This is a genomic window from Mycobacterium mantenii, from assembly GCF_001667865.1.
In the GTDB taxonomy this organism is placed as follows: domain Bacteria; phylum Actinomycetota; class Actinomycetes; order Mycobacteriales; family Mycobacteriaceae; genus Mycobacterium; species Mycobacterium mantenii_A.
This window is the reverse complement of record NZ_LZJP01000042.1, coordinates 115,060-160,901: the sequence shown is the minus strand read 5'-3', so window position 1 is coordinate 160,901 and position 45,842 is coordinate 115,060. Positions and strand designations below refer to the sequence as shown.

General features: G+C 66.2%; 50 protein-coding genes, 5 tRNA genes and 2 pseudogenes (1 of these 57 running past the window's edge). 26 read left to right on the top strand and 31 right to left on the bottom strand.

Going from position 1 to position 45,842, the window contains the following annotated elements:
• Window positions 1–151 precede the first annotated feature (151 nt).
• From A5688_RS07280 to A5688_RS07270, 3 genes are all read right to left on the bottom strand, one after another.
• Complete coding sequence (locus A5688_RS07280; RefSeq protein ID WP_067909927.1) at window positions 152–994, bottom strand: thiamine pyrophosphate-dependent enzyme; 843 nt, start codon at window positions 992–994, stop codon at window positions 152–154.
• Between the two features lie 198 nt (window positions 995–1,192).
• A complete protein-coding gene (gene meaB / locus A5688_RS07275) occupies window positions 1,193–2,080 on the bottom strand; it encodes a methylmalonyl Co-A mutase-associated GTPase MeaB (RefSeq protein ID WP_067829216.1) in 888 nt (295 codons plus the stop codon).
• 7 nt (window positions 2,081–2,087) lie between these two features.
• Complete coding sequence (locus A5688_RS07270) at window positions 2,088–3,227, bottom strand: thiolase family protein (RefSeq protein WP_067829219.1); 1,140 nt, start codon at window positions 3,225–3,227, stop codon at window positions 2,088–2,090.
• A gap of 184 nt (window positions 3,228–3,411) precedes the next feature.
• Here A5688_RS07270 and A5688_RS07265 point away from each other — a divergent pair, with 184 nt between their 5' ends.
• Entirely contained in the window at window positions 3,412–4,266 is an 855-nt protein-coding gene (locus tag A5688_RS07265) for a proline iminopeptidase-family hydrolase (protein ID WP_067909930.1), read from the top strand.
• 27 nt (window positions 4,267–4,293) lie between these two features.
• Here A5688_RS07265 and A5688_RS07260 read toward each other — a convergent pair whose 3' ends face one another.
• From A5688_RS07260 to A5688_RS07245, 4 genes are all read right to left on the bottom strand, one after another.
• Window positions 4,294–5,064, bottom strand: a complete 771-nt coding sequence (locus tag A5688_RS07260; protein WP_067909932.1) for an enoyl-CoA hydratase/isomerase family protein — start codon at window positions 5,062–5,064, stop codon at window positions 4,294–4,296.
• Window positions 5,065–5,127: 63 nt separating this feature from the next.
• Window positions 5,128–6,210, bottom strand: a complete 1,083-nt coding sequence (locus tag A5688_RS07255) for an acyl-CoA dehydrogenase family protein (RefSeq protein ID WP_067909935.1) — start codon at window positions 6,208–6,210, stop codon at window positions 5,128–5,130.
• The gene (locus tag A5688_RS07250; RefSeq protein WP_067909938.1) at window positions 6,197–7,102 is read right to left on the bottom strand and encodes an acyl-CoA dehydrogenase family protein; all 906 of its coding nucleotides are present in this window, start codon (window positions 7,100–7,102) and stop codon (window positions 6,197–6,199) included. The genes A5688_RS07255 and A5688_RS07250 overlap by 14 nt, the downstream gene beginning before the upstream one ends.
• A complete protein-coding gene (locus A5688_RS07245; protein ID WP_067909940.1) occupies window positions 7,080–8,495 on the bottom strand; it encodes a class I adenylate-forming enzyme family protein in 1,416 nt (471 codons plus the stop codon). The genes A5688_RS07250 and A5688_RS07245 overlap by 23 nt, the downstream gene beginning before the upstream one ends.
• 126 nt (window positions 8,496–8,621) lie before the next feature.
• Between A5688_RS07245 and A5688_RS07240 the strand changes: the two genes are divergently transcribed.
• Genes A5688_RS07240 through A5688_RS07230 form a run of 3 tightly spaced genes read left to right on the top strand, consistent with a single transcriptional unit; the run spans window position 8,622 to window position 10,602 of the window.
• Window positions 8,622–8,960 (top strand): 2Fe-2S iron-sulfur cluster-binding protein, encoded by a 339-nt coding sequence (locus tag A5688_RS07240; RefSeq protein WP_067829236.1) that lies wholly within the window; start codon window positions 8,622–8,624, stop codon window positions 8,958–8,960.
• A gap of 21 nt (window positions 8,961–8,981) precedes the next feature.
• Window positions 8,982–9,296, top strand: coding sequence for a DUF4286 family protein (locus tag A5688_RS07235; RefSeq protein ID WP_067909943.1), 315 nt, complete (start codon window positions 8,982–8,984; stop codon window positions 9,294–9,296).
• A gap of 40 nt (window positions 9,297–9,336) precedes the next feature.
• Window positions 9,337–10,602, top strand: coding sequence for an amidohydrolase family protein (locus tag A5688_RS07230; RefSeq protein ID WP_067910001.1), 1,266 nt, complete (start codon window positions 9,337–9,339; stop codon window positions 10,600–10,602).
• 107 nt (window positions 10,603–10,709) lie between these two features.
• On the opposite strand, the gene A5688_RS07225 is transcribed toward A5688_RS07230, so the two are convergent.
• Genes A5688_RS07225 through A5688_RS07210 form a run of 4 tightly spaced genes read right to left on the bottom strand, consistent with a single transcriptional unit; the run spans window position 10,710 to window position 14,691 of the window.
• Window positions 10,710–11,750, bottom strand: coding sequence for a CaiB/BaiF CoA transferase family protein (locus A5688_RS07225; RefSeq protein ID WP_067909946.1), 1,041 nt, complete (start codon window positions 11,748–11,750; stop codon window positions 10,710–10,712).
• Complete coding sequence (locus A5688_RS07220; RefSeq protein WP_067909949.1) at window positions 11,747–12,703, bottom strand: LLM class F420-dependent oxidoreductase; 957 nt, start codon at window positions 12,701–12,703, stop codon at window positions 11,747–11,749. Before A5688_RS07220 ends, A5688_RS07225 begins: the two co-directional genes overlap by 4 nt.
• Window positions 12,688–13,113 carry a cobalamin-dependent protein gene (locus A5688_RS07215; protein ID WP_067829247.1) on the bottom strand — a complete coding sequence of 142 codons (426 nt, stop codon included), beginning with the start codon at window positions 13,111–13,113 and terminating at the stop codon, window positions 12,688–12,690. The genes A5688_RS07220 and A5688_RS07215 overlap by 16 nt, the downstream gene beginning before the upstream one ends.
• Window positions 13,114–14,691 carry a methylmalonyl-CoA mutase family protein gene (locus A5688_RS07210; RefSeq protein ID WP_067909952.1) on the bottom strand — a complete coding sequence of 526 codons (1,578 nt, stop codon included), beginning with the start codon at window positions 14,689–14,691 and terminating at the stop codon, window positions 13,114–13,116.
• A gap of 70 nt (window positions 14,692–14,761) precedes the next feature.
• On the opposite strand from A5688_RS07210, the gene A5688_RS07205 reads away from it, so the two are divergent.
• A complete protein-coding gene (locus A5688_RS07205; protein ID WP_067909955.1) occupies window positions 14,762–15,598 on the top strand; it encodes an SDR family oxidoreductase in 837 nt (278 codons plus the stop codon).
• Between the two features lie 4 nt (window positions 15,599–15,602).
• Here the strand turns inward: A5688_RS07205 and A5688_RS07200 are convergent, their stop codons facing one another.
• The 4 genes from A5688_RS07200 to A5688_RS07185 all read right to left on the bottom strand — a co-directional run bounded on the left by A5688_RS07200 (window position 15,603) and on the right by A5688_RS07185 (window position 18,358).
• The gene (locus tag A5688_RS07200) at window positions 15,603–16,409 is read right to left on the bottom strand and encodes a methyltransferase domain-containing protein (protein ID WP_067909957.1); all 807 of its coding nucleotides are present in this window, start codon (window positions 16,407–16,409) and stop codon (window positions 15,603–15,605) included.
• A gap of 59 nt (window positions 16,410–16,468) precedes the next feature.
• Window positions 16,469–17,167 (bottom strand): M15 family metallopeptidase, encoded by a 699-nt coding sequence (locus tag A5688_RS07195; RefSeq protein WP_067829260.1) that lies wholly within the window; start codon window positions 17,165–17,167, stop codon window positions 16,469–16,471.
• 174 nt (window positions 17,168–17,341) lie between these two features.
• On the bottom strand, window positions 17,342–17,545 hold the full coding sequence (locus A5688_RS07190) for a cold-shock protein (protein WP_067829263.1): 204 nt from the start codon (window positions 17,543–17,545) through the stop codon (window positions 17,342–17,344).
• Window positions 17,546–18,124: 579 nt separating this feature from the next.
• Complete coding sequence (locus A5688_RS07185; RefSeq protein ID WP_067829267.1) at window positions 18,125–18,358, bottom strand: hypothetical protein; 234 nt, start codon at window positions 18,356–18,358, stop codon at window positions 18,125–18,127.
• A 395-nt stretch (window positions 18,359–18,753) separates the two neighbouring features.
• Here A5688_RS07185 and A5688_RS07180 point away from each other — a divergent pair, with 395 nt between their 5' ends.
• The 3 genes from A5688_RS07180 (at window position 18,754) to A5688_RS07175 (ending at window position 20,079) form a co-directional block, all read left to right on the top strand.
• On the top strand, window positions 18,754–19,191 hold the full coding sequence (locus A5688_RS07180; RefSeq protein WP_120312247.1) for a DUF5994 family protein: 438 nt from the start codon (window positions 18,754–18,756) through the stop codon (window positions 19,189–19,191).
• A 278-nt stretch (window positions 19,192–19,469) separates the two neighbouring features.
• A complete protein-coding gene (locus A5688_RS27675) occupies window positions 19,470–19,634 on the top strand; it encodes a hypothetical protein (RefSeq protein ID WP_165606884.1) in 165 nt (54 codons plus the stop codon).
• Window positions 19,635–19,647: 13 nt separating this feature from the next.
• Window positions 19,648–20,079 carry a tautomerase family protein gene (locus tag A5688_RS07175; protein ID WP_067829273.1) on the top strand — a complete coding sequence of 144 codons (432 nt, stop codon included), beginning with the start codon at window positions 19,648–19,650 and terminating at the stop codon, window positions 20,077–20,079.
• A gap of 6 nt (window positions 20,080–20,085) precedes the next feature.
• Here the strand turns inward: A5688_RS07175 and A5688_RS07170 are convergent, their stop codons facing one another.
• Entirely contained in the window at window positions 20,086–21,366 is a 1,281-nt protein-coding gene (locus tag A5688_RS07170; RefSeq protein ID WP_067909960.1) for a cytochrome P450, read from the bottom strand.
• A 258-nt stretch (window positions 21,367–21,624) separates the two neighbouring features.
• On the opposite strand from A5688_RS07170, the gene A5688_RS07165 reads away from it, so the two are divergent.
• The 3 genes from A5688_RS07165 (at window position 21,625) to A5688_RS07155 (ending at window position 24,850) form a co-directional block, all read left to right on the top strand.
• A complete protein-coding gene (locus tag A5688_RS07165; protein WP_067829607.1) occupies window positions 21,625–22,179 on the top strand; it encodes a TetR/AcrR family transcriptional regulator in 555 nt (184 codons plus the stop codon).
• A gap of 183 nt (window positions 22,180–22,362) precedes the next feature.
• Window positions 22,363–23,202 carry a mycofactocin-coupled SDR family oxidoreductase gene (locus A5688_RS07160; protein ID WP_067909962.1) on the top strand — a complete coding sequence of 280 codons (840 nt, stop codon included), beginning with the start codon at window positions 22,363–22,365 and terminating at the stop codon, window positions 23,200–23,202.
• A gap of 271 nt (window positions 23,203–23,473) precedes the next feature.
• The gene (locus A5688_RS07155) at window positions 23,474–24,850 is read left to right on the top strand and encodes a TIGR00366 family protein (protein WP_067829611.1); all 1,377 of its coding nucleotides are present in this window, start codon (window positions 23,474–23,476) and stop codon (window positions 24,848–24,850) included.
• 35 nt (window positions 24,851–24,885) lie between these two features.
• Here A5688_RS07155 and A5688_RS07150 read toward each other — a convergent pair.
• The 3 genes from A5688_RS07150 to A5688_RS07140 all read right to left on the bottom strand — a co-directional run bounded on the left by A5688_RS07150 (window position 24,886) and on the right by A5688_RS07140 (window position 26,592).
• Window positions 24,886–24,968, bottom strand: a tRNA-Ser gene (locus A5688_RS07150).
• 119 nt (window positions 24,969–25,087) lie between these two features.
• On the bottom strand, window positions 25,088–25,972 hold the full coding sequence (locus tag A5688_RS07145) for a nucleotidyl transferase AbiEii/AbiGii toxin family protein (protein ID WP_067909965.1): 885 nt from the start codon (window positions 25,970–25,972) through the stop codon (window positions 25,088–25,090).
• The gene (locus tag A5688_RS07140; RefSeq protein WP_067829614.1) at window positions 25,969–26,592 is read right to left on the bottom strand and encodes a type IV toxin-antitoxin system AbiEi family antitoxin domain-containing protein; all 624 of its coding nucleotides are present in this window, start codon (window positions 26,590–26,592) and stop codon (window positions 25,969–25,971) included. The genes A5688_RS07145 and A5688_RS07140 overlap by 4 nt, the downstream gene beginning before the upstream one ends.
• Before the next feature lie 320 nt (window positions 26,593–26,912).
• Here A5688_RS07140 and A5688_RS28060 point away from each other — a divergent pair.
• Window positions 26,913–27,324: pseudogene (locus tag A5688_RS28060) on the top strand (hypothetical protein); the annotation flags it as partial.
• 31 nt (window positions 27,325–27,355) lie between these two features.
• Complete coding sequence (locus A5688_RS07135) at window positions 27,356–27,697, top strand: DUF2834 domain-containing protein (protein WP_067829286.1); 342 nt, start codon at window positions 27,356–27,358, stop codon at window positions 27,695–27,697.
• A gap of 3 nt (window positions 27,698–27,700) precedes the next feature.
• On the opposite strand, the pseudogene A5688_RS26750 reads toward A5688_RS07135, so the two are convergent.
• The 4 genes and pseudogenes from A5688_RS26750 to A5688_RS07120 all read right to left on the bottom strand — a co-directional run.
• A pseudogene (locus tag A5688_RS26750) lies at window positions 27,701–27,998 on the bottom strand (integrase core domain-containing protein); the annotation flags it as partial.
• Window positions 27,999–28,114: 116 nt separating this feature from the next.
• Window positions 28,115–28,188, bottom strand: a tRNA-Phe gene (locus A5688_RS07130).
• Window positions 28,189–28,215: 27 nt separating this feature from the next.
• Window positions 28,216–28,292, bottom strand: a tRNA-Asp gene (locus A5688_RS07125).
• Window positions 28,293–28,321: 29 nt separating this feature from the next.
• A tRNA-Glu gene (locus A5688_RS07120) sits at window positions 28,322–28,394 on the bottom strand.
• A 124-nt stretch (window positions 28,395–28,518) separates the two neighbouring features.
• Between A5688_RS07120 and A5688_RS07115 the strand changes: the two genes are divergently transcribed.
• Window positions 28,519–28,594, top strand: a tRNA-Lys gene (locus tag A5688_RS07115).
• 40 nt (window positions 28,595–28,634) lie between these two features.
• On the opposite strand, the gene A5688_RS07110 is transcribed toward A5688_RS07115, so the two are convergent.
• A complete protein-coding gene (locus A5688_RS07110; protein WP_067829289.1) occupies window positions 28,635–29,534 on the bottom strand; it encodes a class I SAM-dependent methyltransferase in 900 nt (299 codons plus the stop codon).
• A gap of 118 nt (window positions 29,535–29,652) precedes the next feature.
• On the opposite strand from A5688_RS07110, the gene A5688_RS07105 reads away from it, so the two are divergent.
• Both A5688_RS07105 and A5688_RS26745 read left to right on the top strand, forming a co-directional pair.
• On the top strand, window positions 29,653–30,150 hold the full coding sequence (locus tag A5688_RS07105) for a nucleoside deaminase (RefSeq protein WP_067909968.1): 498 nt from the start codon (window positions 29,653–29,655) through the stop codon (window positions 30,148–30,150).
• A 124-nt stretch (window positions 30,151–30,274) separates the two neighbouring features.
• The gene (locus A5688_RS26745; protein WP_082951068.1) at window positions 30,275–30,478 is read left to right on the top strand and encodes a zinc transporter Slc39a7; all 204 of its coding nucleotides are present in this window, start codon (window positions 30,275–30,277) and stop codon (window positions 30,476–30,478) included.
• A 21-nt stretch (window positions 30,479–30,499) separates the two neighbouring features.
• Here A5688_RS26745 and A5688_RS07095 read toward each other — a convergent pair whose 3' ends face one another.
• Window positions 30,500–31,573, bottom strand: coding sequence for an oxygenase MpaB family protein (locus tag A5688_RS07095; RefSeq protein WP_067829297.1), 1,074 nt, complete (start codon window positions 31,571–31,573; stop codon window positions 30,500–30,502).
• Window positions 31,574–31,640: 67 nt separating this feature from the next.
• Between A5688_RS07095 and A5688_RS07090 the strand changes: the two genes are divergently transcribed.
• The 5 genes from A5688_RS07090 (at window position 31,641) to phoU (ending at window position 37,627) form a co-directional block, all read left to right on the top strand.
• Window positions 31,641–32,255: a TetR/AcrR family transcriptional regulator gene (locus A5688_RS07090; RefSeq protein WP_120312492.1), complete on the top strand. Its 615-nt coding sequence runs from the start codon at window positions 31,641–31,643 to the stop codon at window positions 32,253–32,255.
• Window positions 32,256–32,426: 171 nt separating this feature from the next.
• On the top strand, window positions 32,427–33,449 hold the full coding sequence (locus tag A5688_RS07085; RefSeq protein WP_067829304.1) for an acyl-ACP desaturase: 1,023 nt from the start codon (window positions 32,427–32,429) through the stop codon (window positions 33,447–33,449).
• Between the two features lie 7 nt (window positions 33,450–33,456).
• Window positions 33,457–34,590 (top strand): tRNA dihydrouridine synthase DusB, encoded by a 1,134-nt coding sequence (gene dusB, locus A5688_RS07080; RefSeq protein WP_067909975.1) that lies wholly within the window; start codon window positions 33,457–33,459, stop codon window positions 34,588–34,590.
• 210 nt (window positions 34,591–34,800) lie between these two features.
• Window positions 34,801–36,900, top strand: coding sequence for an LCP family protein (locus A5688_RS07075; protein ID WP_067829310.1), 2,100 nt, complete (start codon window positions 34,801–34,803; stop codon window positions 36,898–36,900).
• Window positions 36,901–36,958: 58 nt separating this feature from the next.
• Window positions 36,959–37,627, top strand: coding sequence for a phosphate signaling complex protein PhoU (gene phoU / locus A5688_RS07070; protein ID WP_067829313.1), 669 nt, complete (start codon window positions 36,959–36,961; stop codon window positions 37,625–37,627).
• Between the two features lie 27 nt (window positions 37,628–37,654).
• Here phoU and pstB read toward each other — a convergent pair whose 3' ends face one another.
• The 6 genes from pstB to A5688_RS07040 all read right to left on the bottom strand — a co-directional run bounded on the left by pstB (window position 37,655) and on the right by A5688_RS07040 (window position 43,465).
• Complete coding sequence (gene pstB, locus A5688_RS07065) at window positions 37,655–38,431, bottom strand: phosphate ABC transporter ATP-binding protein PstB (RefSeq protein WP_067829316.1); 777 nt, start codon at window positions 38,429–38,431, stop codon at window positions 37,655–37,657.
• A gap of 13 nt (window positions 38,432–38,444) precedes the next feature.
• Complete coding sequence (gene pstA / locus A5688_RS07060) at window positions 38,445–39,359, bottom strand: phosphate ABC transporter permease PstA (RefSeq protein ID WP_067829320.1); 915 nt, start codon at window positions 39,357–39,359, stop codon at window positions 38,445–38,447.
• On the bottom strand, window positions 39,356–40,390 hold the full coding sequence (gene pstC, locus A5688_RS07055; protein WP_067909979.1) for a phosphate ABC transporter permease subunit PstC: 1,035 nt from the start codon (window positions 40,388–40,390) through the stop codon (window positions 39,356–39,358). The genes pstA and pstC overlap by 4 nt, the downstream gene beginning before the upstream one ends.
• A 51-nt stretch (window positions 40,391–40,441) precedes the next feature.
• Window positions 40,442–41,566 (bottom strand): phosphate ABC transporter substrate-binding protein PstS, encoded by a 1,125-nt coding sequence (gene pstS / locus A5688_RS07050; protein ID WP_067829326.1) that lies wholly within the window; start codon window positions 41,564–41,566, stop codon window positions 40,442–40,444.
• A gap of 166 nt (window positions 41,567–41,732) precedes the next feature.
• Window positions 41,733–42,689, bottom strand: coding sequence for a mycothiol synthase (mshD, locus tag A5688_RS07045; protein ID WP_067909981.1), 957 nt, complete (start codon window positions 42,687–42,689; stop codon window positions 41,733–41,735).
• Window positions 42,686–43,465: a winged helix-turn-helix transcriptional regulator gene (locus A5688_RS07040; protein WP_067829331.1), complete on the bottom strand. Its 780-nt coding sequence runs from the start codon at window positions 43,463–43,465 to the stop codon at window positions 42,686–42,688. The genes mshD and A5688_RS07040 overlap by 4 nt, the downstream gene beginning before the upstream one ends.
• Window positions 43,466–43,642: 177 nt before the next feature.
• Between A5688_RS07040 and lmeA the strand changes: the two genes are divergently transcribed.
• The 5 genes from lmeA to A5688_RS07020 form a co-directional block, all read left to right on the top strand.
• Window positions 43,643–44,455, top strand: coding sequence for a mannan chain length control protein LmeA (gene lmeA, locus A5688_RS07035; protein ID WP_067829334.1), 813 nt, complete (start codon window positions 43,643–43,645; stop codon window positions 44,453–44,455).
• Window positions 44,452–44,871 (top strand): thioredoxin family protein, encoded by a 420-nt coding sequence (locus tag A5688_RS07030; RefSeq protein WP_067909984.1) that lies wholly within the window; start codon window positions 44,452–44,454, stop codon window positions 44,869–44,871. Before lmeA ends, A5688_RS07030 begins: the two co-directional genes overlap by 4 nt.
• Before the next feature lie 5 nt (window positions 44,872–44,876).
• On the top strand, window positions 44,877–44,990 hold the full coding sequence (locus A5688_RS28525; RefSeq protein WP_431768038.1) for an Ms5788A family Cys-rich leader peptide: 114 nt from the start codon (window positions 44,877–44,879) through the stop codon (window positions 44,988–44,990).
• 104 nt (window positions 44,991–45,094) lie between these two features.
• Window positions 45,095–45,565 (top strand): DUF4395 domain-containing protein, encoded by a 471-nt coding sequence (locus A5688_RS07025; protein ID WP_067909986.1) that lies wholly within the window; start codon window positions 45,095–45,097, stop codon window positions 45,563–45,565.
• Between the two features lie 32 nt (window positions 45,566–45,597).
• A protein-coding gene (locus A5688_RS07020) for a sulfurtransferase (RefSeq protein ID WP_067909988.1) crosses the window boundary here: on the top strand, window positions 45,598–45,842 show its start. The gene runs 589 nt beyond the window's last position; 245 of the gene's 834 nt are visible here — the first part of the coding sequence; it begins with the start codon at window positions 45,598–45,600; its stop codon lies beyond the right edge, outside the window.

The window sequence follows — 45,842 nt, the reverse complement described above, 5'->3', positions numbered from 1 at the left end:
CAGCTGATCGCGGCCGGTTGCAACGCCAAAGACCTCTGCGAGGTGGAGCGCGGGGCGCGCCAGTTGGTCGCCGAGGCGATGGCCTCCGCACGGGCATTGGTGCGGGCGCAGCGGATTACGCGCGCGCCGGAGCCGAAGCCCTGGTCGGCCGCTAGCTGAGCAGACCTTGGCGCATTGCCTCGGCGACCAACTGGCGCGCCCCGCGCTCCACCTCGCAGAGGTCTTTGGCGTTGCAACCGGCCGCGATCAGCTGCCGACTTACGAATACCAACGGGTCGACGGCAACGGGATGATTCGTGTGGTACGTGATCGCCTCAACCAGCGCGGGCCCACCGCCGGCGCTCGCCTGGTGCACCGCTTCGGTGACCGCGTCGGCCACCGCCACAACGTCCCTGCCGTCGACCGGCAGCATGGGCATCGCGTCGTAGTCGTAGGCGCGCCGGCGCGCGCCGGCTCCACCGCGGATGTTCTCCACCACGAACACGACCGGTAGCCGCCATTGCGCGGCGATCTTGGCGGCAGTGGTGAACTCGACGGAGTTCGCGTCGCGGCCACTGATGACACACAAACTGACCCCGCGCTCGCCGGCCAGCCGCTGGGCATTGGCGTCACCCAGCGCGGACAGGGTCGATCGGCTCAGCGCGGTTTCGTTGGCCAGTGACCGTTTCCAGTCGGCAGTCACGCCGTCAGGCCGGCGCTTCGGTGCGATCATTTCGGCGATGGCCGGGCCCAGCGGAAGGGCCAGGCCGACCTGTTGGGCGTGCCGGAACTGCGGGGTGGCCGCGTTGACGAGGTCGCCCGGCCGAAGCGCCGCGACCGTGCCGATGGCCACCGCCTCTTGCCCGAAGTCCACCCGCGCGGCGTCGTCGATCTGGCCGCCGATACGCAGCTCCTCCAAACCCATGTCGAGCAGCCGCAAAACCCACATTTGGCGGTACAGCTCCAGCCGGTCGTCACGGGCCGGTGCTGTCGAAACCTCGGGGGCGTGAGTCATGCCGGACCTCCTAGCTCTCAAGCGATCTGCTTCGCGCCGACCAGAGCACCAAGATGGATGAGCATCCGATCGTTGGCTGAGCCGATCGCCGCGTTGGACACAGACTCAAAGTAAGGCGACCTCGCGGGTCGTACCTCCGCCGATCGGCCCGTAAACGTGATGAATGCCCGTTCCCCCGATTGGGGGACACGCGGGCCGTCAGTCGGCTTGAGGTGCCGGTGGTGCGATCAGCCGATCGGCGGCGGTATACGGGTCCTGGTCGCCGTCGACGACCGCCTCGGCGAGCCGGTCGAGATCGGGCTGGGCCCGCAGCCGGGTCTGCGCCAGCGAGAGGATCTGCGCTCGGGCGCGCGCCAGGCGGCGGGCGCGACTATCGGTGCGGCGGTGGTCCTCGATGGCGGCCATCAGGTCTTCGATGCCCTCGCCGCGTGCGGCGATCAGCGAAACGATGGGGGCACTGGTTTCGGCCCGAAGATCCCGCACCGTCTGCTCGGCGCCGTCGCGGTCAGCCTTGTTGACCGCCACGATGTCGGCGACTTCCAGCACGCCCGCCTTGGCGGCCTGAACCGCGTCGCCCGCCCCGGGATTGAGAATGACGACGGTCGGGTCGGCGACCGCGGCGATCTCGATCTCGGACTGCCCCACCCCCACCGTCTCGAGCAGCACCACGTCGTAACCGATCGCCCCGAGCAGCCGGATGGCGGCCGGAACCGCGGCGGCCAGACCGCCGAGATGGCCGCGGGTGGCCACCGAACGAATGAGAACGTCAGAGTCGTTGATATGCGCGGCCATTCGAATTCGGTCGCCCAGCAGCGCTCCCCCACTGAACGGGGACGACGGATCCACCGCCAGCACTGCCACCCGGCTGCCGCGCTCGCGGTAGGCCCCGACCAGCGCGGCGACCGTCGTCGACTTCCCCGCGCCGGGTGGTCCGGTGATGCCGATGACCGGCCCCATGCCCTGCGGCGCGGGACCGATGCTCGCCAAGACCTCGTCGCGCTGCTCGCCCTCGACCAGGCTGAGAAGCCGACCGGCCGCGCGGGGAGATCCGTTGCGCGCGCGAGCAATCAGATCGGCGATGATCATGTACGCATTATGGAGCCGCGACCTCGATCACCGTCGCCGAACCCATTCCGCCGCCCGCGCACATCGCCGCGACACCGATGCCGCCGCCGCGGCGGCGCAACTCGTGCACCAGGGTGACGAGCATCCGGGCTCCGGTCGCCGCGACGGGATGGCCCAGCGAGCAGCCGCTGCCGCTGACGTTGACCTTGTCGGGGTCAAGCTCGAGCAGTTTGACGGTGGCCACGCACATGGCGGCGAACGCCTCGTTGATCTCGAAAAGCTCCACGTCCGAGGTCGAAAGGCCAGCGCGTGCGAGCGCTTTCGGGATGGCGTCGACGGGCGCCAAGCCGGTGATCGCCGGGTCGACGCCGACGGACGCCCAGGACCGGATGGTGGCCAGCGCGGGCAGCCCGAGCCGGTCGCTGGCGATGACCAACGCCGCAGCACCGTCGTTGGCGCCGCACGCATTGCCGGCGGTGATCGAGAAGCCCTCGATCTCGGGGTGCAGCGGCTTGAGCGCGGCCAGCTTTTCCATGGTGGTGTCGCGGCGCGGGTGCTCGTCGACCGAGAACAGGCCGTGCGGCGTCTCGATCGGAACGATCTCCTCCTTGAAGCGGCCTTCGTCGATGGCAGCGATGGCATTGCGATGCGACCGCAGCGCCCACGCGTCCATCTCCTCGCGACTCACGCCGGCTTTGACCGCGGCGTTCCAGCCCACGGTGATCGACATGTCCATGTTCGGCGCGTCGGGCCGGTCCGGGTGGGTCGGCGGGAACCAGTCGACCCAGTCGCCGTCCACCTGGATGCGGGAGCGCGGCGAGGTCGACGCCGCATTCACACCGCCGGCGATGATGAGCTCGTCCATCCCGGCGCGCACGCTGGCCGCCGCGCTCTGCACCGCCGCCTGCCCGGCCGCGCAGTGCCGGTTGTTGGCCAGACCGGGTACGTGGGACAGCCCGGCCGTGATGGCCGCGTGGCGGGCGATCACGCCGCCGCCGTAGAGGCCCTCGCCCAGGACCACGTCGTCGACCTGCGCGGGGTCCAGATCCTTCGCCGCTTCACTGACCACATGGTGCGCCAGGTCGAACGCACTGGTGTCGCGCAGCGTCCCCTTGCGGGCGGTGCCGATAGGGGTGCGCAGGGCGGACACGATGACGGCTTCGGACACGGGTCTTCTCCAGTTCATCAAGCAGGTGCGGGACTCGGAGAGCCGTCCACACATTCACGAGAACACTATTCTCTCAGTAGGAGAGTACGAGTTGCAAGGAGGGGCTTCGCGTTCAGTCCGTCTCGGGTGGCCGCGGCTGCCTACACTGCTGCTGATGACGGACGCGACGACTGCGCGGGATGGGATGATCGCAGTCCCGGGCGGGGAAGTTTGGTTCAAGCGCACCGGCGGCGGCGCGGGTCATCCGTTGCTGGTCATTCACGGCGGGCCGGGCTTACCGCACAACTACCTGCGGTCACTGGGCCGGTTGGCGGCGGAGCGCGAGGTCATCTTCTGGGATCAGCTCGGCTGCGGGAACTCCAAATGCCCACCCAACCACGAGCTTTGGACGATGGATCGCTCGGTGGCCGAGGCGGACGCCGTGGTGCGGGCGCTCGGCCTGGACCGCTTCCATCTCTTCGGCAACTCCTGGGGCGGGATGCTGGCCCAGCAGTACATGCTCGACGCGGCGCCGGCCGGCGCGGCGAGCCTGACCATTTCCAACAGCATCGCGTCCATCCCGGAGTTTGCGAAAATGGTGGCGCGGTTGAAATCCGAGCTGCACCCGGCCACCCAGGCCGCCATTGACGAGCATGAGGCCGCGGGCACAACGCACTCACCCGAGTATCAGGCCGCCATCCGGACCTGGAATGAAACCTACCTGTGCCGGGCACGCCCATGGCCGCGAGAGCTCGAGGATGCGTTCCGGAACATGAGCGCCGAAGTCTTCGAGACCATGTTCGGCCCCAGCGATTTTCACATCGTCGGGACGGTCCGGAACTGGGACGTGGTCGACCGGCTGGGCGAAATCGCCGTGCCGACACTGGTGCTCGCGGGCAGGTATGACGAATGCGTGCCCGACCACATGTGGGAAATGCACCAGCGCATACCGGGTTCACGGTTCGAACTGTTCGAGTCCAGCGCGCACATGCCGTTCATCGAGGAGCCGGACAAGTTCGATGCGGTGATGCGGGACTTTCTGCGTCGGCACGACGCCTGAGGCCGTCCCCCGTCAATCTCCTCCGCTTCAGTTCTTCTTGGCCGCGTTGAATTTCGCGACGTTGGTCCGGAAGTCCTCGGTGAGGAACGACTGGCTCTCGGCCGAGAGCGCGTAGTCCAAACTGGCGAGCACGGCCCGCTCCAGATGAATGTTGAGCACCCGCTTGGTGCTCTCGACCGCCTGCTGCGGAAGCTCCAAGATCTTCTTGGCGCTGGCGATCGCCTCCGCAACCGGGTCGTCGGCGATGTGATTGGCCAGCCCGAGTTCGACGGCGCGCTGTGCGGTGATGCGGGTGCCGGTGAGCGCGAATTCCTTGGCGAGCAGGAGGCTGATGTGCAGCGGCCAGGTCAACGGGCCGCCATCGGCGGCCACCAGCCCGACCTGCACATGCGGGTCGGCGAGATAGGCGTTTTCGGCGATGTAGACGATGTCGCTGAGCGCCACCAGGCTGCAGCCCAGCCCGACGGCGGGGCCATTGACCGCCGCCACCACCGGAATTCGGCAGCGGGCCATGCCCAGCACGATCTCGCGCCCGTCCCGGATCGTTTTGGCGCGCAGCTCGGCATCGTTCGCCAGCTCTTCCAGATATGTGAAATCGCCGCCGGCCGAGAACGCCCGGCCGGCCCCGGTGATCACCGCGGCACGCGCCGTGGGGTCATCGGTCAGTCGCTGCCACAGCCGCGCGAGTCCGACGTGCAGGTTGTCGTTGACCGAATTGAGCGAATCCGGCCGGTTGAGCGTGATGATGCGCAGGGCGCCGTCGGCCTGGACGTCGATTTCGGTAGGCATGTCGTACACGTCAGACTCCTTCGATGGTCGTGACCCGCTTCACCCGGGCTTCGCCCGCGTTCGCGATCACTCCTACAATCCCAAGATTCGTGAAGCGATGATGTTCTTTTGTATCTGCGATGTGCCGCCCATGACGCTCTGCGCCCGGCTGTACAGGTAGGCGCTGAACAGCTCGGGATCGCGCGTCCCCGCGACGGCGAGGGCGGCATGGCCGACGGATTGCTCCACCCAGGTCATCAGCAGCTTGTCCAGCGAGCCGTCCGAGCCGTGCGATACGCCGTCGAGCTGTTCGGACAGCCGCCGGCGCACGTGGTGGGTCAGCATGTCCGACTGGACCGCGGCCCACGCCAGTTCTTCGGGTACTTCGCCGTCATTGCGCGACAACAGTTCTCGGACGAGCTTGCCGTAGCGTGCCGCATAGCCCAACGTGGAGGGCTCGCGTTCGTGCCCGACGACGGTCATCGCCACGGCCCAGCCGTCGCCGGGAGCGCCGACCATCCGATCCGCCGGCACGATGGCATCGTCGAAGAAGACCTGACCGAATTCGTTGGTGACGCCGTTGATCATCTGCAGCGGGCGCTGTTGCACGCCAGGCTGTTTCATATCGAGAACGAACGCGGACAGGCCGCGGTGGCGCTTGGCGTCGGGATCGGTGCGTGCCAGCAGCAGACACCGGTCGGCGACGTCGGAGTAGCTGGTCCAGATCTTGTGTCCGTTCACCACGTAGTTGTCGCCCTCGAGGCGAGCGGTGGTGGTCAGCGACGCCAGGTCCGAGCCGGCACCCGGTTCGCTGAAGCCCTGGCACCAGCGCTCGGTGCCGTTGATGATGCCGGGCAGGAAGCGCTTGCGGAGCTCGTCGCTGGCGTGGGCGCCGATGCCGTACACCAGATAACCGACGCTGGGGCGCGGCGGCGCACCGGCCCGCACCAGCTCCTCGTCGACGATGACGTCATAGACCGGCGCCAGGTCCTGGCCGCCCCAGTCGCGTGGCCAGGACAGGCCGAAGAAGCCGTTCTCGTACAGGGCGCGATGCCAGTCGGCCATGCGCACCCAATACTCGTCGCCCGAGCCCGAAAACTCCTCGGCGTGGGCAACAAGCCACGTGCGCAGCCGGTCCCGGAAGGCGGCTTCGTCGGGTGAGTCACGAAAGTCCAAGATCGATCTCCTTCAACGCGACCGGCCACAGCTCGGTCGATGTGAGCGCACGGCGCAGGTAGACGTGCGCCACGCATTCCCAGGTGTTGCCGATTCCGCCGTGCACCTGGATGGCCGTCTCGCAGACGGTGCGGGTGGCGCGCGCGCAGTACACCTTTGCGATTTGCGCGGCCCGAATGGCCTCGACCGGGGGCAGCGCGTCGACGGCCCAGGCGGCATGCCGCGCCACGCTCACCGAACCCTCAATCAGCGCAAGGCTTTCGGCCAGCAGGTGCGCGATGGCCTGGTACGAGCCGATCTGCTTGCCGTACTGTTCGCGAATCTTGGCGTAGTCGCACGCGACGGCGTGCGCGCCCCGGGCCACGCCGACCAGGTCCGACGTCGTGGCGACCAGCGCGAGGGCCCGCCACTGCTCGGCAACCTCAAAGGGCACCTCCCCCAACGTCTCCGGCGATCCCGCGATCGTCGCGTCGGCCCGGGTCAGATCGACACTCTGCGGTGCAGCCTGCACATCGACCGCGCGGACCGTGCCACCCGAGAGCGACAGGGCACGCCGGGCACCGCGGGCGTCGATCACCCGATCGTCGACGGCCACGGTCGCCGCCGCCACGTCGGCGCCGACGTGGCGGCCCAGGTCGTCGGCAAGCACCGGGCCGAGGAACGGTGTGTCGACCAGCCGGCGGCCGAATTCCTCGGCCACGATGGCCACTTCCACACCCGAGGCCCCGTCGGAACGCAAGGACCGCCAGCCGGTGTTCTCGATCTGCTTGTCCAGACGCGTGATCCGTGTCTGATCGTCGAGATCCTGAACCGCGGCCGGCCCCAGATCGTCGGCCAGCTTGGCGGCGGCATCGCGCAATTGCTGTTGTTCAACTGTCAGACGTACATCCATAGCGCTCCTTCAGGACTCGGCGCAGCACCTTGCCGGAGGGCAGGCGAGGAATGTCCGGGACGAACACCACCCGGCTCAAATGCTTATATGAGGCGAGTCTTTCGTCGACCCGGGCGGTCAATTCGGTGGCGATCGCCTCGGTGTCGACGGATTCGGACGCGGCGACCGCGGCGACGACCGCTTCGCCGTTGAGTCCGTCGGGCAGCCCGAACACCGCGCAGTCTTTGACGGCCGGGTGCCCATGCAACACCGTCTCGATCTCGGCGGGGGCGACCTGGAAGCCGCGCACTTTGATCATCTCCTTGAGGCGGTCGGTGATTCGCAGCCAACCCCCGGCGTCGAGCCAGCCGACATCTCCGGTGCGGTACCACCCCTCGAGAATCGCCTCGTCGGTCGCTTCGGCCGGGAGGTAGCCGGCCATCAGCGACGCCGAGCGGGCCTGAATCTCACCGACCTCGCCCGGGCCGACGGGCTCGCCGGTCTCCAGGGAGACGACGCGTAGGTCGACCCCGGGCACCGCCCGGCCAACGGTGTCGAGCCGCGGGTCATCGATCGGATTGCACGCTACGACAGGCAATTCCGTGGTCCCATAGGCCGGAAGCCAGCCGACTCCGGTGCGCCGGGTCACCGTCTCTGCGACGTGGGTGTTGACCGGCGTCGCCCCCCACATGATGTAGCGCAGCGACGACAGGTCATAGGACTCGAGGTCGGGGTGCGAGGCGATGGCCAACGCGATGGGAGCGACCGCCATTTCGACTGTGATGCGGTCACTTTCGATGTGCTGCAGCACCCGGTCGATGTCGAACCGGGGATGCAGCCGCACGCGGGTGCCCGTTTTGAGGGCGGTCAGCAGGTTCAGCAGGCCGAGAATGTGTGACGGCGGCGTCGCGACCTGGATCCGGTCGCGATGCGTCAGTTGCAGCGCTTGGCGCCAGTGCCGCACCGCCTCGTCCAGCGAGGCGTGGGTGTGGCGGACGGCCTTCGGCAGGCCGGTGGTGCCGGAACTGAACACCAGGACCGCGTCGGACGCGGGGAGCGGCGAGCGCGCCGTCGGCTCTGCGGGCGGGCCCGGCTCGTCCAGGTGCAGCATCGGCATCAGGCCGGCCAGTACCGGATGGTCCCCGACCGCGTGCGCGGGGCCGGTCAGCGCAAGCGCATGGTCGACCTCGTCCCGCTTCCACGCGGGACTGATGAGCACCGCCGTGGCGGCCAATCGCCAGATCGCGAGAACCACGGCGAGGAACTCCGGGCGATTGGAGGCCATGACGGCGACGCGCCGGCCCGCGGTGACACCGCCTTTTGCCAGAGTCGCGGCCCATCGGTCGGCTAACGCGTCGAGTTCGGGCACGCTGAATCGCCGTTCCTCGAACACGAGCGCTGCCGGCTCGGTCACGTCCCGTCCTTCCCTGACAGACCGGGCTGACCCGACATCCATACAGTCTCGAGAAGATGCTATCGCTTCGTGAGAATAGTATTCTCTATACTGAAGAATGCAAATACGGGAGAGGGGGCGGTCTCAGTGACGGTCACCCGGATCATCGAGGAGACCCCAGGGGTGACAGATCCGGCAACAAACGGCCCCGGCGCCGGCACGGTGACGATTCATCTGGACCGCAAGAAAGTCTCGGTGCCCATAGTCCCAGGCGAGACTCTGCTGGAGACGGCGCGGCGGGCCGGGCTGGAACCGCCGTTCAGTTGCGAGGCCGGCAACTGCGGTACGTGCATGGCCAAGCTCGAGGAGGGCCACGCCACCATGCGGGTCAACGACGCTCTCGAACCCGACGAGGTCGCCGAGGGCTACATTCTGACGTGCCAGGGCGTTCCGGACACGGACTCGGTCACGGTGCGCTACGAGTAGCAGCCAGGAGAGGTTTCCAAGATGGCCAAGGGCATCATCCTCGTGGAGAGCCGACCCAGCTCGCCCGAGCGCGAGCAGGAGTACAACACCTGGTACGACGAGGTGCACCTGGGTGAGCTCGTGGCCCTGGACGGAATCGTGTCGGCACGCCGACTGCGGCCGGTCAACGGCGACGGACCCTACGTCGCCATCTACGAGATCGAGGGCGACGACCTACAGGCGATTCTGGACAACATGATCGCCAACGGGCCACAGCTGCACATGTCCGATGCCCTGCAACTGGACCCGGCGCCGATTCCACGGCTGCTCGAGACCACCACGGAATGCGGCGGCTGAGCGAGTTCGCTCGGGTCGCTGCGGCGGAGAGGACTGCATGATGAAGGTCGATGACCTGATCTTGGTCAGCATTGACGACCACGTCGTCGAGCCGCCGGACATGTTCCTCCGGCATGTGCCCGCCAAGTACAAGGACGAGGCCCCGATCGTCGTCACGGACGACAAGGGCGTCGACCAGTGGATGTACCAGGGCAGGCCGCAGGGCGTGAGCGGGCTCAACGCCGTGGTGTCCTGGCCGGCCGAGGAATGGGGGCGTGACCCAGCAGGTTTCGCCGAGATGAGGCCCGGCGTCTATGACGTCCACGAACGCGTCCGGGACATGAACCGCAACGGCATCCTGGCGTCAATGTGCTTCCCGACGTTCACCGGCTTTTCGGCCCGGCACCTCAACATGACGCGCGAGGACGTCACGCTGGTGATGGTGTCGGCCTACAACGACTGGCACATCGACGAGTGGGCCGGCTCCTACCCGGATCGGTTCATCCCGATCGCGATCCTGCCGACCTGGACCCCCGAGGGCATGTGCGCCGAGATCCGCCGCATCGCCGCGAAGGGCTGCCGGGCGGTCACCATGCCGGAATTGCCGCACCTGGAAGGACTTCCGAGCTACCACGACGAGGACTACTGGGGCCCGGTGTTCCGCACGTTGTCCGAACAGAACGTGGTGATGTGCCTGCACATCGGCACCGGCTTCGGGGCGATCAGCATGGCGCCCAACGCGCCGATCGACAACCTGATCATTCTGGCGACCCAGGTTTCGGCGATGTGCGCCCAGGATCTGCTGTGGGGCCCCGCGATGCGCAACTATCCGGATCTGAAATTCGCCTTCTCCGAAGGCGGTATCGGCTGGATCCCGTTCTACCTGGACCGCAGCGACCGCCATTACACCAACCAGAAGTGGCTGCGCCGCGACTTCGGCGACAAACTGCCCAGCGACGTCTTTCGTGAACACTCGCTGGCCTGCTACGTCACCGACAAGACGTCGCTGAAGCTGCGCCACGAGATCGGCATCGACATCATCGCCTGGGAATGCGACTACCCGCACTCCGACTGCTTCTGGCCGGACGCGCCCGAGCAGGTGCTCGCCGAGTTGACCGCCGCCGGCGCCGACGATTCCGACATCAACAAGATCACCTGGGGCAACGCCTGCCGGTTCTTCGGTTGGGACCCGTTCGCCCGGACCCCTCGCGAGCAGGCGAATGTCAAGGCTTTGCGCGCCAAGGGAAGTGACGTGGACGTGTCCATCCGGTCGCGCGCCGAGTGGGCGCGCCGCTATCAGGAAAAGCAAGCCGCCGTCGCGCGTTAGGTGGTCTAACCCGCGAGTGTGCGGCTGGCCGCACAGTCGAGTCCGAACGTGCGGCTGGCCGCACACTCGAGCTCAAGCATGAGGCTGGTGTCACGCTCGGCGGGCGTCTATCCCTGCGGTAGCTCCGGCGGCGGCCGGTACTCGGGCTGGTACCCGGAGACGTGGATCGGGCTGCCCACCAAACGGAACTCGCCCGCTGTCACAATCACTTCCGGGGTCGCCTCGAGCGCCTCGGGCAGGGTCCGGACAGCGGCCGCCGGAACACCCAGCGGACGCAGTCGCCGTTCCCATCCGACGGCGCTGTCGGTGGCCAGCATCGCCGTGACGATGGTCAGCACTTCGTCGCGGCGGGCGACCCGCTCGGCCATCGTTTCAAAACCCCCGATGCCCGCTTCGGCGGCGAACGACTTCCAGAAGCCGTCATGGGTGATGAACAGCGCCAGATACCCGTCGGCGGTTGGAAAGAGCTGAGCTGGAACGTAATAGGAGTGCGCCCCGTGTGGGCGGCGCTGCGGCTCGACGCCGCCGTTGAGATAAGCGGCGGCGTGGTAGTTCAGCTGGGACAGCATGACGTCGCGCAGCGACACATCCACCTGGCCGCCGGTGCCGGAGATGACCTTGGCCAAAAGCCCCAGCGCCGCGGTCATTCCGGTCGAGTTGTCGGCCGACGAGTACCCGGGCAACGTCGGCGGGCCGTCGGGGTCGCCGGTCAAGGCGGCCGTGCCGACGCCCGCCTGCACCACGTAGTCGAAGGCCGGGTCGTCGCCGCCGTACAGACCGAAGCCGGTGATCGCGACGCAGACGATCCGCTCGTTGTGCCGCCGCAACGTGTCGTAGGTCAGACCCAGCCGGCGGATGGCCGACGGCTTCAGGTTCACCAGCAGCGCGTGAGAATCGGCGACCAGCTCGCCTAATCGCTGTTGTCCCGCATCGGAATTCAGGTCCAGCGTGATGCTGGACTTGTTGCGATTAAGACTGGCGAAGTAGGTGGCGCCGACGCTGCGGGAGATCTCGCCGCCGGCGGGTTCGATCTTGGTGACCTCGGCACCGAGATCGGCCAGCAGCATGGTCGCGTACGGGCCCGCCAGCATGGTCCCGACCTCGAGGATGCGAATCCCGGCCAGCGGTCCGGTGCTGTTCGGAGTCAACGCAATTCCGCCGCGAGTGAGGCGATCATCTCGCGGGTGCGGCGCTTGGAAGCCACCAGCTCATCACGGTTGTCACCGATGGGCAGCAGCCGCACCGACAGGTCCGTCACACCGGCGTCGGCGAACCGACGCATCCGGGCCAGGATCGCCTTTTCGTCGCCGACGGCGCACAGGTCACCGACGTCGCGGGCGTCGCCGCGGTCGAGCAGGCGCTGATAGTTGGGTGACACTTCGGCTTCCCCCAGGATGCGGTTGGCCCGCTCCTTGGCCTCGTCGACTCGCTCGGGCGCGCAGAGGCATACCGGGATGCCCGCAACGATCCGCGGTGCCGGGCGCCCCGCGTCCGCGGCGGCCTTGGTGATCTTCGGCGCGATGTGATCGCCGATCGCGCGCTCATCGGCCATCCACAGCACGGTCCCGTCGGCGAGTTCGCCGGCGATCTGCAGCATCACCGGTCCTAGTGCGGCGACCAGGACCGGCATCGGGGTATCGGCCCCGATCGCCAGCGGATTGTGCACCGTGAACGAATCATTTTCGACGTCAACCGATCCCGGGCCGGCGATGGCGGCGTTGAGCACCTGAAGATAGTCACGGGTGTAGGCGGCCGGCTTCTCGTACGGCAAGCCGAGCATGTCCCGGACGATCCAATGGTGCGACGGGCCGACACCCAGCGCCAGCCGTCCACCGGCCACGGCATGGGTCGAGAGCGCCTGGCGGGCAAGGGCGATCGGGTGCTGGGCCTGCAGCGGCACCACCGCGGTACCCAGCTCGATGCGCGAGCTGTGCGCGGCCATCAGCGACACCATGGTCAGGCAGTCGAAGTCGTTGGGTACCTGCGGCATCCACGCGGTGTCCAGACCCGCGGATTCGGCCCATTCGATGTCGGAGGCCAGCTTGTCCACCTTGCGGGCCATGTCGCCCCGCTCGGCGCCGATCATTACTCCGACGCGCATGGTTCCTCCGTGGCGGGTTCGGGAGTTCCGGTCAGTGCGCGGATGTCGCGCACCAGGTCGTCCAGCGGTGTCCCGGTGGGGAATACCGCGGCGGCACCGGCGGAAAGCAGCTTGGGGACGTCGGCATGGGGGATGGTGCCCCCCACAACGACGGCGATGTCGGCGGCGTCCGCGGCGCGCAACGCTTCCACGGTGCGCGCGGTGAGCGCCAGATGGGCACCGGACAGAATGCTCAGGCCGACCACCGCGACATCTTCCTGCACCGCGATCGAGGCGATGTCCTCGATACGCTGCCGGATGCCGGTGTAGATGACCTCGAACCCGGCGTCACGCAGGGTGCGGGCGACGATTTTGGCGCCGCGGTCATGTCCGTCCAAGCCGGGTTTGGCAACGAGAACGCGCACGGCCATTTAAAACACCACCGGTTGCTGGAATTCGCCCCACACTGCCTTGAGCGCGGAGACCATTTCCCCGACCGTGCAGTAGGCGTTGGCGCAGTCGATCAACTTGTGCATCAGGTTGTCGTCTCCCTCGGCGGCGCGCGACAGCGCCGCAAGGCTGGATTTCACTGCGGCCGAATCTCTTTCGGCCTTGACCTTGGACAGCCGCTTGAGCTGCAGATCACGTCCTTCGGCATCGAGCTCGTAGGTGACGACATCGTGTGCCGGCTCCTCGGTGACGAACCGGTTGACCCCGACGACCGGGCGGGTGCCGGCTTCGACGTCCCGATGCAAGTTGAAGGCTTCGTCGGCGATCAGGCCCTGCAGGTAACCATCCTCGATGGCCTGGACCATTCCGCCGTGCCGCTCGAGGTCGGACATGATCTCGATGATGCGGGCCTCGGTGGCATCGGTCAGCGCCTCCACGAAGTATGAGCCGCCCAGCGGGTCGGCGACGCTGGCCACGCCCGTCTCGTGCGCCAGGATCTGCTGGGTGCGCAGCGCCAGTGTGGTGGTCTCCTCGGTGGGCAGGGCGAACGGCTCGTCCCAGGCCGCGGTGAACATCGACTGCACACCGCCCAGCACCGCGGCCATCGCCTCGTAGGCCACCCGGACGATGTTGTTGTGGGCCTGCGGCGCGTACAGCGACGCGCCACCGCAGACGCAGCCGAACCGGAACATCGCCGCCTTGGCCGTCGTCGCCCCGTAACGCTCCTGCACGATCGTCGCCCAACGGCGGCGCCCCGCACGGTATTTGGCGATCTCCTCGAAGAAGTCTCCGTGGGTGTAGAAGAAGAACGAGATCTGCGGTGCGAACTGGTCGATCGTCATGCGGCCGCGCTCGACGACGGTGTCGCAGTAGGTCACCCCGTCGGCCAGCGTGAACGCCATCTCCTGGACCGCGTTGGCCCCGGCATCGCGGAAGTGCGCTCCCGCCACCGAAATCGCGTTGAACCGGGGAACCTCGGCCGCGCAGAACTCGATGGTGTCGGCGATCAGTCGCAGCGACGGCTCCGGCGGCCAGATCCAGGTTCCCCGCGAGGCGTACTCCTTGAGGATGTCGTTCTGGATCGTCCCGGTGAGCTTGGCCCGCGGGATCCCCTTCTTCTCGGCGGCGGCGACGTAAAACGCCAGCAGGATCGCCGCCGTCCCGTTGATCGTCATGCTCGTGCTCAGCTTGTCCAACGGGATGCCGTCGAACAGGATCTCGAAGTCGGCCAGGGTGTCCACCGCGACGCCGACCCGGCCGACCTCCTCGCCGAACTCGGGGTCGTCGGAGTCGTAGCCGCACTGGGTGGGCAGGTCGAGCGCCACCGACAGCCCGGTGCCACCCTGCTCCAGCAGGTAGCGGTAACGACGATTCGATTCCTCGGCGGTGCCGAATCCGGAGTACTGCCGGAAGGTCCAGAGCTTGCCGCGGTAGCCGGACGCGAAGTTACCCCGGGTGAAGGGGAACTCCCCCGGCTGCGAAGGCTCCGCGCTTACGTCCGCCGGCCCGTATACGGGCTGCAGCGGGATGCCAGACGGAGTGTGGGCCGTATTATCCATCGGTGAATAACGTACTTGCAAAAAAAGAGAATGCCAATACCACATGCTTGACCAGGTAAAAGGAGGCTCAATGCCTAACGGTTCGCTCGTCGATCGCACCGTCGTCATCTCCGGTGGCAGCCGCGGAATCGGGCTCGCGATCGGCATCGGCGCGGCCAGGCAGGGCGCCAACGTGGTGCTCCTGGCCAAGACTGACATTCCCCATCCGCGCCTGCCCGGAACGGTGCATACCGCCGCCGCGGAGGTCGAGGCCGCCGGCGGTAAGGCGCTGGCGGTCGTCGGCGACGTGCGTCGCGAGGAGGACGTGCAACGCGTGGTCGATGCGGCGGTGGAGCGGTTCGGCGGCGTCGACGTCTGCGTCAACAACGCCAGCGCCATTGCGGTGGAACCGACCGCCGCGCTGTCGGCCAAGAAGTACGACCTGATGCAGGAGATCAACCTGCGCGGCACCTTCCTGCTGACCAAAGCGTGCGTGCCACATCTGGAGAAGTCCGCCAACCCGCACGTGCTGACCATCTCGCCACCGGTGAACATGAACCCCCGCTGGCTGGGCGCCCACCCCGCCTACACGCTGTCCAAGTACGGCATGACGCTGCTGTCGCTGGGCTGGGCGGCGGAATTCGCCTTCCAACCCGGGAGAGCTGGGATCGGCGTGAATTGCCTTTGGCCGCAGACGTATATCGCCACCGCCGCAGTGGCGAACATGGCCGATGGGGACAAGTTGGCCGAGTCGTCGCGCAGTCCCGAGATCATGGCCGACGCCGCCGTAGAGATCATCTCGCGGCCCAGCCGGGAAACCACCGGGCACTGCTACATCGACGCCGACGTGCTGCGCTCCGCCGGCGTCGCGGACCTGTCCCGCTACGGCGGCGGCGACCAGCCCATCCAGGACCTCTTCCTGGACTGAAGGCCTATGGGCGGCAGATGATTTCGCCGTGCGGGATGGCGATCCAGCCATCCGGGGTGGCGGCCCATTCTCGCCACCCGGCGGAGATCTCCTCGAGCTGGGCGGTGGTCGCCAGGCCGAGGCTCACCAGGTCATGCGCCACGGTTGAGTGCAGGATGCGGTCGGCCCACATTCCGCCCCACCAGTCGCGCGTCGCGGGCGTGGCATAACACCACAGGCTGCCCGTGGGCGTGATGTCGTCGAATCCCGCCTGCATCGCCCAGGACAGCAGTCGCCGGCCCGCGTCCGGTTCGCCGCTGTTGGCGCGCGCGACGCGTTGGTAGAGGTCTCGCCACATGTCGAGCGCCGGAAGCTCCGGATACCAGATGAATCCCGCGTAGTCGGCGTCGCGAGCCGCCACGATGCCGCCCGGCACACACACGCGCCGCATCTCGCGCAGGGCGGCCACCGGATCGGCGACGTGCTGCAACACCTGATGCGCGTGGACGACATCGAAGGTGCCGTCGGGAAAGTCGAGGTGGTGGGTGTCTGCGGTCGCGAACGAGACGTTGGACAGATTGCGCTTCTCGACCTCGCTTCGGGCAACGCTGAGCACGTCGGTCGCCTGGTCGACGGCGGTCACCGAACCGGGTGCGACCAGAGCGGCCAGATCGGCGGTGATGGTGCCGGGCCCGCAACCGACGTCGAGCACGGACAGTCCCGGCTTCAGGTCCCCTAGCAGGTACGCCGCGGAATCCTGGGCGGTGCGGCGCTGATGACTGCGCAGCACCGACTCGTGATGTCCGTGCGTGTAACTGGCCCGGTCGTTCATGCCGCAAGCTTACCGACGCCGGGTCATAATATGGAACTTTTATCTCAGTATATGAGATGTTAGTCGACGGGGACGTTGAGAATCGGACGGTCGACGCCGGCCCCCGGGCCGTCGAAGTGCCACCATTCGCCGGAGTAGGGCGACAACCCGCCGTACTTCATTGCGTCCCGCAACTGCGCCCGGTTCGCCTGAGCGTCGGCGCTGACGCCCTGCGTCGCGAATGCCGTTGCGCGCGGCGAGAAATCGTCGAAATCGGTGCCCATATCGGCCAGGCAGAGCCCGCCCGCATGACGCTCGGGCGGGCACTGTGGTTGCACGTTGGTGAACGTTACGTCGACCGATCGTCCCGACTCATGGCTGCGGGCGTACGCGCCCGGCCGTGCCACCCAGGCCGGGTTGGGAACCACGTTGAACATCCTGACCTGAACGTCGTGCGGCCGATAGCAGTCCCAGAACACCAGCAGGTGACCCTGCGGGCGCAACGCACCGGCAGCGGCGGCGAGGCCGGGGGCCATCGATTGGTGCACAAGGCATCTCGCGTCGGAAGGATACAGCTGGGTGTGAGTGAAGTTGTTCGTCGTCGCGTAGCGCAGGTCGAGCACCGCGTCCGGAACGACCGTGCGGATGTCGACGAATCCCGCCGCTCGCGCGGCGTCGCTGACCGGCGGCACGTCGGGGCCGGCGTGCGCGATGCGTGTTCCGGTTACCGAGACGAGCGCCAACGCGATCGCCAACCGCAGCACCAGCGCGAGACGCATGCGGTCATTATCCGGGTTCATCGATCCGGGGGGGGGTTAAGTACCGGATGATGTCGCAAACGGGATCAGCGACCCGGCTGCGGCCCAAAGCCGTGGACACCACGGCGCCCGAATACACCGGTGGGACCGGTACGAAGCATTCGCACCAGCCCCACCGTGATGTATGTGAAGTTCTTAGACGGCAGTGACGCCTACCGCCTGGGGTCCTTTGGCGCCTTGCTCAACCTCGAACTGAACACGCTGGTTCTCCTCGAGCGAACGATAGCCGTTTCCCTGGATTTCGGAGTAGTGGACGAAGAGGTCTTTCGTGCCTTCGTCAGGGGTGATGAAGCCGAAGCCCTTTTCACCGTTGAACCACTTCACAGTTCCCTGTGCCATTTACTTACTTCTCTCATTCAAAAGCGGATGTACCAAACACATCCATGCGGGCTCAGAGTAGCACGGGACGGCCTAATGTCTTGAAACCGTTGTGGTGCTGACTAATTCAGCGCCACAGCGGCTTGAACAGCCGCTACGCCTGTGGTGCAGCCTAGTGCGCCCCAGAACCGCTTTTTCGGGGTGCGCAACCGTGTAGAGCACCGCGTGACCGACCACAGCGGGCACGGTGCCGACTGCCTGTACAGTGGAGATGAACCGCTCTCTGGCGGTCAACCGCGAATCGTGAACGAATTACCAATGACATCTCCGTGCGATTCGATCGTCGTCCGACCGTAAGTTAGCAGTGCGTATCGGCCGACTCCCCATCCGGAAGGACAGCCCCATCGACACATCGAACCTGTTTTCTCATCCCGAGGCACCGAAGCACGTCGCTTCGGGCGAATCCTCCGGGAAACCGGTCGAGCACCCGACGTTTTCGGACCGACCCGATGCCGATGCTCTCCGTTCGGAGACACGGCGACCGTAGTCCGCTTGAGAGCGCTCGGAAGGTGCCCCAACGAGGAGCTACGCCGCACGATGTCAGGAAGCTTTGGCGTACCTGCGGACTAATTCGTCTTCGCCGAACGTACTGGTTCGCTGCTGGCCGTTGTCGTCTCGGCTGAAAAATGTCCACTGCCGCGGCCCGTTCTGCGGGCCACTGATCATCTTGACGGTCAAACGCAGTTCGGTGGGACGCCGCGTGCCGATGATGTCACCGACCCGGATCTGCGACGGATGGATCTCGATCGCGTCGCACCAGTTCTCTATTGCCATGTAAATACGCCCTCACTGTTGCCGTCACCCTACCCGCAATCCCGATCCAGGTGGGAAGATGGCGAGCATCGCCCATTCACCCCTTGCGGCACAAGGACTTTGGAATCGCCATCAAGCCGATGGGCAAGGCCGCGCCGTGCCTGCGCGCTCTCGTTGCGTACCCGACCGTCCCGGTCGCCCACTGGGGGCGTAGCGTCGAAGGCGAGCCGTTCGTTGTCAGCGGTGGTCCACCGCGCCGTCGGCGCGGACGACACCCACGGGCAATGTGATTCCTCCGTCTATCCCGCGTCCGCGGGCCCGACGACACCGAGCGCGAAGGAACCGCCCATGGGTGATGCAGGCCCGGCTATCGGGGGCGCGACTTGCCAACAGGGGTACTTCCGATGAGCTACGCGATCGGGAGCCGACGCCAAGCCAATCCCATCCGGTTATCGGTGGCTCGCGAACTCGGCCGCCACATCGACGGTGCATGGTGGCCGCGCGCAGATCGCATCACCAACGAATTGCCCGAGCTTGTTTCGGTCCTGAATCCGCTGCTCGGAGGCGTTACAGCCATCAACGTGAATTGGTCGTCGCTCCAACGACCACCCGATCTCAACTGGCCGGGATGGGAAGGCAAACGCCAGCACGTCATGACGGTCAGCGGCGCGCAGGCCTGCGCCAACCTGCTCGTCGTCTCCTACGCGACCCACAGCGCATTGGCCCTGATGGTGCTGCGCCGTGCGGCAAACCTACCCATTGCGGTTGCTGACCGCGTTAAACCTGCATTCATAGCCGCAGACTCGATCCTGCGGGCCGCACACCAGCAGCGTGAACGTGCCACTGGCAGCTAGCCAGGCGCAAAGCGTCACAGTCGCGACCGCTCGATCCGATTGCAGGCGGCGTCGGCGTTGCCGCTGCACAGGTCAGGCAAAGGCCCCCACGCACCGCTGACGGCTGCGTCGAGGACGTCGACGATCGCTGAAATGTAGACGCGTCGGGCCAGAATCATTGCTGCACTGGTGACCATCAATTATGGTCGGGTAGCCGACCGGCTAGTCTCTGAGTCGGCGGTTCGCGAAGGAGCGGCGGCGATGGCGAAATTCGGCGTGGGTGTCATGAGCTCTTTGCGGTGGGAACACCCGACGACGTGATCGGACAGATCGCGGAGTCTCGCGAACACGGCCTGCGTTACCTCGTCGTGGGCAATGCCGATGCGATTCAACCGAGTCTGGGCAAGAGCGCGTCCGCAACCATGCCCTACATCAAGGTCGTTCGGGGCTTGGGGAAGCTGTGAGGAGGGTGCCGCAATGCCGATGATCGACCTGACCTTCGTGCGCGGCTCGGTGGACGAGGAAGCACTGAGCCGATTGGCAGACGAATTGGTCACCGTGTTGCTGCGGGCCGAACGCGCCCCGGACACACCGTTTTTGCGCGACAACACCTGGGTCTACCTGCACGCCAAGGACCCCACCGAGCTTTCGGTGGGCGGCCGCGGCCCGGGTGCCGCCCGGTTCAGGATCGACCTGACGGTGTTCGAAGGTGCGCTGTCCAAGGAGCCCAAAGAGCAGCTGGCCGCCGACGTGCACGCTGCGGTGTGCGCCGCGGCGGGAATCGACCCACAGGGCCAACGAGCGTTCCACGTATGGACGTTGATCCACGAAATCCCCGAAGGAAACTGGGCCGGCGGCGGCAACATCATCTACTACCGACAGGTCAAAGGCCTTGCGGCACAGGACTAACGCCCGTCAGTCGGCCTGGGCGAACTCGATGTACAGCTCCTTGAGCCCGCGCAGCAGGAAGGTGGGCTCGTAGCGGTACTCCCGGTTGAGCACCACGCCGTGCTTGGCGTCGCTGATCCGGATCTCGCGCGTGCGGTCCAGGAGCCGGTTGATGGTCACCTGGCCTTCCACGCGCGCAAGCGGTGCGCCTGCGCAGGTGTGTATTCCGCGTCCGAAGGCGATGTGCTCACGAACATTCTTCCGATCGACCTGAAACTCATTCGGATTCTCGAACTTTCGCGGATCACGGTTGGCCGCTCCCAGGCACAGCATGATGACCGTGCCGGCCGCGATCCGCACTGGACCCAGGGTGGTGGTCTTGCGAGCCAGCCGGAAGTCGACCTTGGTCGGGCTCTGCATGCGCAGCGCCTCTTCGACGAACGAGCCGACCAGGCTTCGGTCGGCCCGCAACCGCGCCTGCAGGTCGGGCTGGTCACCGAGAACCTGAACCGCGGCGCTCAGCAGCTTGGTCACGGTCTCCTGGCCGGCCGCGAACAGGAAGGTGGCCGGTCGGACGACCTCCAGTAGCGGTGGGGTCGAGCCATCGGGGTAGGTGGCGGTCGCCAGGCCGGTCAGCACGTCTTCGCGCGGGCGTTCCCGCCGGTCGGCGATGTAGCCGCTGAACAGGTCGTCGAGGTACTGCAACGGGTTGCTGCCCACCGGTTCGTGATCGAGCGCGCCCACCCTGGCGCCCGGCGCGTTACCGCCGCCGAGATTGCGGCGAATCTCCGGGCGGTCCCCGTCGGGCACCCCGAGCAGATCGGCGATCGCCAGCGTGGCGAACGGCTTCGCGTACTCGCCGAGGAACTCACACTGACCGTTGGCGATGAACTCGTCGAATTGCCGGTCGGCCAACCGCCAGATGTAGTCCTTGTTCTCCTGCAGCCGACGCGGAGTGAGCAGCCGCCCGAGCAGGGAGCGCGCCTTTTCATGTTCGGGCGGGTCCATGACGACCATGTGCTCGAAGATCGGGAATTCGTGGCGGTGCGCTTCGATCTGGTCGCTGATGTCATCCCCTTCCGGGGTGAACGGCAGCGGGGGAAACGGCCCGCCGATCGCGTTGACCGCGGAGAACGAATCGACGTCCTTGAAAGCGGCCTGGACCTCCTGGTACCCGGTCACGGCCACGACTCCGTAATGCGGCTCGCGGAACACCGGGCCGCGGCCGCGCAGATAATCCCAGTAGGCATAAGGATCTTGCGCGATGTCGGCGTCGGTGAAGTAGTCGACGTCGGCGAGTTCAGTCATGAGTTCGATTCCTTTTCCCGGCCTACGGTGCAAGGCAGGACGTCGACGCGCCCTCGGTGGCCGCGGCGTCGGTTTGCGAACAGGCGGTCACCTTCATCCCGGCTCTTTGTGTACTAACAAACTGATCGATCGACCAAACTGTTAGGATGCGGTATGCCTACCACGGATCGCGCAGACCGGTCAAGCAAAGCGGGTGCGCCCAATCCGCCGGCGACCCGCCAGAACAAGAAGAGCACCGAGGCCGGGGCGCGCGGCAAGCTGATCGAGGCCACCGCCCGCCTCATGCGCGAGGAAGGCTACGCCGCGGCCACGTCCCGGCGCGTGGCCGCCGAGGCAGGCGTCAAGCAGGCCCTGGTCTATTACTACTTCCCGACGATGGACGATCTGTTCGTGGAGGTGCTGCGGGCCGGTGCCGAGACCGCGCTGGCGCGCATGCGGGCGCTGCTGACCGAGGACGATCCGCTGCGAGCGCTGTGGGTGATGAACAGCGACTCCGCCGTGACGGCGTTGAATGCCGAGTTCATGGCACTGGCCAACCACCGCAAGGCAATTGGCGCCGAGCTGAAGGCCTACGCCGAGCGAGTACGCGACATCGAGACGGCGGCCGTGACGATGGTGCTGCGCGCCAACCACATCGATCTCGATGAGTATCCACCGGTGGCGATCTCGATGCTGATCGCGCAGGTGGCGCGCAGTCTGTGCAACGAGAGCGCCGTCGGGGTCACCCAGGGGCACGACGAGCTACGCGCGTTCGTCGAACGCCAGCTGAGCCTGCTGAAGACACCCGCGGCCACCCCGGCGCCGCGCGGCTAGGAGCGGCCGGCCGCTTAGTGGGAGCGGCGCGTCGCGTCGGCGCCCAGAAATCCCGTCGGACGGTTGACAGCGCGGGCGAATGGTGCCACCCTTCCTGATCGATCGACAAAACATTCAAAGTCGACAGACAGGGACGCGCCGGGCCATCGTCATCCCGGCCTCTCGGATCGGTGAGGTGCAGTCATGGGCGGAAGAGTTGAGGGCAAGGTTGCGCTGATCACCGGCGCCGCCCGGGGCCAGGGCCGCAGCCACGCGGTGCGGCTGGCGCAGGAGGGCGCCGACATCATCGCGGTCGACATCTGCACGCCGATCAGCAGCAGCAGCGAGATTCCGCCCTCGACGCCGGACGACCTGGCCGAGACGGCCGACCTGATCAAGGGCCTCAACCGGCGCATCGTGACCAACGAGGTCGACGTGCGTGACTACGACGCCCTGAAGGCGGCGGTGGACGGCGGAGTCGAACAGCTGGGCCGGCTGGACATCATCTGCGCGAACGCCGGAATCGGCAACGGCGGACAGACTCTCGACAAAACACGGGAAGACGACTGGCGCGACATGATCGACGTCAACCTGTCGGGTGTCTGGAAGACCGTCAAAGCTGGTGTGCCGCACCTGATTTCCCAGGGCCAGGGCGGATCGATCATCTTGACCAGCTCGGTCGGCGGCCTCAAGGCCTACCCGCACACCGGTCACTACATCGCCGCCAAGCATGGCGTCGTCGGCTTGATGCGCGCCTTCGCGGTGGAACTCGGCCAGCACTTCATCCGGGTGAATTCCGTTCATCCGACCAACGTGAACACGCCGATGTTCATGAACGAGGGCACGATGAAGCTGTTCCGGCCCGATCTGGAAAACCCCGGCCCGGACGACCTCAAGGTCGCCGCGCAGTTCATGCACGTGCTGCCGGTCGGCTGGGTCGAACCGGTGGACATCAGCAACGCGGTGCTGTTCCTGGCCTCCGACGAATCGCGTTACATCACAGGGCTTCCGGTCACCGTGGACGCCGGGAGCATGCTCAAATAGCGGCATCCCACGGTTGCCGGACCGACCCAACGCCCCGTCAGCCCCGGATCGCAACGTGGTGGCTACGCACAGTTCATCTCCCGTCATGTTCAGGCCTCATCAGTTCCGCCATTACGATCAGCCAATGCGCGCGGTCGAACGCGAGCTGGCCAGAGAACCCGAGGGCAGGTCGATGACGACGAGCGAAGAACCGAAGGCCGTAACCGAGGCGCCCGAGCCCGAACAGCCAAGCGCGTCAGACGAAGAACATAAACCCAGACACCCCGGCGTCATCCAGGCTTTCACCGCGCTCTGTGTCCGGTATGTCGAACGGCTGATGCCCGACCCCTACCTGTTCGCGGTCATCCTCACCGTCATCGTCGCCGCGCTGGTCGCGCTCTTCGTGCACGGCGCCTCGCCGAGCGGCATGCTCAAGGCCTGGTATGGGGGCGTGTGGGGATCGCAGAATATCTTCACCTTCGCCTTCCAGATGGTCTTGATTCTCGTGACCGGCTACACGCTCGCCGAGGCACCGGTTTTGAAACGGGCCATCGTCTACATCGCGAACAAGCCGAGGAACCAGGTGCAAGGGGCCCTCCTGTGTTTTGGCGTGAGCGCTGCACTGTCCCTGCTGAACTGGGGACTCGGGCTGGTCGCCGGGGCACTGATCGCCCGCCAGGTCGCGAAGCGCTTCACCGACACACATTTCGGATATCTCATCGCGGCGGCATTCATGGGTTTCATCGTCTGGACGCAGGGCCTATCGTCGTCGATCGCGCTGGCGAACACGGACGACGGCAGCCCAATCAACGTGATTCACAAGATGACTGGCACCACGGTGCCGCTGCGGCTGACGATCTTCCAGCCCTACAGCTGGCTGTCGGTGATCGTCGTGCTGGCGCTGCTCGCGCTTGCGATCTGGCGCATGCACCCGGCGCAGAGCCTTGCGCCCGATCCCGCTGTGTTCGAGGACGAGGACCAGTCCGAGGTCAAGGCCGAGGGCAGGCGATCGTTCGCCGAATGGCTGGAAAACCAGTGGATTCTCAACGTCCTCGTGTTCGCCGCGGGCATTGCCTACTTCTGGCTCAGCGGCTTTGCGCTGAACATCTCGTCGATGATCATGCTGTTCACGATCACGAGTGCGCTGCTGCACCGCACGCCGATCCGGTTCATCCGGGCATTTACCGGCGCGGCGAAGGTGTCTGGTCCGCTGCTGCTGCAGTACCCGCTGTACGGCGGTCTGGTCGCGCTGCTCGGCTACGCGCCCCCGCAGGCCGCCGGCAAGGCCGTGCCTCTGCAAACGCTGCTGGCCCACGGGCTCGTGAGCGGCGCGACGCAGTACACGCTGCCGTTCTTCACCTTCATCGGCTCGTTGATCATCAGCTTGTTCGTGCCGTCCGGCGGCGGGCACTGGGCCGTGCAGGGCCCGATCGCGATCGACTCCGCCCGGGCGGTCGGTCAGACCTCGCCGGGCTACCTCGGGTTGATATCCATGGCGGTCGCCGTCGGCGAGGGGGTCGCGAACATGATCCAGCCGTTCTGGTTGCTGCCCCTGCTCGCGATCGCGAAACTCAATGTCCGTCAGGTGATGGGCTTCACGATCGTCGCGTTCTTGATCGGGTTGGTGGTGTTGGGTGCGACCACTCTGATTGCGCCTTACGTGGTTTGACGCCGCGCCAGATCAAGGGCGTTGATGTCGTTCTGTGGTGGCCAGGGGCGGGATCGAACCGCCGACCTTCCGCTTATCAGGCGGTTCCAGGGCCGACAGCTTTCCGTTTGCCCTGGTCAGGAAGGTGCATATCGGACGTGTTGGACGTGGTGGAGCACCCGTTCTGAAATTTTGGCCCTATGACTTAGGTGCATACGCGCTGCTGGCTGGACTGGCGCGTTGCGGAGTCGTTACGCTTTACAGTTCGCCGCGTGCTGCGTCTATCCGCGCAACAAATCGCTGCACGACCTCCGCCGCCTCTTCGGCTGTCGTTGCAAGTTCAAGGTGGTCCAGCCCTTCCAGCGCGGCGGAATAGATAGCCGGCCAGTGTGAGAGCGCGGCCACTGTTGGCGGCCATGGATGCTGCGCGCGGGCTTCAAATACGGCAATACATGCGCTGCGCGTCGACGAGAGTTCCGTATACGGCAGCAGCCAGTCGAGAAGTTGCAAGTCCACGAGATCGTGTGCGCGGTCGTTCACCCTGTTGTCTTCAAGCACTGCGGTGACGGCGTGGAGTTTTTGCGCGATTTGCCATGGAACAGTCATGCACGGCACGGATACCGGCGCAGGGCCCCCGACAAGGCCCAGTGCGTCCGAGGTGAGGACGTCGAACTGGTCGGCATTGCCAGCCTCGACGGTCGAGACCTCGATCGGAACAGATGCGAATGGCTTGCCGTGGTAGTTCAGTTTGGCCGTGAATCGGCGTGGCTTCACCGGCATACCCGGAACGTCGATCTCCTCGGGGACGGTGAAGATCGCGGTGAACCCTTCCCACCCTGCCTCGCCGGCCTCGGCGAGCTGCTCGTGTACTTCTTCAATGTCGTGTCGTGCGACGGTGTCGAAGTCTTTGGAGGTCCGCGAATCGGGGATTCCCCGCCGCATTTCTAGCGATGATCCCCCTTTGACCAATAGCAGCGGAGCACCGCTGTCATCGGTGAGCATGGCCGCGAATTGTGCAACGACGATCATCGCGACGTGGCGTTGCAATCGGCCGAACACCACCCCTTGCCGTTGCGCTGCTTGCGTGAGCCGATCACGCAATGAACGTAGGTTCGTCGGTGGTGACGAATAGGGCTGGCTCACGCCGACGCCCCCTTGGTGCGCACGCGCGGGCTGACAGGGGGGCCATCGAGTGCGGCGCGCAACTCAGCCGCCGGCGCACGACGAAGCATGCCCTCTGCTTCGGCCCGGTCGATCGCAGTCCGAAGCTGATATGGATCAGTGCCCATGTCTAGGCAGTCTTTGATAGTCCGAGCGACCGTTGTGACGGGTATGGCGTCGACCGACGTGATGTCGGCTGCCGGGAGATTGCGACGGTGAAGTCGGTACAGCTCACCCCCGGCTGCACGTGGATGGTTGTCACGCGGGACGGTGAGGTGAATCCGCGAAGGGTTGACATCAGCAAGAGCGTGAAGCGCCAAGGCCGACTCATGCGAGATGGCGCCTCGGCCCAAAGTCCACGCCACCGCAGCGGCGAGATCATCGTGCTCTCCACGCGGAAGAACTGGCACTCGGTAGACGCCACGACCAGCACGCACTAGACGGCCGCGCGCGGCCAGGAGGCGAAGCTGCACGGGATCGACCCCGATATCCCGCGCATCACGCGTTGTGACGTAGCCATGCTGCTCGGCGGCAAGCTCAACGAGCTGATCCCAGATCGCCATGTGCGCAATCGTATCAAATAGATACGATTGCGCACACAATTGCACTCGCGCTCCTGGCTGTTTCCAGACCCCTCACAACTGATTTACGGTCCGCAACGAGCGTGATCCAGGTAGATCCCGCGGTCCCCCGGGGACCAGACATCAGTGTCGGGCGCAGCCTCGACTACTAGTGAGGGGGACCCGTTTGGTAGTCCAGTCGCTACGCGGGCTTGGTTGTTGATGGGCCTTGGTTTACCGCAGCGCGAACTCGGCCGGGATGAGTTCACCATAAGCGGAGTGGGGCCGGTTGGCGGTGAAGTCGCGCCGCCAGTCTTCGATGATCACGCGGGCTCACCTCGGTATGGCGGTACTCGTCGACCGTGAGGGACGTGAGCGAAATGGAGCACGCCCAAGTTGCGATTAAGGCGTTCGAGATCGCCTATGGCCACGGATCCCGGGGTGGTCGCGAAGATCGTCGAGGCGCCGTTGCTGCTGGACTTCTACAAATATCCGGCCGAGCTCTGGGTTCACCCGCGCGCCGCAAACCCGATTGGTCGATATTCGCGACCGTGCGCTCGCCGACCAAAGTGACCAGGGGCCCGCGCGTTCACGTGCGGCCGGTATTGCCATGGCCTACAAGGTAATTGAGTACTCATGAGCACGCTTGCGGGCCGTCAACGCCCCGCGCTTACTCGCCTCGCTCGTGGCGGCGCGGTGTTCCACAAGGCCAAAACTGCTCGAACGCCTCATCGGAATCACGCTCACCGAAACAACCCGATTCACAGGTATTGACAATTGCTCTCACGACAAAATACTGACGGGTATGACCGCTGCCCGAAGAAACCTCTGCATCCTTTACGGTGCGATCGCGCTGGTGGCGCTCATCGCCACGTGGGCGCACAACGTCGCGTATTTCTCGGCCGGCGGAGACACCGTCGACTTCCTCGCCAGCTGTTTCGCGAATCACGCGGTCAGCTCCATGACCATCGACCTGACACTTGTCTCCGTCGCTGCGCTGGTCTTCATGGTTGTCGAGGCACGCAGGATCGGCGTCAATTACCTGTGGGTGTACGTCGCGCTGGGGTTCGTCGTCGATATCAGCGTTGCCGTTCCACTCTTTCTCATCGCCCGGGAGCGGCGTCTGGCGCAGCTCCAGGACGTTTGACTTGTCGGCCCGCCAGTCTTCGATGATCACGCGGGCCTCCAGCAGGGAGCCGAACCGCCAGAAGTTGAGCAGTTGTCACGGAGCCGGCCGTCGAACGATTCGATGAAGGCGTTCTGCCACGCGAGCCGGGATCGATGAAAAGTGAACCGGCTTTGTTGAATCGGCACCAATCGGCCGCAGCGTGCGCGACGAACTCCGGGCCGTTGTCGAAGCGCACATAGGGCGGCGCACCGTGCACCAAGGCGAGGCAATCCAGCACGGCGACGAGACCGTCGGCATCGATGCTGTGGTCGACCTCGGCGGACGATCCACCGCGGAGAAATTTGGCCCAATCTTGGCCCTATAAGCACGGCGCGGATCGGCTCAGAATGGCGGTAAGGTTTGGAACGAAGTCGTCTGAACTGCACGAACTTTGAGTGGCCAGGGGCGGGATCGAACCGCCGACCTTCCGCTTTTCAGGCGGACGCTCGTACCGACTGAGCTACCTGGCCGGAAGGCAGCGAATGCATCGCCGCGCTTGGCGACCCTGACGGGACTCGAACCCGCGACCTCCGCCGTGACAGGGCGGCGCGCTAACCAACTGCGCCACAGGGCCTTGCTGCTGCTCCGCGTCACCGCGTCGCGTACCCCCAACGGGATTCGAACCCGTGCTACCGCCGTGAAAGGGCGGCGTCCTAGGCCACTAGACGATGGGGGCCAGAACCGAATCACTCCGGGGTACTCGCAACGTGGTTTCGTTGGGAGCCACGTCAGCTTAGGTCACGGTGTGCCCAATCCTCAAACGAGCCGCGTTTTCGGCCCAAGTATCCTGAATCTCCGCGGCCCCTATAGCTCAGTTGGTAGAGCTACGGACTTTTAATCCGCAGGTCCTAGGTTCGAGTCCTAGTGGGGGCACCACACCGCGCACGGCCCAGGCCGTGGGCACTCCGGTCACGGCTCATCGCCCGAGCACCGCGCTGCTGTAGGTGACGTCGGCGAACGCCGCGGCGACGTCATCGTCGGCGTAGACAAACCCGTTGGCCGCATGCAACTCCGCAATGGTTTTCGACGAGGTCTGCCAACCGCGTTGACTCAAGTGGTCGACGATGTGGCTGCGCTGCCCGTGGTAGACGAGATCGTTGAAGTCGATCTCGAAGCCCAACTCGCTCATCCGGTCGTGATGGGCGCGCCACCGCGGGTCGGTGAAAACGGCAGTGTCAGGGACGAATTCGAAGGCGAGACGGCTGCCGGGAGCACTCAGCGTCGTGATGTTGTCGAACAGCGCGTCCTGGGCTTCGTCCGGCAGATAGACCACCAGGCCTTCCGCGCTCCACGCCGAGGGGGCCTGCGGGTCGAATCCGGCCGCCTGCAGGGCCGAGGCCCAGTCGTCGCGCAGGTCGATGGCGACGGTGCGCCGCTCGGCGGTCGGCTCGGCCCCCAGGTCGCCCAGCGTCAGGGTCTTGAATTCGATCACCTCCGGCATGTCGACCTCGTAGACGACCGTTCCCTCCGGCCACGGCAGCCGGTAAGCGCGGGAATCGAGGCCCGATGCAAGGATCACCACCTGACCGATGCCGCTGCGGGTCGCGTCCAGAAAGAATTGGTCGTAGAACCGCGTCCGGCAGGCCATCCCCTGCGCCATGCGCTGCGGATCGAACTCCGTGTTCGGGCCGGCCCCGATTTCGCCGTTCACCAGCCGGACGTAGACGTCGATCCCGACCGCCCGCACCAGCGGCGCCGCATAGGGGTCGTCGATCAACTTCGCGTCCGAAGACAGGGCCCGCTGGGCGGCCACCATGGTCGCCGTCGCCCCGACACTCGTCGCAAGATCCCAACGATCACGTTCGGTGCGCGCCATGGTGCCCCCTTCAACCGGGTCCGAAAAAACATAGACAATCTAGTTAGTATCACAGGCCGCAGCCCGGCCCGCGGGACTACTCTCCGACGTATCTGCTCCCGTTCACGCCGGAGGACCCGTGACCGATTTCGCACAGCGGACGATCGACCTGGCTCGCCGCAATGTGACCGAGGGCGGCCACCCGTTCGCGACGGTGATCGTCCAGGACGGCACGGTGCTCGCCGAGAGCGCCAACAAGGTTGCCCAGACCAACGATCCCACCGCCCACGCCGAAATCCTGGCGATCCGCGAGGCCTGCATCAAGCTGGGCACCGAGCACCTCGTCGACGCCACCATCTACGTGCTGGCCCATCCGTGCCCGATGTGCCTGGGCTCGCTGTATTACTGCTCGCCCAGGGAGGTCGTTTTCCTGACCACCCGGGACAGCTACGAGCAGTACTACCTCGATGACCGCAAATACTTCGAGGTGTCCACGTTCTACGACGAATTCGGCAAGGAATGGAACCAGCGACGACTGCCCATGCGCTACGACTCCAGAGACGACGCCGTGGAGGTTTATCGACTCTGGAACGAGCGCAACGGCGGCCGCCGGTCGACGGTCGTCCCGTCGGCCTGAACCGCGTCCTTGGCAGCGGTAGCGGCCTTCACTAGTATTTGCGTATACATGCAGATAGCGGCAAAGGCCGGAGACCGCCGCGGGCCAGCAGCCACACGGCATTTCACCCGAGGAGAGAACACCGGTGAACGAACAGCACACCCACGACGCGCCGCACGCGCACGAACACCGGCACGGGGACGTGACGCACGCCCACGCGCACACGAGCCACGAACATGACCACGTCGAGCACGAACACTCGCACGCTCACGCCGACGGCACCGAACACACCCACCAGCACGTGCACCAGGCGGGCCTTGAGGACGTTCACGGACACCCCCACGCATAGCGCGCACAGTGCCGGCGCGGCTCAGGGCACCATCGGGCAGTAATGCTTGGGGTCGCCGCGCTCGTCTTCGGGCGGCAGGTTGCGCGCCGGGGTTTGCACCAACGGCGTGTCGAGGGGGATCCGCCCGCTGGCGCGGTCCAAGCCGGCCCGGGCCCGCGGGTGCTTGCGGAACCTGCTGGGCACCAGGGCGAACACGCCACGAACGACATCACCGAAGCGCCGGTGCAGCCACTCGTCGCGCCGTGACCACCGGTAGCCCATCAGCTCCCGCACCGGTGGGTCGTACAGGCCGACCGTCACCCAGACGAAAAACGGCGCCAGCAGCTTGCGCTGCGCGGCCCACAGGAAATCCGGAATCCATTGCGCGAATGGGGGTTTCGGTAGCTCGGTCAGGTCCAGGACGGCCCGCGCCGCCCAATTGTTCTCCAGCACATTGCGGCACATGTGGTCCCAGTAGGCCTGGAATTCCTCCCAGGAACCCGGCACCGGCCGCATGCTCATGCCATACATGCGGTACCACTCGACATGTTCGGCGAACAGCTGGCGCTTCTGCTCCTCGGTGATCCCGCCGCAGAACCGTTCGGCCACGTGAATGGTGCCCATAAAGAAGGTGGAGTGCGCCCAGTAGAAGACGTCGGGGTTCAGCGCGTGGTAGCGCCGGCCCTGGTCGTCGACACCCTTGATGTCGGTGTGGTAGTCGCGGACCTCGGCACCGGTGACCGGCGCGCGTTCACCGTCGAAGACGACTCCGCCGATGGGATACAACGAGCGCAGCAGACGCGGCCAGCGCTCGCGGAAGAACGTGGAGTGATCGATGACCGCCGCACCCAGCTGCGGATGCATGTTCTGCATCGATCCCGCCCACGGGCCCTGGAGCATGCCCCGCCAGTCCCCGAAGTACCGCCAGGTCAGCGAATCGGGCCCCAGCGGTGCCGGGGGCGCGTCGTACCCCGCCGGGGACACCGGGCAGCCGCCCGCGACACCGTCGGAGGCGTCGGTCGGCCCGGCCGAAACCGACTGCTCAGCGGTGGCGACGGCATCGCCGTCTGCTACGTCGCTGGTCAGAGGGCGCGATGCGGACGTATCTTGAGTCACTATTGGATTCCTGTAGGTATCGTGAATTTTGACTACAACCGTTGTCACTTTAGAGCTTAGGAGCGATGTGCAGACGGGTCAACGACGGGGACGCTGGACCGGCGTCCCCTTGGAGAGTCGCCTCGCGCTTCGCCGTGACAACCTCATAGGCGCCGGCGTGCAGTTGCTCGGCAGTCCGGGCGGCCCGGCGCTGACCGTGCGCGCGGTCTGCCGGAAGGCCGCGCTGACCGAACGCTATTTCTACGAAAGCTTTGCCGACCGTGACGAATTCGTGCGCGCGGTGTACGACGATGTCTGCACGCGCGCGATGACCACCCTGACGTCGGCGACGACCCCGCGGGAGGCCGTCGAGCGATTCGTCGAGCTGATGGTCGACGACCCGGTCCGCGGTCGCGTGCTGTTGCTGGCGCCGGCGGTGGAACCGGTTCTGACCCGCTCCGGCGCGGAATGGATGCCCAATTTCATCGACCTGTTGCAGCGCAAGCTATCCCGGATCGGCGACGCCGTGCTGCAGAAGATGATCGCCACCAGCCTGGTCGGCGGGCTGTCGAGCCTGTTCACCGCCTATCTACACGGTCAGCTGGGCGCCACTCGCAAACAATTCATCGACTACTGCGTCAACATGCTGTACATCACGGCCGCGCCGTACGTCCCGGCCGCCGAGCTCGGCAATTCGCAGTAACGCGCGTTTTCTTTCGCGTTGCATCGGCAAGTCGTACAACTAGACGTAGTGACTGTGCGAGCTTGAATCGGCATCAAACCGTCACGTGGCGCACCGGGTGGGGAACTTGATGCTACTGAAGTACACAGATATATTGACTGCTACCCATCGACACAGATAACTGGAGGACCTATGTCAGCCGAGCTGACAAACCTACAGCTGCTGCACGAGCTCGAGCCGTTCGTCGAGAAATACCTGAACCGGCACGAGAGCATGCACAAAAACTGGAACCCGCACGACTACATCCCGTGGTCGGACGGAAAGAACTACTACGCGCTCGGTGGGCAGGACTGGGAGCCCGGTCAGTCCCAACTCTCTGACGTCGCCCAGGTGGCGATGGTGCAAAACCTGATGACCGAAGACAACCTGCCGTCGTATCACCGCGAAATCGCGATGAACTTCGGCATGGACAACGCGTGGGGCCAGTGGGTCAACCGGTGGACCGCCGAGGAGAACCGGCACGGCATCGCGCTGCGCGACTACCTGGTGGTGACCCGCGCGGTCGACCCGATCGAGCTGGAGAAGCTGCGCATCGAGGTGGTGAACCGCGGCTTCAGCCCGGGCCAGAACCAGCAGATCCGAGCCGATCTGTTCGCCGAGAGCCTGTTCGACTCGGTCATCTACGTGACGTTCCAGGAGCTGGCGACGCGGATTTCGCACCGCAATACGGGCAAGGCGTGCAACGAGACCATCGCCGACCAGTTGCTGGCCAAGATCTCGGCCGATGAGAACCTGCACATGATCTTCTACCGGGATGTCAGCGAGGCCGGTTTCGAGGCTTCCCCGAACCAGGCGATGAGGTCGCTGCACAAGGTGCTGCGCAACTTCCAGATGCCCGGCTACCAGGTACCCGAGTTCCGCCGCAAGGCCGTCGCCATCGCCGTGGGCGGCGTGTACGACCCGCGCATCCACCTCGATGAGGTGGTCATGCCGGTGCTGAGGAAATGGCGCATCTTCGAGCGCGAGGACTTCACCGGCGACGCCGCCGCGATGCGCGACGACCTCGGTGTGCTGATCAAGGAACTCGAGCAAACCTGCGAGAAGTTCGAGATCTCGAAGCGGCGCCAGCTCGAGCGGGAAGCCCGCACCGGCAAGAGGACCACCGCCGCCGAGCTGCACAAGACCGCGGGCACGCTGACCATGAGCCGGCGGTAGCCAAGCGGTGCGCATCGGTTCCATCGCGCTCGCCAGCCCGGTGGTTCTGGCACCGATGGCGGGCGTGACCAACGTCGCTTTCCGGACGCTGTGCCGCGAACTGGAGCAAGCCAAGGTCGGCACCGTCAGCGGGCTGTACGTCTGCGAAATGGTCACGGCGCGTGCGCTTGTCGAGCGCCATCCGGCCACGATGCACATGACCACGTTCGCGCCCGACGAGTCGCCGCGCTCGCTGCAGCTTTACACCGTGGACCCCGCGACCACCTACGCGGCCGCCAAGATGATCGCCGACGAGGGCTTGGCCGATCACATCGACATGAATTTCGGCTGCCCGGTGCCCAAGGTGACCAAGCGCGGCGGCGGATCGGCGCTGCCCTACAAGCGGCGGCTGTTCGGGCAGATCGTCGCCGCGGCGGTACGTGGCACCGAGGGCACACAGATACCGGTGACCGTCAAGTTCCGCATCGGCATCGATGACGAGCACCACACGCATCTCGATGCCGGCCGCATCGCCGAGGACGAGGGAGCCGCGGCCGTCGCGCTGCATGCCCGGACGGCGGCACAGCGCTACTCCGGCACCGCGGACTGGAAAGAGATCGCCCGGCTCAAAGAGCATGTGCAGTCGATCCCGGTGCTCGGCAACGGCGACATCTACGACGCCAGCGACGCGCTGACGATGATGGCCACCACCGGATGCGACGGAGTCGTCATCGGCCGCGGCTGCCTGGGGCGGCCCTGGCTCTTCGCCGAGCTGTCGGCCGCATTCACCGGTAGCCCGCCCCCCACGCCGCCCACGCTGGGCGAGGTCGCCGACATCGTCCGCCGGCACGGGCAGCTGCTGGCCGCGCACTTCGGCGAGGACAAGGGCATGCGCGACATCCGCAAGCACGTCGGCTGGTACCTGCACGGCTTTCCGGCCGGTTCCGAGCTGCGCCGGGCTCTGGCGATGGTCAAGACGCTCGACGAGCTTGACTCCCTGCTCGACCGACTGGACGGCGCCGTGCCGTTCCCGGACGAGGCGACGGGCCCTCGCGGCCGGCAGGGTTCCCCGGCGCGGGTGGTGCTGCCGGAGGGGTGGCTGACCGATCCCGACGACTGCACGGTGCCCGCGGGCGCCGACGTCATGCACTCCGGGGGCTGAGCCGACCACCTCGAGATCGCGTCCGGACCGATAACTCAGTACGATGTGGGCTTTGTTGCATGCGCTCGGGTAGCGGATGGGTTCGGTGCCGCTGCACGGGGGTGATGAGAACTGGTTGGCACGGGCCGCAGCGCCCACAACGCAGCGTTGCGCTGAGATTACGCACGGACACGCTGACGTCTGCAGCAGAGCTTCGGAGGCCGGTAGGACATGAGTGACGCCGAGAGCGACGCCACTCGTAATGGTCGGCACCGCCCGGGCGGGGCGCACGCACACCCGATCGTGGCGAATCCCGCGCCGTTGGGCGCGGCGCCCTGGGAGCGATTCTTCGAACCGCCCGCCGATGACGGCCTGCACCGATGGCAGCCCGAGGCCCCGATCGAGCGCATCGAGCCCGTAGAGCCATACCAGGACGAGACCGAACAGGGCGGATCTCACACTGGCGGGGGCGTCAGCGTCGCCGATCTGATCGCCAAAATCGGTGCCCCCGCCCGGCCCGTTCACCACCGCGCCGCGCCCGAGGAGCCGGCGGACGAGCCGTTCGAGGCCGACCGTTCGGGCGTCGAGCCGGCCGGGGAGCAGCGGGCCTTGCCGATCGAGCTGCAGAAAACACAGGTGATCGACGACCTGGCCTACTCCCTGGACGCCGTCGCCGAGCTTCGCGCCCTCGAGGCCGCCGACTATCCGAACGACGACGACCCGGACCACGACCCCGTCGACACCGCCGCGGACAAGCCCCACCGCCGGCGCCGTCCGCTGCTGGTGGCCGCGCGGTCGACCGCGGCCCTGGCTGCCGTGCTGGCCCTGGCCATGACCGGCGGGGCGTGGCAATGGAGTACGTCGAAAAACGCCCGGCTGAATACGATCAGCGCGCTGGACCAGAACTCCAGCGACATCCGCGACCCGAGTGGACAGAACGGCGACGAGGACTTCTTGATCGTCGGTCTCGACTCGCGCCTGGGCGACAACGCCAATATGGGTGCCGGTACCACCGACGACGCCGACGGAGAACGCTCGGACACGGTCATGCTGGTCAACATCCCGGCGAACCGCAAACGCGTGGTGGCGGTGTCGTTCCCCCGCGACCTGGCGATCACCCCGATGCAATGCGAAGCGTGGAACCCACAAACCGGCAAGTACGGGCCCCTCTACGACCCGAAGACCAAGACCTACGGCCCGAAGACGATCTACACCGAGACCAAGCTGAACTCGGCGTTCGCGTTCGGCGGCCCGAAGTGTCTGGTCAAGGAAATCCAGAAGCTGTCCGGCTTGAGCATCAACCGGTTCATCGCCGTCGACTTCTCCGGCTTCGCGAAGATGGTCGACGCGCTCGGCGGGGTCGAGGTCTGCTCGAGCACGGCGCTGCACGACTACGAGCTGGGCACGGTCCTCGAACACGGCGGACGCCAGGTCCTCGACGGCCCCACCGCCTTGAACTACGTGCGGGCACGCCAGGTCACCACCGAGGTCAACGGCGACTATGGCCGGATCAAACGCCAGCAGTTGTTCTTGTCCTCACTGCTGCGGTCGTTGATCTCCGAAGACACGCTGCTGGACCCCAACAAGCTCAACAACGTCGTCAACATGTTCATCAGCGACACCGTCGTCGACAACGTGAAGTCCAAGGATCTGGTTCAGCTCGGTCAGTCGTTGCAGGGCATGGCGGCCGGGCACGTCACGTTCGTCACCGTGCCCACCGGGGTGACCGACCAGAACGGTGACGAGCCACCGCGGATGGCCGACATGCGGGCGCTGTTCGATGCCGTCATCAACGACGATCCGCTGCCCGAGGAAAACGACCAGAACGCACAGAATTTGAGTACGTCTCCGACGAAGGGCCCGTCGAAGGCGCCCACCACGAAGAAGTCGCCGGCGCCGGCGCCGGAAGCGCAACACGAGCAGGTCACCACGACCTCGCCCAGCGGGGTGACGGTGCGGGTTTCCAACGCGACCACGCAGAGCGGTCTGGCGGCCACGGCGACAACCCAGCTGAAGGGAGACGGCTTCAACGTGATGTCACCCGACGACTACCCAAGTTCGGTGGGCGCGACCACCGTGCTGTTCTCGCCCGGCAACGAAGAGGCCGCCGCCACCGTCGCGTCCTCGTTCGCCAACGCGAAAGTCCAGCGGGTTTCCGGCTACGGGCAGGTCGTGCAGGTGGTCTTGGGCCCCGACTTCAAGTCGGTCACCACTCCCTCGCCCAGCGGCTCGTCGATCAGCCTGCAGATCGAACGCGGCTCGAGCAACGCACCGGCCAAGCTGCCCGAGGACCTGACCGTCACCAACGCGGCCGACACCACCTGCGAGTAACCCCTTTTGACGGCGTTCCGCCGCCCGTTCAGGCCCGGAAGACCGTAGGCTTGACGATATGCGGACCGCCTACCACGAGCAGCTCTCGGAGTTGTCGGAGCGTCTCGGCGAGATGTGCGGCTTGGCGGGAATCGCCATGGAGCGGGCCACCCAGGCTCTGCTGCAGGCCGACTTGGTGCTAGCCGAACAAGTCATCTCCGATCACGAAGCCATCGCCGCGCTCAGCGCGCGCGCCGAGGAAAGCGCCTTCGTACTGCTGGCATTACAGGCACCGGTGGCCGGTGACCTGCGGGCCATAGTGAGTGCCATCCAGATGGTGGCAGACATCGACCGGATGGGTGCGCTGGCGCTGCACGTCGCCAAGATCGCCCGACGGCGTCACCCCCAGCACGCACTGCCCGAAGAGGTCAACGGTTACTTCGCCGAAATGGGCAGCATTGCAGTCGAATTGGGCAACAGCGCCCAAGAGGTGGTGTTGTCGCGCGACCCGGAGAAGGCCGCCCGGATTCGCGAAGAAGACGACGCCATGGACGATCTGCACCGGCATCTGTTCTCGGTGCTGATGGACCGGGAATGGAAGCACGGCGTGGCAGCCGCCGTCGACGTGACGCTGCTGGGCCGGTTCTACGAGCGCTTCGCCGACCACGCCGTCGAGGTGGCCCGGCGGGTCATCTTCCAGGCGACCGGCAAACTGCCCGAGGAAGACGCGAAACCCGCTTCGCAGTAAGGGATCACCGCGTCTGCGGCCCCGGGGCTAGCCGAACCGGCCGGAAATGTAGTCCTCGGTCGCCTTCTGAGTCGGGTTGGAAAAGATCTTCTCGGTGTCGTCGACCTCGATCAGCCGGCCCGGTTTTCCGACGGCCTCCAGGTTGAAAAACGCCGTGTAGTCGCTGACTCGGGCCGCCTGCTGCATGTTGTGGGTGACGATGACGATGGTGTAGTCCTGCTTCAATTCACTGATCAGCTCTTCGATGGCCATCGTCGAGATGGGGTCCAGCGCTGAACACGGCTCATCCATGAGCAGCACATCGGGTTGCACCGCGATGGCCCGCGCGATGCACAGGCGCTGCTGCTGCCCGCCGGACAGTCCGCCACCGGGCCGGTCCAACCGGTCCTTGACCTCATCCCACAGGTTTGCCCCGCGCAGCGAGTACTCGGCCGTCTCGTCGAGAACCTTGCGGTTGCGCACGCCCTGCAGCTTCAGGCCGGCCACCACGTTGTCGCGAATCGACATGGCGGGGAACGGGTTCGGGCGCTGGAACACCATCCCGATGGCCCGGCGAACACCGACCGGGTCGACGCCGGGGCCGTAGATGTCTTCGTCGTCGAGGAGCACGCTGCCCTCGACGCGTCCGTCGGGCACCACCTCGTGCATCCGGTTGAGCGTGCGCAGCACCGTTGTCTTGCCGCAACCCGACGGACCGATGAACGCCGTCACACTGCGGGGCAGAACCGACAGCGTCACATCCGCGACCGCGTGAAACGCGCCGTAATAGATGTTGACGGCCTTGAGGTCCAACCGTTTGGCCACTTAGTGCTCCTGCCTATGACTTCCTGGCGCCGAGGAATCTCGTTATCACTCGGGCCGCGATGTTAATGGTGGCGATCACCAGGATCAGGGTTAGTGCGGCACCCCACAACCGATCCGTCGGGATGGGGTTGAGGCTTGCGCCCGCCGACGTCTGATTGAACATCATGCCAGGTAGCGTTCCCATGAAGCCGCTGAAGATGTCAAAGTTCATCGACTGTGCATAACCGACGAGGATCAGCAGCGGCGCCGTCTCCCCCATCACCCTGGCCATCGCCAGCAGTATCCCGGTGACGATGCCGGATAGCCCGGTGGGGATGACCACCCGGGTGATGGTCTTCCACTTGGTGATGCCCAGCGCGTAACTGGCCTCACGAAGATCCACCGGCACGATCCGTAGCATTTCCTCGGTGGCGCGCACTATCACCGGCAGCATCAACAAGACCAGCGCCAGCGACACCGCGAACTGCGACCGGGGAAGACCCAGCGTGGCCACGCACAGCGCATAGATGAACAGCGCCGCCACGATCGATGGCACTCCGCTCAGGATGTCGACCATGAAGGAGGCCAGCCTGCCCAACGCGGTGCCGCCACCGTATTCGACCAGATAGATCGCGACCATGAGGCCAAGCGGGATCGAGATGACGGCGCATACCAGCCCCTGCAGCACGGTGCCGACCAACGCGTGGTAGGCGCCGCCGCCGGTCACGAATGCCGTCATTCCCGCCTGCGAGTGCGACCACCACACGGTCGACGCGATCGCCTTGAACCCCTTGGCGACCACCGACCACAGCACCATCACCAACGGAGTCACAGCGACCAGCAACGACAGCGAAACCAGTCCGGTGGCAACGCAATTCGTGACGCGGCGGCGGCGGCTGAGCGGTGAGAAGGTCCGCGACTTGAGTGGGCGGTCCAGCATCGACGTCATCGGACGCCCTTTCGGCCCGTCCCGGCGACGGCCCCCCGGGCCATGGCGTCGACCACGAAGGTGACCACGAAGAGCGTCAGCCCGGCGGCGATGTACGCGTCGGCCTGATATGGATCGTCGAATTGCGCCGCGGCCCCGGCGATCTTGGTAGCGAAGGTCGAGCCGCCGTCGAACAGCGACCAGCCGAACGCCGATTGGGTGCCCCGCAAGATGATCAGCAGCGCGACCGTCTCGCCCAGGGCGCGGCCCAGCCCCAGCATCGAGCCGCTGACATATCCCGATCGGCCGAACGGCAGCGTGACAGTCTTGACCACCTCCCAACGGGTGGCACCGAGCGCCAGTACGGCCTCGATCTGGTCCTGCGGTGTCTGGACGAACACTTCCCGGGTGACCGCGGTGATGATCGGCAGAATCATCACCGCCAGGACGATCCCACCGGTGAAGATGGTGCCGCCACCGGCGGCAGACGCGTTGCCACTGGCGAACAGGAAACACCAGCCCAGGGACCGGTTGAGCCAGCTGGCGACCGGGCGCAGCTGCGGAGCCAGCACATACAGGCCCCACGCCCCGTAGATGATCGACGGGACCGCGGCCAGCAGGTCGACCGAATACGCCAGCGGTGTGGCCACCCGCCGCGGTGCGTACTGGGTGATGAAGACGGCCACTCCCAGCGCGACCGGCATAGCCAGCGTCAACGCGAACAGCGACACGAACACGGTGACCGGCAGCAGGCTGGCAATCCCGAAGTGCATCGCCGAGGTGTTGGTGGTGACCCAGTTGCCGCCGTAGCTGAAGAAGTTCTCGCGATTGCGCTGCAGCGCCGGTATCGCGCGGCCCAGCAGGAAGGCCGCGATCGCGGCGATCACCACGACGATGAACACTCCCGACGACTGCGCAAGCCAGCGAAATACCCGGTCCGCCACATGCGGTCGCCCCTGCCCCCAGGGGCTGGTGGGTGTTGCCGGCGACCCCGGGAACGGCGCGGCGACCACCGCACCCGAACCCGCGTCGGTGGGATTCGGCGTTGTCACTGGGATCCCGCCACAGTTCTGCTGTCGCTCCTTGGCACCCGATTCAATTGGTTACCGCAACGCGTCGATCGCGGTGACCAGTCGCTCCCTGACCTTATCGGGCAGCGGCACGTAGCCGGCCGAGGAAAGCTCGCCCTGCGCGTTGTTGGCGGCCACGGCGAGGAAGGATTTGATGGCCGCCGACGTCTGCGCGTCGTAACCCTTGGAGCACACGATCTCGTAGGTGACCAGCACCAACGGGTAGACGTCCGGCTCCTCGGAGCTGTACATGGCCTTGAGGTCGAGCACCAAGTCGTCGCCCTCGGCGAGGAATGTGGCCGCCTTGACGGCGTTCCCGGCTGTCTCGTTGGTCAGCGGAACCACGCCCCCGCGGGTGGCGATCTTCGCGTAAGGCATGCCGGCCTGATCGGCGAAGCCCTTCTCGACGTAGCCCACGCTGCCCGGGGTGGCGCGCACCGCCTGAACCACGCCGGCCGACTTCTCGGCGCCCTCGCCGACGCCCCCCTGGAATTCCGTGCCGACTCCCTTGGCCCAGCTCTGCGGCGCGGCGGCGGTCAGATACTTCTGCACGTTGTCGGTGGTTCCCGACGAGTCGGTGCGGTAGATCGGGGTGATCTTGGTGTCGGGTAGCGCCGCGCCCGGGTTCAGGGCAGCCAGGATGGGGTCGTTCCACCGGGTTATCTTGCCGCTGAAGATCTTGGCCAGGGCATCGCTGTTGAGCACCAGGGCCGGATTTCCGGGCAGGTTGTAGGCGATCGCGATCGGCCCGAAGACCAGCGGCAAGTCCCACGCCGGGTTCCCGTCGCAGCGTTTGGCGGCGGGGCCGATCTGGTCCGCGACCAAGGGAGAGTCCGCGCCGGCGAAATCGACGTGTCCGGCGATGAATTGCTCGCGGCCGGCGCCCGACCCGGTCGGGTTGTAGGCCAGGGCCTTGCCCGGGCAGTACTGCCCCCAGACCCGGTTGAACACCGTGATCGCGTTCTCCTGGGCGGTGGAACCCTCCGCCGTCAGCTTGTCCTTGCCGCCACACCCCGCCGTTCCGGTCGCCGCGGAGACGCTGGGCGGCGCGGACCCGCGGCGGTTCTCATCGCTACCGCAGGCAGTCAGCGTGCCGGCACCCAGTGCTGTTGCCAACGCCACGGCGGCTAGCGCCCTGCCCTGCCTGTCGAGCCTCACCGATCTCGCTTTCTTGACGCGCCGCGAACGCATGTGGGCGCCGCCGGCCTCTCCTCATGTGAGGTTGCCAAGTCCGGACGAAAGTATGCGCCGACGCGGCCCACAGCCACGTCTTTGTGGCCAGCACCAGATTAACGACCTGGGTGAATACACCTCGTACCCGCGGTCAGTTAACCCGGGGAACAGCCGCATATGCGGTGTCGACGCTGTAGGTGGTAAAGCCCAAGCGCTGGTAGGTGCGCACCGCGGCGACGTTGTCGGACTCCACGTAGAGCATCACGGTGGGTTCGCCTGAACTTTTCGGGCCACCCAGACGCCGCCCCAACCAGTCGATCCCGACGGCGGTCAACGCCTGCCCCAGGCCACGCCCCTGCGCGGACGGATCGACGCCCACCACGTACACCTCGCCGAGGCCGGGCCGATCGAGGTGCACCTTGGTCCAGTGAAAACCCAGCAGCGTGCCGGCTTGATCGCCGCCGGAGTCGTCGAACGCGAGAAACAGGCCCGCCGGGTCGAACCACGGTTCGTTGCGCCGCTCCGCCAGTTCGACGTCCGTCCAGCCGCCCTGTTCGGGATGGTGGGCGAACGCGGCGTTGTTGACCCGTAGCAGCTCGGCGTCGTCGGCCGTGCCCATGTAGGTACGAATCTCCACCCCGGGCACCGCGGGCACGGTGTCGGGCAGATCGCGCAGCGAGCGTCGCATCTGCATGAGTTCGCGCACGGGGACCAGGCCCAGCGCCGACGCGGTCGCGCGAGCCGGCTCGAGCGTCCCGTGCGCCCAGAATCGGTTGCCTGCACCGGTTTTGGCCAACGCGGCGCGCGCCAGTGTGGACCCGATGCCACGCCGACGAGCCTGCGGGTGCACCACGAGCTCGGCCATCCCGGTCTCCCCGCCGCGCGGCGGGCTCAGATTGAGGTAACCGATGAGTTCGTCGGTGGCCGTCGTGGCGCCGGACGCAGAATTCGTGATCAGCAGATGCTCGGTGCGGTCATGCCCGAGCTCGCGCAGCACCTGTTCGCCGACGGGCGCTACGCCATCGAATTCGGTTGCCGCACCGACAAGTTCGCGTACACCCTGCTGCTGTTCGACGGTCAGCGTCCGGCGCCAGTCAAGCGAAGTCACTGCGTGTGCAACGGATCGACCAGCGGATCTTGGACGTCCTGCGATTCGGATTCGGATTCGGATTCGACGCCGTCGGAGTCGTCGGGCTCGGCAACCGGCGCGCGGCCGCGCGCGGGCCGCACCGCCTTGTAACCGACGTTGCGTACGGTGCCGATCAGCGCCTCGTACTCGGGACCGAGCTTGGCCCGCAGACGACGCACGTGCACGTCGACAGTGCGGGTGCCGCCGAAGAAGTCGTACCCCCACACCTCGTGCAGCAGCTGCGCGCGCGTGAAGACCCGCCCGGCATGCTGGGCCAGGTATTTGAGCAATTCGAATTCTTTGTAGGTGAGATCCAGCGGGCGACCCCGCAGCCGGGCGGTGTAGGTGCCTTCGTCGATCACCAACTCGCCCAGGCTCACCTTGCCGGCACTCTCCTGGTCCGCCAGCCCGCCCCGACGGCCGACTACCAGCCGCAGCCGGGCGTCGACCTCGGCGGGCCCGGTCGTGGGCAGCAGGATCTCGTCCAGACCCCAGTCCGAGCTGACGGCCACCAAGCCGCCCTCGCTCACCACGGCCAGGACCGGAACCGACCGGCCGGCCGTGCTCAACAGGCGGCACAGGCCACGCGCCGACGACAGATCTGTGCGCGCGTCGACGATCACCGCATCCGCGGTCCCAGCCTCGAGCAGCGAAGCGGGTTCTGGCGGCGCCGTCCGGACGGTGTGCGGAAGCAGGGACAACGACGGCAAGACCGGGTCGGGATGAAGCTCCGAGGTCAGCAGTAGTAGCTCCAACTAGCCCCTCCAGCTCGGGGGAACGCCATCTCCCAAATTCACAACGCCATTAAGCGTTAGTTACCAGGTCATCTAACGATAACGTGTCACCTGGTTTTTTCGCGTGGCAGACAGGCCAGTGTGAGCCCCGCCACGACCGATCCGGCGGCGACGGACTGCTGGGCGTTAGGCCACAATGTGCGGGTGCGCAAGGTGCTGATTGCTGTGACCGCGACGGCGATCCTGGTTGCGGTCCTGGCCCTGGGCGCGATTGGTTTCGACTACGGGACCAGCATCTATGCCGAATACCGGCTGTCGTCCAGCGTCCGGAAAGCGGCCAAGCTCGGCACCGACCCGTTCGTGGCCATCGTGGCCTTTCCGTTCCTTCCGCAGGCGATGCGGGGCAACTACAGCCAGGTGGAGATCAAGGCCAACGCCGTCGACCACGCGATGACCGGCCGGGCCACCCTGGAGGCCACGATGTACTCGGTCGACCTGGCCCAGGCATCGTGGCTGATCAGCCCGGATGCAAAGCTCGCGGTGGGCAGGCTGGAGAGCCGGATCATCATCGACTCGACGCACCTGGGCAGGTTCATGGGCATCAGCGACCTGATGGTCGAGGCACCGCCCAAGGAGACCAACACCTCCACCGGGGGCGTCACCGCATCGGGCATCTCGGACAGCCACGGGCTGGTGTTCACCGGGACCCCCAGATCTGCGGACTTCGATCGCCGGGTCAGCGTCTCGGTTGACCTCTCGATCGCCCCGGACGACCCGGCGACGCTGGTTTTCACTCCGACCGGCGTCCTCACCGGATCGGACACCGCCAACCAGACCGTGCCGGCGGATAAGAAAGACGCCGTGCTGCACGCCTTCAGTGGGCGGCTGCCCAACCAACGGCTGCCGTTCGGTGTCGCACCGACGACCGAGGGGGCGCGGGGATCCGACGTGATCATCGAGGGCATCACCCATGGAGTAACCGTGACCCTCGAGGCGTTCAAGCAGTCATGACCGTCATCGTCGTGACCGGCGCGGTGCTCGTCGCCGCAACCCTGGCCGGGTGGGTGCTGACCCGTCGCTCCGGACGCATCCGGCAAATCGATTCGCGGCCGGACCGAGACACCGGCGCCGACATCGCGGCGCTGGGGCTTTCCCGTACCGGGCCGACCGTGGTTCATTTCAGCGCCCCGTGGTGCGGGCCATGCGATCGGGTCCGCCGGGTCGTCGACCAGGTCTGCGCCGCCTTGGGCGATGTGGCCCACGTCGAGGTCGACCTCGACGCCAACCCGGAGACCGCACGCCGGTATTCGGTCCTGTCCCTGCCCACCACGTTGATCTTCGACCTCGACGGTCGGCAGCGGTACCGCACCTCCGGGGTGCCCAGCGCGGCCGACCTGCGGTCCGCGCTGAAACCGCTGTTGGCTTGACCGCGGTGTCATTGGGTAAGCTCACCGACGTGCCAGCCCGCCTCGAGCCCATGCTCACCCAGCGTCGCGCAGTTGACCTGTGCCGCACCGCGGGCTGTTGTTGTTGCTGTTGCTGCTGAGTAGCCGCGCTTTCGCGTAGCACTCGGAGCGGCCCCGGATCCAGACCGTGGCACGTCTCCATTCGTCGTTTCCGTCAGCAAACAGTGCATCGAGGAGTAGTACCTTGCCAAGCAGCAACACCATCGCACAGCCCGACCTGGTCGACGTGCGTGGACCACGATTCGCCGCTTGGGTCACCACCGCAGTCTTGGTGCTGGCCCTCGTCGTGTCGGCCGCAAGTCCGCCGGCCGCGACAGTGATCCTGGCCGTGCAGGCCGTCATCTTCGCCATCGGCGCGGTCGGCGGCCCGCGCAAGCATCCGTACGGGCGGATATTCGCGACCGCCGTCGCGCCCCGGCTGGGTCCGGTGCGGGATCGCGAACCGACCGCACCGCTCAAGTTCGCCCAATTCGTCGGCCTGATCTTCGCCGTGCTGGGAGCCGCCGGCTTCGCCGCCGGCGCTGTCCTGGTCGGCGTCATCGCCACCGCGGCCGCCCTGGCGGCCGCGTTTCTCAACGCGGCCTTCGGCATCTGCCTGGGTTGCCAGCTCTACCCGCTGGTGGCCCGTTTCCGGCGCCCTGCGCGCACCACCTGACCTGCTGTAACAAAAGCGAAAGGATCCACTCCATGGCACGCTCCGACGTCCTGGTCTCCACCGACTGGGCTGAGAGCAATCTCGACGCCTCGGGCGTCGTCTTCGTCGAGGTCGACGAAGACACCAGCGCCTACGACGCCGCCCATATCCCGGGCGCAATCAAGCTGGACTGGCGTTCCGACCTGCAGGACCCGGTCAAACGCGACTTCGTCGACGCCCAGCAGTTCTCGAAACTGCTCAGCGAGCGGGGCATCTCCAATGACGACACCGTGATCCT

Bases quoted from the DNA above. Each gene is read 5' to 3' on its own strand.
- A5688_RS07280 (WP_067909927.1), bottom strand. From the start codon at position 994: ATGACTCACGCCCCCGAGGTTTCGACAGCACCGGCCCGTGACGACCGG.
- meaB (WP_067829216.1), bottom strand. From the start codon at position 2,080: ATGATCATCGCCGATCTGATTGCTCGCGCGCGCAACGGATCTCCCCGC.
- A5688_RS07265 (WP_067909930.1), top strand. From the start codon at position 3,412: ATGATCGCAGTCCCGGGCGGGGAAGTTTGGTTCAAGCGCACCGGCGGC.
- A5688_RS07250 (WP_067909938.1), bottom strand. From the start codon at position 7,102: ATGGATGTACGTCTGACAGTTGAACAACAGCAATTGCGCGATGCCGCC.
- A5688_RS07235 (WP_067909943.1), top strand. From the start codon at position 8,982: ATGGCCAAGGGCATCATCCTCGTGGAGAGCCGACCCAGCTCGCCCGAG.
- A5688_RS07230 (WP_067910001.1), top strand. From the start codon at position 9,337: ATGAAGGTCGATGACCTGATCTTGGTCAGCATTGACGACCACGTCGTC.
- A5688_RS07220 (WP_067909949.1), bottom strand. From the start codon at position 12,703: ATGCGCGTCGGAGTAATGATCGGCGCCGAGCGGGGCGACATGGCCCGC.
- A5688_RS07215 (WP_067829247.1), bottom strand. From the start codon at position 13,113: ATGGCCGTGCGCGTTCTCGTTGCCAAACCCGGCTTGGACGGACATGAC.
- A5688_RS07210 (WP_067909952.1), bottom strand. From the start codon at position 14,691: ATGGATAATACGGCCCACACTCCGTCTGGCATCCCGCTGCAGCCCGTA.
- A5688_RS07205 (WP_067909955.1), top strand. From the start codon at position 14,762: ATGCCTAACGGTTCGCTCGTCGATCGCACCGTCGTCATCTCCGGTGGC.
- A5688_RS07200 (WP_067909957.1), bottom strand. From the start codon at position 16,409: ATGAACGACCGGGCCAGTTACACGCACGGACATCACGAGTCGGTGCTG.
- A5688_RS07195 (WP_067829260.1), bottom strand. From the start codon at position 17,167: ATGCGTCTCGCGCTGGTGCTGCGGTTGGCGATCGCGTTGGCGCTCGTC.
- A5688_RS07190 (WP_067829263.1), bottom strand. From the start codon at position 17,545: ATGGCACAGGGAACTGTGAAGTGGTTCAACGGTGAAAAGGGCTTCGGC.
- A5688_RS07185 (WP_067829267.1), bottom strand. From the start codon at position 18,358: ATGGCAATAGAGAACTGGTGCGACGCGATCGAGATCCATCCGTCGCAG.
- A5688_RS07175 (WP_067829273.1), top strand. From the start codon at position 19,648: ATGCCGATGATCGACCTGACCTTCGTGCGCGGCTCGGTGGACGAGGAA.
- A5688_RS07170 (WP_067909960.1), bottom strand. From the start codon at position 21,366: ATGACTGAACTCGCCGACGTCGACTACTTCACCGACGCCGACATCGCG.
- A5688_RS07160 (WP_067909962.1), top strand. From the start codon at position 22,363: ATGGGCGGAAGAGTTGAGGGCAAGGTTGCGCTGATCACCGGCGCCGCC.
- A5688_RS07135 (WP_067829286.1), top strand. From the start codon at position 27,356: ATGACCGCTGCCCGAAGAAACCTCTGCATCCTTTACGGTGCGATCGCG.
- A5688_RS07110 (WP_067829289.1), bottom strand. From the start codon at position 29,534: ATGGCGCGCACCGAACGTGATCGTTGGGATCTTGCGACGAGTGTCGGG.
- A5688_RS07085 (WP_067829304.1), top strand. From the start codon at position 32,427: ATGTCAGCCGAGCTGACAAACCTACAGCTGCTGCACGAGCTCGAGCCG.
- A5688_RS07075 (WP_067829310.1), top strand. From the start codon at position 34,801: ATGAGTGACGCCGAGAGCGACGCCACTCGTAATGGTCGGCACCGCCCG.
- phoU (WP_067829313.1), top strand. From the start codon at position 36,959: ATGCGGACCGCCTACCACGAGCAGCTCTCGGAGTTGTCGGAGCGTCTC.
- pstA (WP_067829320.1), bottom strand. From the start codon at position 39,359: ATGACGTCGATGCTGGACCGCCCACTCAAGTCGCGGACCTTCTCACCG.
- A5688_RS07030 (WP_067909984.1), top strand. From the start codon at position 44,452: ATGACCGTCATCGTCGTGACCGGCGCGGTGCTCGTCGCCGCAACCCTG.